52 protein-coding genes (1 of these 52 running past the window's edge) are annotated in these 57,671 nt (G+C 38.5%); 43 read left to right on the top strand and 9 right to left on the bottom strand.

The annotated features are described in order from the left end of the window. Window positions 1-753, bottom strand: the 5' portion of a protein-coding gene (gene ubiF, locus M997_RS06580; protein WP_082918397.1) for a 3-demethoxyubiquinol 3-hydroxylase. Its footprint begins 432 nt before the window's first position; 753 of the gene's 1,185 nt are visible here — the first part of the coding sequence; it begins with the start codon at window positions 751-753; the stop codon falls past the left edge of the window. A gap of 211 nt (window positions 754-964) precedes the next feature. Between ubiF and miaB the strand changes: the two genes are divergently transcribed. The 6 genes from miaB to M997_RS06550 all read left to right on the top strand — a co-directional run bounded on the left by miaB (window position 965) and on the right by M997_RS06550 (window position 7,181). After that, complete coding sequence (miaB, locus tag M997_RS06575; protein ID WP_064719317.1) at window positions 965-2,395, top strand: tRNA (N6-isopentenyl adenosine(37)-C2)-methylthiotransferase MiaB; 1,431 nt, start codon at window positions 965-967, stop codon at window positions 2,393-2,395. A 28-nt stretch (window positions 2,396-2,423) separates the two neighbouring features. Continuing rightward, window positions 2,424-3,485 (top strand): PhoH family protein, encoded by a 1,062-nt coding sequence (locus M997_RS06570; RefSeq protein ID WP_064719316.1) that lies wholly within the window; start codon window positions 2,424-2,426, stop codon window positions 3,483-3,485. Next, window positions 3,478-3,945, top strand: coding sequence for an rRNA maturation RNase YbeY (gene ybeY / locus M997_RS06565; RefSeq protein ID WP_064719315.1), 468 nt, complete (start codon window positions 3,478-3,480; stop codon window positions 3,943-3,945). Before M997_RS06570 ends, ybeY begins: the two co-directional genes overlap by 8 nt. A 69-nt stretch (window positions 3,946-4,014) precedes the next feature. After that, window positions 4,015-4,896 carry a CNNM family magnesium/cobalt transport protein CorC gene (gene corC / locus M997_RS06560; RefSeq protein WP_064719314.1) on the top strand — a complete coding sequence of 294 codons (882 nt, stop codon included), beginning with the start codon at window positions 4,015-4,017 and terminating at the stop codon, window positions 4,894-4,896. A gap of 7 nt (window positions 4,897-4,903) precedes the next feature. Then, window positions 4,904-6,427 carry an apolipoprotein N-acyltransferase gene (gene lnt, locus M997_RS06555; protein WP_064719313.1) on the top strand — a complete coding sequence of 508 codons (1,524 nt, stop codon included), beginning with the start codon at window positions 4,904-4,906 and terminating at the stop codon, window positions 6,425-6,427. 61 nt (window positions 6,428-6,488) lie between these two features. After that, window positions 6,489-7,181 carry a hypothetical protein gene (locus tag M997_RS06550; protein ID WP_064719312.1) on the top strand — a complete coding sequence of 231 codons (693 nt, stop codon included), beginning with the start codon at window positions 6,489-6,491 and terminating at the stop codon, window positions 7,179-7,181. A gap of 20 nt (window positions 7,182-7,201) precedes the next feature. Here the strand turns inward: M997_RS06550 and M997_RS06545 are convergent, their stop codons facing one another. The 4 genes from M997_RS06545 to M997_RS06530 form a co-directional block, all read right to left on the bottom strand. Continuing rightward, complete coding sequence (locus tag M997_RS06545; RefSeq protein WP_064719311.1) at window positions 7,202-7,705, bottom strand: protein disulfide oxidoreductase; 504 nt, start codon at window positions 7,703-7,705, stop codon at window positions 7,202-7,204. Then, window positions 7,705-8,436, bottom strand: coding sequence for a DsbA family protein (locus tag M997_RS06540; protein WP_064719310.1), 732 nt, complete (start codon window positions 8,434-8,436; stop codon window positions 7,705-7,707). The genes M997_RS06545 and M997_RS06540 overlap by 1 nt, the downstream gene beginning before the upstream one ends. Then, on the bottom strand, window positions 8,436-10,481 hold the full coding sequence (locus M997_RS06535; RefSeq protein WP_064719309.1) for a protein-disulfide reductase DsbD family protein: 2,046 nt from the start codon (window positions 10,479-10,481) through the stop codon (window positions 8,436-8,438). Before M997_RS06535 ends, M997_RS06540 begins: the two co-directional genes overlap by 1 nt. An 89-nt stretch (window positions 10,482-10,570) precedes the next feature. Further along, window positions 10,571-10,957: a hypothetical protein gene (locus M997_RS06530; protein ID WP_064719308.1), complete on the bottom strand. Its 387-nt coding sequence runs from the start codon at window positions 10,955-10,957 to the stop codon at window positions 10,571-10,573. Window positions 10,958-11,320: 363 nt separating this feature from the next. Between M997_RS06530 and M997_RS06525 the strand changes: the two genes are divergently transcribed. From M997_RS06525 to crcB, 18 genes are all read left to right on the top strand, one after another. After that, window positions 11,321-12,214, top strand: coding sequence for an amino acid ABC transporter substrate-binding protein (locus tag M997_RS06525; protein WP_064719307.1), 894 nt, complete (start codon window positions 11,321-11,323; stop codon window positions 12,212-12,214). 130 nt (window positions 12,215-12,344) lie between these two features. Then, entirely contained in the window at window positions 12,345-13,085 is a 741-nt protein-coding gene (locus tag M997_RS06520; protein WP_064719306.1) for an amino acid ABC transporter permease, read from the top strand. Further along, the gene (gene gltK / locus M997_RS17445) at window positions 13,085-13,759 is read left to right on the top strand and encodes a glutamate/aspartate ABC transporter permease GltK (RefSeq protein WP_064719305.1); all 675 of its coding nucleotides are present in this window, start codon (window positions 13,085-13,087) and stop codon (window positions 13,757-13,759) included. Before M997_RS06520 ends, gltK begins: the two co-directional genes overlap by 1 nt. Beyond that, window positions 13,760-14,485 carry an amino acid ABC transporter ATP-binding protein gene (locus tag M997_RS17440; RefSeq protein WP_064719304.1) on the top strand — a complete coding sequence of 242 codons (726 nt, stop codon included), beginning with the start codon at window positions 13,760-13,762 and terminating at the stop codon, window positions 14,483-14,485. A 339-nt stretch (window positions 14,486-14,824) separates the two neighbouring features. Further along, window positions 14,825-17,407 carry a leucine--tRNA ligase gene (gene leuS, locus M997_RS06505; RefSeq protein ID WP_064719303.1) on the top strand — a complete coding sequence of 861 codons (2,583 nt, stop codon included), beginning with the start codon at window positions 14,825-14,827 and terminating at the stop codon, window positions 17,405-17,407. A gap of 12 nt (window positions 17,408-17,419) precedes the next feature. Continuing rightward, window positions 17,420-17,968, top strand: coding sequence for an LPS assembly lipoprotein LptE (gene lptE, locus M997_RS06500; RefSeq protein WP_064719302.1), 549 nt, complete (start codon window positions 17,420-17,422; stop codon window positions 17,966-17,968). Next, complete coding sequence (gene holA / locus M997_RS06495; protein ID WP_064719301.1) at window positions 17,965-18,999, top strand: DNA polymerase III subunit delta; 1,035 nt, start codon at window positions 17,965-17,967, stop codon at window positions 18,997-18,999. Before lptE ends, holA begins: the two co-directional genes overlap by 4 nt. Next, complete coding sequence (gene nadD, locus M997_RS06490) at window positions 18,992-19,663, top strand: nicotinate-nucleotide adenylyltransferase (protein WP_064719300.1); 672 nt, start codon at window positions 18,992-18,994, stop codon at window positions 19,661-19,663. The genes holA and nadD overlap by 8 nt, the downstream gene beginning before the upstream one ends. 492 nt (window positions 19,664-20,155) lie before the next feature. After that, complete coding sequence (rsfS, locus tag M997_RS06485; RefSeq protein WP_074379339.1) at window positions 20,156-20,482, top strand: ribosome silencing factor; 327 nt, start codon at window positions 20,156-20,158, stop codon at window positions 20,480-20,482. 2 nt (window positions 20,483-20,484) lie between these two features. Beyond that, on the top strand, window positions 20,485-20,955 hold the full coding sequence (gene rlmH / locus M997_RS06480; RefSeq protein ID WP_064719298.1) for a 23S rRNA (pseudouridine(1915)-N(3))-methyltransferase RlmH: 471 nt from the start codon (window positions 20,485-20,487) through the stop codon (window positions 20,953-20,955). Between the two features lie 37 nt (window positions 20,956-20,992). Next, window positions 20,993-22,888 (top strand): peptidoglycan DD-transpeptidase MrdA, encoded by a 1,896-nt coding sequence (mrdA, locus tag M997_RS06475; RefSeq protein WP_064719442.1) that lies wholly within the window; start codon window positions 20,993-20,995, stop codon window positions 22,886-22,888. Window positions 22,889-22,893: 5 nt separating this feature from the next. Beyond that, window positions 22,894-24,006, top strand: a complete 1,113-nt coding sequence (gene mrdB / locus M997_RS06470) for a peptidoglycan glycosyltransferase MrdB (RefSeq protein ID WP_064719297.1) — start codon at window positions 22,894-22,896, stop codon at window positions 24,004-24,006. A gap of 10 nt (window positions 24,007-24,016) precedes the next feature. Further along, on the top strand, window positions 24,017-24,994 hold the full coding sequence (gene rlpA, locus M997_RS06465) for an endolytic peptidoglycan transglycosylase RlpA (RefSeq protein ID WP_064719296.1): 978 nt from the start codon (window positions 24,017-24,019) through the stop codon (window positions 24,992-24,994). 123 nt (window positions 24,995-25,117) lie between these two features. Continuing rightward, on the top strand, window positions 25,118-26,329 hold the full coding sequence (gene dacA, locus M997_RS06460) for a D-alanyl-D-alanine carboxypeptidase DacA (protein WP_064719295.1): 1,212 nt from the start codon (window positions 25,118-25,120) through the stop codon (window positions 26,327-26,329). Between the two features lie 195 nt (window positions 26,330-26,524). Next, complete coding sequence (ybeD, locus tag M997_RS06455; protein WP_036912266.1) at window positions 26,525-26,788, top strand: DUF493 family protein YbeD; 264 nt, start codon at window positions 26,525-26,527, stop codon at window positions 26,786-26,788. A gap of 161 nt (window positions 26,789-26,949) precedes the next feature. After that, entirely contained in the window at window positions 26,950-27,594 is a 645-nt protein-coding gene (lipB, locus tag M997_RS06450; protein WP_064719294.1) for a lipoyl(octanoyl) transferase LipB, read from the top strand. A gap of 101 nt (window positions 27,595-27,695) precedes the next feature. Beyond that, window positions 27,696-28,661, top strand: coding sequence for a lipoyl synthase (gene lipA, locus M997_RS06445; RefSeq protein WP_064719293.1), 966 nt, complete (start codon window positions 27,696-27,698; stop codon window positions 28,659-28,661). A gap of 16 nt (window positions 28,662-28,677) precedes the next feature. Continuing rightward, entirely contained in the window at window positions 28,678-29,052 is a 375-nt protein-coding gene (crcB, locus tag M997_RS06440) for a fluoride efflux transporter CrcB (protein WP_064719292.1), read from the top strand. Window positions 29,053-29,151: 99 nt separating this feature from the next. On the opposite strand, the gene cspE is transcribed toward crcB, so the two are convergent. Beyond that, window positions 29,152-29,361 (bottom strand): transcription antiterminator/RNA stability regulator CspE, encoded by a 210-nt coding sequence (cspE, locus tag M997_RS06435; protein WP_064719291.1) that lies wholly within the window; start codon window positions 29,359-29,361, stop codon window positions 29,152-29,154. 197 nt (window positions 29,362-29,558) lie between these two features. Then, entirely contained in the window at window positions 29,559-30,032 is a 474-nt protein-coding gene (locus M997_RS06430) for a methylated-DNA--[protein]-cysteine S-methyltransferase (protein WP_064719290.1), read from the bottom strand. A gap of 281 nt (window positions 30,033-30,313) precedes the next feature. Here M997_RS06430 and nrdH point away from each other — a divergent pair, with 281 nt between their 5' ends. The 7 genes from nrdH (at window position 30,314) to proX (ending at window position 38,222) form a co-directional block, all read left to right on the top strand. Next, window positions 30,314-30,538, top strand: coding sequence for a glutaredoxin-like protein NrdH (gene nrdH, locus M997_RS06425; RefSeq protein WP_064719289.1), 225 nt, complete (start codon window positions 30,314-30,316; stop codon window positions 30,536-30,538). A 12-nt stretch (window positions 30,539-30,550) separates the two neighbouring features. Then, window positions 30,551-30,958: a class Ib ribonucleoside-diphosphate reductase assembly flavoprotein NrdI gene (gene nrdI / locus M997_RS06420; protein ID WP_064719288.1), complete on the top strand. Its 408-nt coding sequence runs from the start codon at window positions 30,551-30,553 to the stop codon at window positions 30,956-30,958. Window positions 30,959-30,980: 22 nt separating this feature from the next. After that, on the top strand, window positions 30,981-33,107 hold the full coding sequence (nrdE, locus tag M997_RS06415) for a class 1b ribonucleoside-diphosphate reductase subunit alpha (protein WP_074379338.1): 2,127 nt from the start codon (window positions 30,981-30,983) through the stop codon (window positions 33,105-33,107). Between the two features lie 31 nt (window positions 33,108-33,138). Next, on the top strand, window positions 33,139-34,107 hold the full coding sequence (gene nrdF / locus M997_RS06410) for a class 1b ribonucleoside-diphosphate reductase subunit beta (RefSeq protein WP_064719287.1): 969 nt from the start codon (window positions 33,139-33,141) through the stop codon (window positions 34,105-34,107). Between the two features lie 624 nt (window positions 34,108-34,731). Beyond that, entirely contained in the window at window positions 34,732-35,931 is a 1,200-nt protein-coding gene (gene proV, locus M997_RS06405; RefSeq protein WP_064719286.1) for a glycine betaine/L-proline ABC transporter ATP-binding protein ProV, read from the top strand. Then, entirely contained in the window at window positions 35,924-37,099 is a 1,176-nt protein-coding gene (gene proW, locus M997_RS06400) for a glycine betaine/L-proline ABC transporter permease ProW (RefSeq protein ID WP_064719285.1), read from the top strand. The genes proV and proW overlap by 8 nt, the downstream gene beginning before the upstream one ends. A 127-nt stretch (window positions 37,100-37,226) precedes the next feature. After that, a complete protein-coding gene (gene proX, locus M997_RS06395; RefSeq protein WP_064719283.1) occupies window positions 37,227-38,222 on the top strand; it encodes a glycine betaine/L-proline ABC transporter substrate-binding protein ProX in 996 nt (331 codons plus the stop codon). A 79-nt stretch (window positions 38,223-38,301) separates the two neighbouring features. Here the strand turns inward: proX and M997_RS06390 are convergent, their stop codons facing one another. After that, complete coding sequence (locus M997_RS06390; protein WP_082918396.1) at window positions 38,302-40,632, bottom strand: TonB-dependent hemoglobin/transferrin/lactoferrin family receptor; 2,331 nt, start codon at window positions 40,630-40,632, stop codon at window positions 38,302-38,304. A 502-nt stretch (window positions 40,633-41,134) separates the two neighbouring features. On the opposite strand from M997_RS06390, the gene M997_RS06385 reads away from it, so the two are divergent. The 8 genes from M997_RS06385 (at window position 41,135) to emrB (ending at window position 50,718) form a co-directional block, all read left to right on the top strand. Continuing rightward, window positions 41,135-41,770: a CDP-alcohol phosphatidyltransferase family protein gene (locus M997_RS06385; RefSeq protein ID WP_064719282.1), complete on the top strand. Its 636-nt coding sequence runs from the start codon at window positions 41,135-41,137 to the stop codon at window positions 41,768-41,770. Then, complete coding sequence (locus tag M997_RS06380) at window positions 41,767-43,536, top strand: bifunctional alpha/beta hydrolase/class I SAM-dependent methyltransferase (protein WP_064719281.1); 1,770 nt, start codon at window positions 41,767-41,769, stop codon at window positions 43,534-43,536. The genes M997_RS06385 and M997_RS06380 overlap by 4 nt, the downstream gene beginning before the upstream one ends. A 106-nt stretch (window positions 43,537-43,642) precedes the next feature. After that, on the top strand, window positions 43,643-45,010 hold the full coding sequence (locus tag M997_RS06375) for a phosphatase PAP2/dual specificity phosphatase family protein (RefSeq protein WP_064719279.1): 1,368 nt from the start codon (window positions 43,643-43,645) through the stop codon (window positions 45,008-45,010). 1 nt (window position 45,011) lies between these two features. Next, complete coding sequence (locus tag M997_RS06370) at window positions 45,012-45,404, top strand: hypothetical protein (protein ID WP_064719278.1); 393 nt, start codon at window positions 45,012-45,014, stop codon at window positions 45,402-45,404. A gap of 179 nt (window positions 45,405-45,583) precedes the next feature. Then, window positions 45,584-46,792 carry an MFS transporter gene (locus M997_RS06365; protein ID WP_064719277.1) on the top strand — a complete coding sequence of 403 codons (1,209 nt, stop codon included), beginning with the start codon at window positions 45,584-45,586 and terminating at the stop codon, window positions 46,790-46,792. Window positions 46,793-47,284: 492 nt separating this feature from the next. Then, the gene (gene mprA, locus M997_RS06360; protein ID WP_064719276.1) at window positions 47,285-47,812 is read left to right on the top strand and encodes a transcriptional repressor MprA; all 528 of its coding nucleotides are present in this window, start codon (window positions 47,285-47,287) and stop codon (window positions 47,810-47,812) included. A 194-nt stretch (window positions 47,813-48,006) separates the two neighbouring features. Further along, window positions 48,007-49,182: a multidrug efflux MFS transporter periplasmic adaptor subunit EmrA gene (gene emrA, locus M997_RS06355; protein ID WP_064719275.1), complete on the top strand. Its 1,176-nt coding sequence runs from the start codon at window positions 48,007-48,009 to the stop codon at window positions 49,180-49,182. Between the two features lie 57 nt (window positions 49,183-49,239). Continuing rightward, window positions 49,240-50,718: a multidrug efflux MFS transporter permease subunit EmrB gene (emrB, locus tag M997_RS06350; protein WP_420874847.1), complete on the top strand. Its 1,479-nt coding sequence runs from the start codon at window positions 49,240-49,242 to the stop codon at window positions 50,716-50,718. Window positions 50,719-50,813: 95 nt separating this feature from the next. Here emrB and M997_RS06345 read toward each other — a convergent pair whose 3' ends face one another. Beyond that, complete coding sequence (locus M997_RS06345) at window positions 50,814-51,977, bottom strand: tRNA/rRNA methyltransferase (protein WP_064719273.1); 1,164 nt, start codon at window positions 51,975-51,977, stop codon at window positions 50,814-50,816. A gap of 351 nt (window positions 51,978-52,328) precedes the next feature. Here M997_RS06345 and M997_RS06340 point away from each other — a divergent pair, with 351 nt between their 5' ends. The 4 genes from M997_RS06340 to M997_RS06325 form a co-directional block, all read left to right on the top strand. Then, the gene (locus M997_RS06340; RefSeq protein WP_064719272.1) at window positions 52,329-53,030 is read left to right on the top strand and encodes a tRNA-uridine aminocarboxypropyltransferase; all 702 of its coding nucleotides are present in this window, start codon (window positions 52,329-52,331) and stop codon (window positions 53,028-53,030) included. A gap of 28 nt (window positions 53,031-53,058) precedes the next feature. After that, window positions 53,059-55,719 carry a bifunctional acetate--CoA ligase family protein/GNAT family N-acetyltransferase gene (locus tag M997_RS06335; protein ID WP_064719271.1) on the top strand — a complete coding sequence of 887 codons (2,661 nt, stop codon included), beginning with the start codon at window positions 53,059-53,061 and terminating at the stop codon, window positions 55,717-55,719. 188 nt (window positions 55,720-55,907) lie between these two features. After that, the gene (gene pssA / locus M997_RS06330; protein ID WP_064719270.1) at window positions 55,908-57,266 is read left to right on the top strand and encodes a CDP-diacylglycerol--serine O-phosphatidyltransferase; all 1,359 of its coding nucleotides are present in this window, start codon (window positions 55,908-55,910) and stop codon (window positions 57,264-57,266) included. Between the two features lie 131 nt (window positions 57,267-57,397). Next, the coding region (locus tag M997_RS06325) for a YfiM family protein (protein WP_064719269.1) at window positions 57,398-57,671 on the top strand (274 nt) is incomplete at its 3' end.

The raw sequence follows: 57,671 nt of genomic DNA, 5'->3' as shown, positions 1-57,671 counted from the left end.
CTCTTTTTCTAGCTGCTCCATTGACAGACTTTGCAGTTTTCTGATCTTTTCTGGCGAATCATACCAAACCAAACACGCCCAATGATCAAATAGCGGCAAATAAGCACGAGGGCCTGAAGGGTAAAACCGCTGCCATGTGCCTTTTTCAGGTGGTAACTCTGTTTTTACCGTAATAAGCATACAAGATTGACGATATTGCCAGCCATTGCTGCCAATGCCTGCAAATTGGCGAACTTGTGAATTGGCACCATCAGCACCTACCACTAATTTTGTGGTAACATCAGAGCCATCAGATAACGTTACTTTCCATTTATCATCTAAGTAATTCATTTTACTTAGACTATTGGGACATAACATGGTGATATTGCTATAACGTTGCGCCTCTTGCCATAATGCAAGTTGTAAAATGCGATTTTCAACCATATAGCCTAATTCAGGTAAGCCAAGGCTTTTGGCATCGAAAATAACATGGGTATTTTCTTCTTCCCATGTTTCAAGTGTTAAGTAAGGCGCAGAGCGCATCGCTAAAACATGTTGCCATGCGCCTAGCTGTTTTAATAAACTAACTGACGCACAACTAATCGCAGAAATACGGATATCAGGATGAGATGACGCATCAAAAGGTGCTGGAGATTGTCGCTCTATCATTGCAACTCGCAACCCTTCTTGCGCAAGCCCTATTGCAACGGCAGCGCCAATCATTCCGCCACCCGCGATGATTGCATCAAAATCGTTTTTTACATTACTCATCATTGTTATGCCATAACTCATTACTTGAAATAATAGGTAAGCGCTGTTTCTGCTTATATAAATTATATAAAACTAAACGCCATAAAGAATTAGCGCCGAACTTACTCTAGTCACTGACCACACAAATGACTACAATAACCGTCTTATTGGCTTATTACACGCAACGTTTTCCAGTGATGGTCAATTGTCTCACTGAAAATACCGGATTTACACAATGTCGACGATAAAAAAACTGTACATTAAAACTTGGGGCTGTCAGATGAATGAGTACGATTCATCCAAAATGGCAGACCTACTCGAAAGCACTCACGGTTATCAGTTAACCGATGTCGCCGAAGATGCGGACATTCTACTGCTAAATACCTGTTCTATCCGTGAGAAAGCACAAGAAAAAGTCTTTCATCAGCTAGGACGTTGGAAATATTTTAAAGATAATAAACCTGATATTATTATTGGTGTTGGTGGTTGTGTTGCTTCTCAAGAAGGCGAATACATCCGTCAACGCGCGCAGTGTGTCGATATTATCTTCGGACCACAAACACTACACCGTCTACCTGAAATGATTAATCAGGTTAAAGGGACAAAAAGTCCTGTCGTTGATATCAGCTTCCCTGAAATTGAAAAATTTGACCGTCTACCAGAGCCTCGTGCTGATGGCCCTTCTGCTTTTGTTTCAATAATGGAAGGCTGCAATAAATATTGCTCATTCTGTGTAGTACCTTATACACGAGGCGAAGAAGTTAGCCGCCCTTGTGATGATGTGCTGTTTGAAATTGCACAACTTGCCGCACAAGGTGTTCGTGAAGTTAACTTATTAGGTCAAAACGTCAATGCTTATCGCGGTGCCACCTTTGATGGCCAAATTTGCAGCTTTGCGGAATTAATTCGCTTAGTTGCTGCGATAGATGGTATTGATCGCGTTCGCTTTACTACCAGCCATCCTATTGAATTTACAGACGATATCGTTGCTGTTTATGAAGATACACCAGAGCTAGTTAGCTATTTACATTTACCTGTACAAAGTGGTTCAGATCGTATTTTAACATTGATGAAGCGTAATCATACCGCACTTGAATATAAGAGCATCATTCGCAAATTACGTAAAGCACGCCCTGGTATTCTGATAAGTTCTGATTTTATCATTGGTTTCCCGGGTGAAACACAAGAAGACTTTGAAAAAACAATGCAATTAATTGCAGACGTTAATTTCGATATGAGCTTTAGTTTCATCTACTCAGCTCGTCCTGGTACACCAGCAGCTGATTTGCCTGACGATGTCAGCGAAGATGAGAAAAAACAGCGCTTATATTTACTCCAGCAACGCATTAATCAACAAGCAATGAGCTTTAGCCGTGCCATGATTAATACAGTACAACGTATCCTCGTTGAAGGCCCTTCTCGTAAAAGTGTTATGGAGCTTTCAGGTCGTACCGAAACTAACCGAGTGGTTAACTTTGAAGGTACGCCAGATATGATTGGTAAATTTGTTGATGTTGAAATTGTTGACGTTTATGCCAACTCATTGCGCGGTAAAGTTATCAGAACAGAAGATCAAATGGATTTACGTTCCCATGAATCACCTGAATCTGTAATTGCTCGTACTCGTAAAGAAGATGAATTAGGTGTAGGTGTTTACCACCCTTAATTTATTAGACTTAACAAAAGGATAATCAGTGACAGTAATAGCGCATACACAAGTAGCGACCCAAGAAATTTTCTTAGAGCCAGCAGATAATGCCCGTTTAATGAGCCTATGTGGCCCATTTGACGATAATATTAAACAACTTGAACGCCGTTTAGGTATCGAGATTAATCATCGTGATAACCGTTTTAAATTAACCGGCAAATCATTATGTGTGACTGCGGCTGCAAGTATTTTACGTCACCTGTATGTGGAAACCTCGCCAATTAAAGGCGTGATCCCCGATATCAACCCTGAGCAAATTCATCTTGCTATCACCGAAAGCCGCGTGCTTGAGCAAAGTGATGAACACGTACCTGAATTTGGAAAATCAACCAATATTCGGACAAAACGGGGCGTGATAAAACCACGCACACCAAATCAAGCGCAATATATCGCAAATATTCAGACTCATGATATTACGTTTGGTATTGGGCCTGCGGGTACAGGGAAAACTTATCTGGCTGTTGCTGCCGCTGTTGATGCGCTTGAACGTCAAGAAGTACGCCGCATTTTACTAACGCGTCCGGCAGTTGAAGCTGGCGAAAAGCTCGGTTTTTTACCAGGAGACCTAAGTCAGAAAGTCGATCCTTATTTACGACCACTTTATGATGCGTTATTTGAGATGTTAGGTTTTGAAAAAGTTGAGAAACTAATAGAACGCAATGTTATTGAAGTCGCCCCTCTTGCTTATATGCGTGGGCGTACCCTTAACGATGCCTTTATTATTCTCGACGAGAGCCAAAACACCACTATCGAACAGATGAAAATGTTTTTGACTCGAATCGGCTTTAACTCTAAAGCAGTAGTCACAGGGGATATTACTCAGATTGACCTACCAAGAGGCAATAAATCAGGTTTACGCCACGCTATTGAGGTGTTGTCTGAGGTTAACGATCTGAGTTTTAACTTTTTCCACAGTGAAGATGTGGTTCGCCACCCTGTTGTTGCCAAAATAGTTATCGCCTATGAAGCTTGGGAAACGGAAGATCAAAAACGCCGCCAAGCTATCAAAGCTGAGAAAGAGAAGCTTCAGAGAGAACATCATGAGTGAAGTTATCCTTGATTTACAAATTGCGACTGAAAATGCGCAAGGGCTTCCTACTGAAGCCCAATTTATGAAATGGTTAGAAGCTGTATTGCCACAATTTCAACCTGTTAGTGAAGTCACTATCCGTATTGTTGATGAGGCAGAAAGCCACGAGCTTAACCTGACTTATCGCGGAAAAGACCGACCAACCAATGTGCTTTCTTTTCCTTTTGAAGCGCCACCTGAAATTGAACTACCGTTACTTGGTGACTTGATTATTTGTCGTCAAGTTGTCGAAAAAGAAGCCGTTGAACAGAATAAAACTGTTGAAGAACATTGGGCACACATGGTTATTCATGGATGTCTTCATCTTTTAGGCTATGATCATATTGAAGACGACGAAGCCGAAGAAATGGAAGGTTTAGAGACAGAAATCTTACAAAATTTAGGTTATGAAGATCCCTATTTAATAGAAAAAGAGTAACAGTTCTCTTATTTTTATGATAAATAATATCTAATAAACCATTCAATGAGGAAAAATAGTTAAAACGCCATGAGCGACGACCAATCTTCGAGTAACGATAACCCTGGTCCTAAAAGAGGGTTTCTCACACTGCTTAATCAGCTGTTCCACGGTGAACCTAAAAACCGTGATGACCTGATGGAGCTTATCCGCGATTCTGAACAGAAAGAATTAATTGATCCTGATACCCGCGACATGCTTGAAGGGGTAATGGATATCGCTGAACAGCGTGTTAGGGATATTATGATCCCCCGCTCTCAAATTGTGACGCTAAAACGCAATCAAACACTTGATGAATGCTTAGATGTCATTATTGATTCAGCGCATTCCCGCTTTCCAGTCATAAGCGAGGACAAAGACCATATTGAAGGTTTATTGATGGCAAAAGATTTATTGCCATTTATGCGCAGTAGTGCAGAGCCATTTAGTATGGATAAAGTTCTACGCTCTGCGGTTGTTGTACCTGAAAGTAAACGCGTAGACCGCCTATTAAAAGAGTTCCGCTCCCAACGCTATCATATGGCGATAGTGATTGATGAATTTGGTGGTGTTTCGGGTCTGGTAACGATTGAAGATATTCTTGAGCTTATCGTGGGCGAAATTGAAGATGAGTATGATGATGAAGACGATATCGATATTCGTCCATTAAGTCGTCACGCTTACTCAGTTCGTGCTTTAACCCAAATAGAAGATTTTAATGACGCTTTTGGGACCCACTTTAGCGATGATGAAGTTGACACCATTGGTGGCTTAGTAATGCAAGCCTTTGGTCATCTTCCTGCTCGTGGTGAAACTATTACCATTGATAATTACCAATTTAAAGTCGTTATGGCAGATAGTCGTAAAATCATTCAGGTTTATGTGCATATTCCAGATGATGCACCTATCCCTGAATTAGGTAACGATGCTTAGGATATAAATGAATAATATCTCTTTCTTAAACCGCCAGTGGGCTCGCGCCTTACTGGCGGTTTTTTTCGGTGCAATAGGTACACTGGCTTTTTCACCTTTTGATTTTTGGCCTGCGGCACTGATCTCTTTATCAGGCTTACTTCTTATCATTAATCAGCGTACTGCTCGCCAAGGTGCTTTTCTTGGTTTTGCATGGGGCTTTGGATTATTTGGTAGTGGAGTCAATTGGGTTTATGTCAGCATCGCTAATTTTGGTGGAATGCCTTTTGCGATAAATGTTTTCTTAGTTATTTTATTGGCACTGTATTTATCGCTTTATACTTCACTTTTTGCCGGATTGCTCAATAAATTATTTCCAAATCCAACACTTTGGCGCTTTGCTTTTGCCGCCCCGGCCTTATGGCAAATCACTGAATTTTTAAGAGGTTGGGTATTATCAGGCTTTCCGTGGCTACAATTTGGTTATAGTCAGATTGATGGCCCTTTAAAAGGTATTGCACCTATTTTAGGGGTGACCATGATAACGCTGTTGCTTACCGTTATTAGTGGGTTAATTGCATATGCCATTTATCGTAAATCACTCTACAGCCTATTAGCGGCTGCCATATTGCTATTATTACCAATAAGTTTTAAATCTTATCAATGGTATCAACCAATACCAGAAGAAGCGCAAGAAATTGCTTTAATACAAGGCAATATTGAGCAATCTTTAAAATGGCAACCTGACGCACTAGAAAAAACATTAACCACTTATCTCACCCTAAGTCGCCCTTATATTGGTACAGCAAACCTTATTATTTGGCCTGAATCGGCTATTCCTGATGTTGAAATTCAACAACAGACATTTCTAGCTGAACTTGATAAGCAATTAAGAGAAAAAGATACGCATTTAATGACGGGTATTATTGATGCTCGCCCAACACTAGAAGGCTATCGTTTTTATAATAGTGTGATCACTCTTGGTGAACATTTTGCCTATCAATATCCGGCAACAGACCGATATAACAAGCATCATCTGGTTCCTTTTGGTGAATATGTACCATTAGAATCGTTATTACGTCCATTAGCGCCGTTCTTTAATTTACCTATGTCATCACTTAGCCAAGGTGAATACGTTCAACCTCAGTTAACTGTTAATAACGCTAAAATTACAGCGGCTATTTGTTATGAAATTATATTAGGCGAACAGGTTCGTGCTAATTTCCAGCCCGACACTCGTTTTTTACTCACCATTTCAAATGATGCATGGTTTGGTAATTCTATTGGCCCTTGGCAGCATTTCCAAATGGCAAGAATGCGCGCTTTAGAATTAGGTCGGCCATTATTACGCTCAACAAATAATGGGATCACCGCATTTATTGCCGCAAATGGTGATGTTATTTCTCAGCTGCCTCAATTTGAAGAAAATTCATTAGCAGAGAAAATGACGCCAACAACTGGATTAACACCTTATTATCGTTTAGGAAATTACCCACTTTGGATAATAGTTGGACTCTTTTTAGCGTTAGCCTTTATTAAGCGCCGCAATTAATAACAGTTCAAAATAAAGCCCCAATATAATATTGGGGCTTTTGTTATAAGGTACTCATAATATGAATAATTATCCTGGCCCTATTCTTGATATTATTTGGCAACGTGCCGCTGTTATTTCGGCTGACAACGAAAATAAAGGATTTCGTAAAGACACCGCAGGAAGGTGGATAAAACGACAATATTTTAATCAACCACAACAAGAATATGGCTGGGTATTATCAAAACAGCCTGAATCAATAAATGAATTAGAAGAAGACAGCACCATTATTCCGCTGCACTGGCAAACTTCACTTGAGCAAAACGCACAGCAAAAAAGTGAACTTGAGAAAGTAAATATCGAACTATTATCACCTCAAGAGTTAACACAATCTATTTATAAACCAGTAAATAGTAAAAAATATTGGCAATATGCTAACCAAATTTCGGCTGACAACGAAAATAAAGGATTTCGTACTGATTATTATGGTAAGTGGATCCAACAAGATGCTTTTGGTGATAAAAACCATGAATATGGTTGGACATTAGCTTATTTAACGCCCACTCATAAAAAAGCTTCAATACAACCAAGAATTATTCCTGTTCATATAAATACTGAAGAATTTCGCGCTCATGCCGCTATATTGGCAGCAAAAGAAACAGATGAAGAAAAAATAAAATACAGACGAGAAAACGTAGCGTTCAATATAATCATTGTGTTCATCGAATGTATTATGGCTATTCCAAAAATTATTTTCTCAATATTTAAAGGTTAATATTGAAGCCTTAAAAAATATTAAATACCCGCCCACCACAATCGTAGTTTTAATCCCCATGAGGATGTCCAACCACTGGTAAAACTTACCATTTCGCCTTTATAAATAATAATAAAGGAAGGCGTTGCACTAACTCCCCATTGCTGAGAAATTGCCCCTTTATCATCATTAATTACAGGAAAAACAAGTTCTTTGGATTTAATACCACGCGCTATTTTTGCATCATCACCTGAGCGAATAACCACCGATGTAATCTTATAGCCGTCTTGTGCTAATGAGTTAACCGTTGGTGTGGTTATTTTACAAATACCACACCAGCTTGCCCAAAAATAGATTAATACTGGTTTTTCGGCACTCAGCTCAGCTAAAGAAATCGCTTTGTTATCGACAGTATAAAGCGCTGATAATTCTGTTAGCACTGGTGGCGTAGGTTGCCGCCACCAGTCCATAACAAAAGAGACTAAAACGAAAATAGCGACCAGAACAATCAGCTCTTTACCCCATTTTCGTAAACGACTAAGCATTATTTTTTCACTTTAGCCAATTGTTCTTTAACAATAACTTCTAACTGCGCGTAATCAACGGCACCCGGTAAAATAGTATCACCAACGACTGTTGCAGGTGTACCTTGAATACCCAGTTTACGAGAAAGATCTAAGTTATTTTGCAATGCTTGTAAGCTCTCTTCAGTTAGCTTAATTTTGCTGGTATTGGTGCTTTTCATTGCATCATCAATACTTGCGCTGTCTAGCATTGTTTTTTTCTGCATTAAACGCTGATGCAGTGCCAGGAAAGCTTTAGGATCTTCTTTCCAAACAGACAATACGGCTTGAGATGCTTTTGCTGAACTCTCACCTTTGAAAGGCAACGGTTTAATTACAACAGCAACATCAGGATATTGTTTAGTGATTTGCTCTAATAATGGGTCAAAACGCTTGCAATAAGGGCAGTTATAATCAGTAAATGAGACTAACACTAATTTTGCATCTTTAGCACCAATACGAGGGCTTGCAGCATCGTTATATAGTGCATCATGCTCGGCGACTAATGCATCACGAAATTGTGCTTGTTGCTCATCTGCTTTTTTAGTTTGTAATGCCATAATCGCTTCTTCCAAAATTTCTGGATTGCTGATTAATGTATCACGCACTAATGCACGAACTTCTTTCTCTTGAGCGGCATTTAAAGCGGCAGCTTGCACATTCGCACCGAAAAGTAACGAAGTGATAACGAGTGCCGAAAGTGTTTTTTTCATTATTGGGCTCCTTTAGCCTCTGAAAGAATAGTTAACATCGAATCTTTATTTAAAAGAGGCGGTAGGATCTCCCCCTCCTTGTTACAAGGTCCATAAATTTGATTAAAGGGTACAGCGACCTGACCACGTTGTTTTAAAAACTGCGTTATCTCATCAGAAGGTTTAGTCCAATCACCTCGTAATGCGACAACATCTGGCTCAGAAAGCGCCTTTTGAACGTCTTCGCGTAATAATACATTGTATTTATTCGCTTTACAGGTCACACACCAATCTGCGGTAACATCAACAAAAACACGCTTATTATCTGATAACGCTTGATGTAATGCATGTTCTGTTAATGGTTGCCAATTAATGACATCTTTACCCGCTAAAGTTTGCGTTTCGGGCTGCATACTAAATAAATAAGTACTCCCCCCTAAAACAAGCGTGATCACCGTTGAAACTAATAATGCTTTTTTACCATAGTGCTTTGCAATAGCGATGAGTAATAACAATGCAATAAGCACAAAGAGAGTTGCAACAATAGGGATGCCAAAATGAGGTATCAATAAAGTAATTAACCAAATACAGGAAAGCAGCATCATAAAACCAAGAATAATTCTTAATTTATTCATCCATTTGCCCGGTTTTGGTAATACTTTTGCTACTGAAGGAAAAACAGCCACCAATATCCAAGGTAAACTCATACCAACACCTAATGCGGTAAAAATTAACCATAATTCACTTAGTGGGGCAATTAAAGCATACGCAACCGCAGTACCTAAAAATGGCGCAGAACATGGTGTCGCTAATAAAGTGGCAAATGCGCCTTCCCAGAAATGTCGACTATTACCCTTTCCACCAGCGGTTGCTATTTTGGTATTGATATCACTCGATAAACGCAATTCAAATAACCCAAATAAATTGGCGGTGAAAATTGCTGTAATCAACACCATAAAACCAATAAACCAAGGGCTTTGGAACTGAATTCCCCACCCTATTGCTTCTTGGCTAAAGCGTAAACCGGTCATAAACAGCGCTAATGCCCAAAATGAAACTAAAATACCCGCAACAGAAAGAGAGAATTGTTTGCGAATTGTACCTGTATCGCGTTTTTCAATATGTAATACCGAACCCAATTTCATCGCCAATACAGGGAGCACACAAGGCATTAAATTAAGAATTAAGCCACCTAATAACGCAAAAGCCAAAATACTCCATAACCCCACGCTACCGACTGATGATGAAGATGGCGTAACACTAAACTCCCCCTGACCTATCGTGCTATTAACTTGACGAGAAAAGTGGTTATCAGTCACGACAAACGAGAGCTGTTTTCCTGATATGTCTCCGGCCTTATCACCCCAATCGTCGGTTACATCGACTGAAACAAATAATTGCTCATTGTTCTTTGTGACCTGAGGAATGCCATAAAGCATTCCTTCAGGGGGATCGAGATATATATTAGGTGTTACCCAATTACCGTTTTCACGTTGTAATGCAATATTCAGTTGGCTATTTTGGTAATCAGAGGAAACCGATGTAACAAGTCCCGTGGTAACGGGTACCTTCGCCATTGCTTGATTATATTGCCATTCAAAATCAGCTGGCGCTGGTTGATTAAAATCGAAGATTAATGGGTAATCCGTTAAAAGACAGACATTACTACAGGTTGATAAAGTTAAAACACCCTCAAGCGAATCACGATTAACCGCAGATAATGAAATAGGAAAAACAACTTGCTTATCATACCCTTGAGTATGAATGCCAGCGACATCAAAAGCAGAAGGTGATGGCCAATGCCACGCCATTTCCGCAATATCTTGTGACCAGTTTATTTCAGGTGCAACGCCACCCTCACCAGGAGAACGCCAATAGGTTTTCCATCCTGACTCTAATTGCACTTCAAGCAATATTTTGACATCTCCTGTAGGTGACTTTTGTGCCGTCGCCCTCACTTGCGCATGATCATTATCTGGCATAGTTAACCAGCCAGTATCAGCAGCTTGAGATGAAGATAGAGTAAATAGCGTTAATACTAACGCCATAACAAAAGACCGAAACATAGCAACTCCCTAAAAATTCTTTTAACGCTACACTTAAAGCTACAGCTACGCCCCAAAATAGACGCATAATATTTTAGTAAAAGAAGTCGCTAATCCCTCAGAATACAATAATGAAGGTGAAGTCTTATTCGAGGCGGGGGATGGTGATGTTTTTTCTGACTACGCTGACGAGAAATGTAAATTGCAGCCATGCTCAACAAAAGTAAAACAGCCCAAGAATGGAAGAAAGGTTCTATAGATAATGGAGGAACTGATAACAAAGATTTGGCACTTAAATCACAAGTAGAAAGTGAATAAGATGTTTTTTCACTATTATCATCAGTTATTGGCGTTGATGGCATATATTGTGTTTGAGCAATAGTACCCGCTAGGCGCTCACTTATTATGTGTGCACCAAGAGAACGCTGAACGATACAACATAATATCAGCAGTACTGTTATCAACACTAGCCAGCGACCTGACCGCCAATTACGCATAGAGAACCCTCATTATTTAACTTGCTATCTTAACGGTAATCCACAGACAAACAACTCCTTAAGATAAACTTTACAAAATCCTTATTTTTTTCTTTTTCTATTTATTTTTTACCCGCCTTATTAACCTTTCATTTTGTATGGCTTCTACTACAATTATTTTAAAATATGAAAACAACTTCCAATAAAATAATAAACTCTTTTTAATTTCATTCTTTTATTGGGAGATAGCTCTCGTATTTCAAAAAATGCACTTCCCAACCGTATGTTATTTGTTCTATCTATTAACATTATCAAAACAAATTAAAACAAAAAAGAAACACCAAGCAATACATCCACATCACATTTACCACGACAGGAGTTATTATGCGCATGCGTAAACTAGCATTATCATTAATGTTTTTAGGGGCTGCAGGAGCTGTGCAAGCAGAAGAACTCACTGGAACCTTAAAAAAAATAAGTGATAACGATATTATTATCGTTGGTCACAGGGAATCTTCCGTTCCATTCTCTTACTATGACAATCAACAAAAAGTCGTTGGTTATTCTCAAGATTATTCCAACCTCATTGTTGAAGCGGTAAAAGAGAAAATTGGTAAACCAAATCTTGAAGTTCGTTTAATTCCTATCACTTCTCAGAATCGCATTCCATTATTACAAAATGGTACATTTGACTTTGAGTGTGGTTCAACCACCAATAATGAAGCGCGCCAACAACAAGCGGCTTTCTCTAACACTATTTTTATCGTAGGTACTCGTTTACTAGCGAAAAAAGATGCAGGCGTTAAAGATTTCTCTGATTTAGCAGGAAAAAATGTGGTTGTTACATCAGGAACAACCTCTGAAATGTTACTCAATAAGCTCAATGATGAGAAGAAAATGAACATGCGCATTATTAGCGCAAAAGATCATGGCGACTCTTTCCGTACTCTTGAGTCTGGTCGTGCGGTTGCCTTTATGATGGACGATGCACTTCTTGCGGGTGAACGAGCGAAAGCCAAAAAGCCTGCACTTTGGGAGATAGTGGGTACACCGCAATCTGAAGAAGCTTATGGCTGTATGCTACGTAAAGATGATGCACAATTTAAAGCACTCATCGATAGCACTATTGCGAATGCACAGAAATCGGGTGAGGCTGAAAAATCCTTTAACCGCTGGTTTAACGCCCCAATTCCACCAAAAAATCTCAACCTAGAATTCACCATTTCAGATGAAATGAAAGCACTGTTTGCTGAGCCGAATGATAAAGCATTAAATTAATCCTTACTAATCAATGCTTATGTTTTAAAAGTACCAAATTGATAATTATAAAGTATCTGTTGGACAGACAGATCAGTGAAGTTTGGGGCAGCCGTTCCCTGCCCCAGTTTTTTTCACCGGAGGTGAAATCATGTCGATTGATTGGGATTGGGGGATATTCTTCCATGAAGCCCCATTCGGTAACACCACTTACTTAGGTTGGCTAATTTCTGGCTTTCAAGTCACTATTGCCTTGTCTTTATGCGCTTGGATTATCGCCTTTCTTGTTGGTTCCCTGTTTGGTATTTTGCGTACCGTACCTAACCGCTGGCTTTCAAGCTTAGGGACTATCTATGTTGAGCTTTTTCGTAACGTCCCCTTAATTGTTCAATTCTTTACTTGGTATTTGGTTATTCCTGAACTATTACCGCAATCTATTGGTGACTGGTTCAAAATGGAACTTGCACCTAATATTCAATTCTTTTTATCCTCAGCCTTGTGCTTAGGGTTATTTACCGCAGCTCGTATGTGCGAACAAGTTAGAGCTGCTATTGATTCGTTACCTCGTGGCCAGAAAGCCGCAGGACTAGCCTTAGGTTTAACCTTACCTCAAACATATCGTTATATTCTGTTACCTAATGCTTATCGCGTCATTATCCCGCCAATGACATCTGAGATGGTAAATCTAGTTAAAAACTCAGCTATCGCCTCAACCATAGGCCTTATCGATATGGCGGCTCAAGCAAATAAATTATTAGATTATTCAGCTAAAGCTTATGAATCATTTACTGCAATTACCTTAGCTTACGTTCTTATTAACGTCGTTATTATGGTTGTGATGAATTGGCTTGAAAAACGAGTTCGCTTACCCGGCACAACAGGAGGTCAATAATGTACGAATTTGACTGGAGTTCTGTTGTCCCTAGTTTGCCGTTTTTAATCGACGGAATGGCAATTACCCTAAAAATTACGGTCACCGCAATTGTTGTGGGTATTTTATGGGGAACCGTGCTTGCGGTGATGCGCTTATCTACATTTAAACCTGTGCGCTGGTTTGCTGCCGCTTATGTTAATACCTTTCGTTCTATTCCATTAGTGATGGTATTACTGTGGTTTTATCTTATTGTGCCTAACATATTACAAAATGTTCTAGGACTTTCCCCTAAAAACGATATCCGTTTGATTTCAGCGATGATAGCGTTCTCTTTATTTGAAGCAGCGTATTACTCTGAAATAATCAGAGCAGGTATTCAAAGTGTAAGTAAAGGACAACTTTCTGCATCATTAGCATTAGGTATGACTAAATCTCAAACCATGCGTTTAGTGATTTTACCTCAGGCTTTTCGTGCCATGATCCCACTATTATTAACTCAAGGTATTGTTTTATTTCAAGATACCTCACTGGTTTATGTATTAAGTCTTACCGACTTTTTCCGTACAGCAGCCAATATTGGTGAACGAGATGGTACACAAGTTGAAATGATCCTCTTTGCTGGATTTATCTACTTTATTATTAGTTTCTCTGCTTCAATGTTAGTGAACTTTCTTAAAAAAAGGACTACCTAGATGATTTCCCTAAAAGATGTTTCCAAATGGTATGGTCAGTTTCAAGTACTGACTGAATGCTCCACTGAAGTTAAAAAGGGGGAAGTTGTTGTTGTTTGTGGGCCTTCTGGTTCAGGTAAGTCAACATTAATTAAAACGGTTAATGGGCTAGAACCGGTACAACAAGGTGAGATATTGGTAGATGGCACAAAAGTCAATGATAAACGTACAGACCTTGCTAAGTTACGCGCAAAAGTAGGTATGGTGTTTCAGCACTTTGAGTTGTTTCCTCACCTTTCTATTATTGAAAACCTCACTCTAGCGCAAGTTAAAGTACTTAACAGAAATAAAGAGGCGGCAAAAGAAAAAGGCTTAAAACTGTTAGAACGCGTGGGTTTGTCTAATCATGCCAATAAATTCCCCGCTCAACTTTCTGGTGGCCAACAACAGCGCGTCGCTATTGCTCGTGCACTTTGTATGGATCCAATAGCAATGCTCTTTGATGAACCTACATCTGCTCTTGATCCTGAAATGATCAACGAAGTACTTGATGTTATGGTCGAACTGGCAAATGAAGGAATGACCATGATGGTCGTTACCCACGAAATGGGTTTTGCTAAAAAAGTTGCAGATCGGATTATTTTTATGGATGAAGGCCGCATTGTTGAAGATAGTCCTAAAAATGACTTCTTTGATAATCCTAAATCTGATCGCGCTAAAGATTTTTTAGCCAAAATTCTTCATTAATAATTATTACTTTATCTATTTGCTCAATTGCTGGCGTACTCTTTTGTATGCCAGCAGTAAAAGGATCATTTAGACTAATCTCGCAATACAATATCAATTTTTCTTTTTTTTCCGCAATATCAGAATAACTTCAGAAAAAAACACGCATTTATGGCGAATATGCTTTACCTCATCTCACCAAATACTGCGTTTCTGCTAAAAATGTTAGGCAAACAGTCGTAATCATTAAGAAAGACTGTTGTGGCTATTAGACAAAATCAGCTATGCTATGCGAGTCTTAATTTCATAATAGCGGTTACCCTCCGGTAGCCATTAATTCACCATAGGATTATCGGTGCCATGCAAGAACAATATCGTCCCGAAGATATAGAGCAAACTATCCAGGAATACTGGGAAAAAAACGACACATTTAAAGTGACAGAAGATAATAACAAAGAAAAATATTACTGCCTGTCAATGCTACCTTATCCTTCTGGCCGACTTCACATGGGACACGTTCGCAATTACACCATTGGTGACGTGATTTCCCGTTATCAACGTATGCTAGGTAAAAACGTCTTACAACCTATTGGCTGGGATGCGTTTGGCTTACCTGCAGAAGGTGCAGCAGTAAAAAACAACACGGCACCTGCTCCGTGGACTTATGAAAATATCGATTACATGAAAAACCAGTTAAAAAAACTGGGTTTTGGTTATGACTGGGATCGTGAGGTGACAACTTGTACTCCTGAGTATTATCGCTGGGAACAATGGTTTTTCACCAAGTTATATGAAAAAGGCTTAGTTTATAAAAAAACATCAGCTGTTAACTGGTGTCCTCATGATTTAACTGTATTAGCTAACGAACAAGTTATCGATGGTTGCTGCTGGCGTTGTGATACACCAGTAGAACGCAAAGAAATTCCACAGTGGTTTATTAAAATTACTGATTACGCAGAAGAACTGTTAAACGATTTAGATACGTTAGATGAATGGCCTGAGCAAGTTAAGACCATGCAACGTAACTGGATTGGTCGCTCTGAAGGTGTAGAAATCACTTTTAAAGTTGCTGATAGCGACGACAAAATGACTGTCTACACAACCCGCCCAGACACCTTTATGGGTGTGACTTATGTTGCTGTTGCAGCTGGTCACCCATTAGCGCAAAAAGCGGCTAAAAATAACCCAGCAATCCAAAACTTCATTGATGAATGCCGTAATATGAAAATGGCAGAAGCTGATATGGCAACAATGGAGAAAAAAGGTATAGCAACGGGTATGTATGCTATTCATCCTTTAACAAACGAAAAAGTTGCTATTTGGGTCGCTAACTTCGTATTAATGGAATACGGTACAGGTGCAGTAATGGCGGTTCCAGGTCATGACGAACGTGACTGGGAATTTGCCAATAAATACAATCTGCCAATTAAAGCGGTTATTGCAGATGCAGAAGGTAACCAACCTGATTTATCAGCAAGCGCATTTACTGAAAAGAATAGCCTGATTAATTCTGGTGAATTCACAGGGCTTGATAACCAAGCTGGCTTTAATGCTATTGCTGACAAATTAGCACAAATGGGTGTGGGCGAGCGTAAAGTTAATTATCGTTTACGTGACTGGGGTGTTTCTCGTCAACGTTACTGGGGTGCGCCAATTCCTATGGCAACCTTAGAAGATGGTACTGTTGTTCCTGTTCCAGAAGATCAACTGCCCGTTATTCTGCCAGAAGATGTGAAAATGGATGGGATCACCAGCCCAATTAAAGCTGATCCTGAATGGGCAAAAACCACCATTAATGGTCAACCTGCGCTGCGTGAAACAGATACCTTTGATACCTTTATGGAATCTTCTTGGTATTACGCTCGTTATACCTGCCCTGACTACGATAAAGGCATGTTAGATCCAAAAGCCGCTAATTATTGGTTACCTGTTGACTGGTATATCGGTGGTATCGAACATGCCATTATGCACCTGATGTATTTCCGCTTCTTCCATAAGTTAATGCGTGATGCAGGCTTAGTGGATTCTGATGAACCAGCAAAACGCTTACTGTGCCAAGGTATGGTATTAGCAGATGCGTTCTATCACACCGGTGAAGATGGCGCTCGTCATTGGGTATCTCCAGCAGAAGCTATTGTTGAACGTGATGAGAAAAATCGCATCATCAAAGCAACAGACAGCGAAGGTCATGAATTGACCTACGCTGGTATGAGCAAAATGTCTAAATCCAAAAATAACGGTATCGACCCACAAACTATGGTTGAACGTTATGGTGCCGACACTGTACGTCTATTTATGATGTTTGCTGCGCCACCTGAGTTAACTTTGGAATGGCAAGAGTCTAGCGTTGAAGGTGCCAACCGTTTCTTACGTCGTCTATGGCGCTTAGTGCATGAACATACGCAGAAAGGGACGACTCAAGCGCTGGATATTACAACATTAACGCCAGAGCAAAAAGATTTACGCCGTGATCTGCATAAAACGATAGCGAAGGTTTCTGATGATATAGGCCGTCGTTTAGCATTTAATACTGCGATAGCGGCAATCATGGAGTTAATGAACAAACTTACACGAGCGTCACAAGAAACTGAGCAAGATCGCGCATTAATGCAAGAAGCATTAGAAGCTATTGTTCGTATGCTTTCACCGATTATTCCTCATGCTTGTTTTGTTATGTGGAAATCATTAGGCGGTAAACAAGACGTCGATGTGGCACCGTGGCCAGTAGCAGATGAAGAAGCAATGATTGATGACACTAAACTCATCATTGTTCAAGTTAATGGTAAAGTGCGTGGTCGTGTCACGGTTCCTGCTAATGCAGAAAAAGAATATGTTCAGGAAATGGCGACAAAAGAGTACAGTGTTGCTAAATATTTGGAAGAAGTGACTATTCGTAAAGTTATTTATGTTCCAGGTAAATTACTGAACATCGTTGTTGGCTGATAAGGAGGCCTAGTGCGATATCTATTTTCGCTATTTTTCGGGTTGGCGGTGTTAATCACCGCTGGCTGTGGTTTTCATTTACAAGGAAAAACACAGGTTCCAGCGGAATTAAAAACACTTTATCTGAGCTCTGGTGACCCTTATGGGCCTTTATCTCGTGTAATGCGTCAGCAATTAAGATTAAGCGGCGTTCAGTTAGTTGAGAACCCAACAGCTGATATCCCAGTCTTAAAAATTGTCGGCTCTTCAGAAAGTAAAGAAACCGTTTCTGTTTACCAAGATGGTAAAACAGCAGAACGTCAGTTAACGTTTACACTGGATGCACAAGTTATTATCCCTGATGGCACGATTTACCCAATATCGTCTCAAGTATCTCGCCCATTTTTTGATAACCCATTGGAAGCATTAGCAAAAGATGCTGAAAATGACATTATCAAACAAGAAATGCGTGAACAAGCAGCTGCGATGTTAGTGCGTAAATTATTGGTTGTTCACAATGCTGAACGCCAAAAAGTATCAGAAGCCGCTCAGGCGAAACAGATAATCTCACCAGCCAAATGATCCGTCTATATCCAGAACAACTGAACGCGCAGCTCCAAGAGGGGCTGCGCCAAAGTTACCTACTCTGGGGTAACGAACCTCTATTACTCCAAGAATCCCAAGATGCCATAGTATCCATAGCTAAAACACAAGGATTCACTGAGCATTATCAATTTACCCTTGATAATAATACTGACTGGAATGAAATCTATTCTCTTTGCCAGTCATTGAGCTTATTTTCTCAACGACAATCTATTCTGCTTCATTTGCCTGAAAATGGTCCTAATGCAGCAATGTCAGAAAAACTGGCGCTTTTATCTCAAGAGTTACATCAAGATCTCTTACTCATTCTACGTGGACATAAACTCACTAAAGCACAAGAAAATAGTGATTGGTTTAAAACCTTAAGCCAACAAGGAACTTATGTTACCTGTATTACGCCAGAACTTGATAAATTACCGCAATGGGTTGCTCGTAGAGCAAAACAAAAAGGATTAGCACTTGATGAGCAAGGTAATCAATTACTTTGCTACTGCTATGAAGGAAATCTATTAGCGTTAGCACAAGCAATAGAACGACTTTCGCTACTTTATCCTGATGGTAAGCTTTCGTTACCGCGTATTGAAGCAGCTGTAAATGATGCTTCACATTTTTCACCTTATCATTGGGTTGATGCATTATTGGCAGGAAAAACGCAGCGTGCGTGGCATATTTTACAACAACTTAAAAGAGAAGATGTTGAACCTGTTATTTTGCTAAGAACATTACAGCGTGAATTAATGCAGTTAATTACACTGCATCGTGAGCAAAAAAATGCACCAATAAAGCAGGTTTTTGATCAACACCGTATTTGGCAAAATCGTCGCCCTATATTTAGTGCAGCATTACAACGACTTTCAGAACATCAATTACTCACAGCAATACACTTATTAACGAGCATCGAAATTACCGTTAAACAAGATTATGGTCAGACTATTTGGCCTGATTTAAGTGCCCTTGGATTACTGCTGTGTGGAAAAGCATTACCAGAAGGATTTGTCAGCAATGCCTAAAACTAACCATAAAATGCCGTTAATTAATCAAGCTATCGCTTTATATGGCGGTACTTTTGATCCTATTCACTACGGGCACTTACGCCCTGTAGAAGCACTTTCTGGATTAATTGGTCTAAAAGAAGTCATTTGGTTACCTAATAATATTCCACCTCACCGTCCACAACCAGAAGCGTCATCAGAACAACGCCTTGAGATGGTTCGCCTAGCATTACGTCCTTTTGCTTCATTTAAAGTGGATACGCGTGAACTTGAAAAACCGACCCCTTCTTATACCATCGAAACATTGCGTGATTTTCGCCAAGAAATTGGGGATAAACAGCCGTTGGCATTTATTATTGGGCAAGACTCATTATTATCAATTAATACATGGCATCAGTGGGAAAGTTTACTTGATGTATGCCATTTATTAGTTTGTGCTCGCCCTGGTTATCAAACTCATTTTGAAACACCACAAATGCAAACATGGCTTGAACAGCATCAAACGTATCAACAAGAAGATATTCACTGTTTACCTGCCGGCAAAATCTTACTTGCTGACACCCCTCTCTATAATATTTCAGCAACAGATATTCGAGCGCGCCATAAAGTGGGAATAGACTGCCATGATCTATTGCCTAATCGTGTCGAAGACTATATTCGTCAACAAAAGCTTTATCAGTAATCTAATTGTTTATTAAGTTCTCAGTTAAATAAATTAAAACAATTCAGGTTACTCAATCTCTTCTCTTTCTAACAAAAGATTGGGAAATACATCTTTTTTTCACATTATGATCGCCTATTAGTAAAAAAAACCAAATTAAGTCGTATAATGCACCAGTAATAGACGAACAACATAACAAATAGGTATTTCATGAGCATTGACAGCTGTTGTTTAGCTGTTATTCTCACCCTCAGCGGCCGTTTAGGGAACTGTAAAAGAAAACTGTCGTCTAACAGGAAGTTATTATTTGCCTGCCTTTTGATATTGATTACACGCATCAACTGGGCATATATTAATTTTCCTAAATTAATCGCCGAAAAACAGGAAAACTTGCTTGGTGTTCTTGTTATCGATAACTTGAATTAATCATCGAGTAAATAGATTTATTGGCATAAATACCTTTAAAATAGTGTTTTGCTATTTTCTCGATTGAGTTAACTGAATAGATAAAAGGTGACCCTTTTGCAAGGCTCAGAATTACAGCAATTTATTATTGATAAACTTGAGGATTCTAAAGCTCAAGATATTATTGCGTTAGATGTTCGCGGAAAATCAAGTGTAACTGATTACATGATTATTTGTACGGGTACATCCAATCGTCATTTGATGTCTGTCGCAGATAATCTCGTTGATGATTGTCGCAAAGCAGGATTACATCCTTTAGGGGTTGAAGGTCAAGGTATTTCAGATTGGATTGTTGTTGACCTTGGTGAAGCCATGGTTCACGTGATGCAAGAAGATAGCCGCCGTATGTACGAACTCGAAAAACTCTGGAGCTGAGTTTGAAATTACAGCTCATTGCCGTTGGTACAAAAATGCCGGACTGGATCCAGACCGGCTTTATGGATTACCTAAATCGTTTCCCTAAAGATATGCCATTGGAATTAATCGAAATTTCAGCGGGTAAGCGGGGGAAAAATGCGGATATCAAACGTATTCTCGAAAAAGAAGGCGAGCAGATGTTAGCAGCGGTAGGTAAAGGCAACCGTATTGTCACTCTCGATATTCCTGGCGCTCGTTGGGATACACCAAAACTCGCAGAACAACTTGAACACTGGAAGCTTGATGGTAGAAACGTCAGTTTATTAATTGGTGGCCCCGAAGGATTAGCACCTGCTTGCAAAGAAGCCGCACATCAAAGCTGGTCTTTATCTCCATTAACAATGCCACATCCTCTGGTTCGTGTCGTGGTTGCAGAAAGCCTTTATCGAGCATGGAGCATTACCACAAATCATCCTTATCATCGAGAATAATAAATTGGCGGGTAAGTAAGTGAAATCAACTAATGGGATGAAGAAAAGAAAACGCACCCCGTTTCGAGATTATACTGCGGAATCAAAACTGTTTATCCGTCGTGTTGTCGTCGCGTTTTCAGGCATTTTAATATTAAGTGGTATTTTGGTTTTTAACCTCTACCACATACAAATTGCTCGCCATGATGATTATCAAACACGTTCAAATGATAACCGAATCAAACTAGTTCCCATCCCGCCCAGCCGAGGCATTATCTATGACCGCAAGGGGGTTCCTCTTGCGCTGAATCGTACTATCTATCAATTAGAAATAGTGCCTGAAAAAGTTGCGGATCTAAAAGAAACATTAGAGAGCTTAAGAGATGTCATCGATTTAACTGATGAAGATATCGCCGCATTTGAAAAAGAGCGCAAACGCTCGCGACGGTTTAGCTCTATCGCGCTAAAAACAGCCCTTAGCCAAGTACAAGTGGCGCGTTTTGCTATCAACCAATACCGCTATCCCGGTTTAGAAATTAAAGGCTATCAACGTCGTTTTTATCCTTATGGTTCTGCATTAACCCATGTGATTGGCTATGTTGCCAAAATTAACGATAAAGATGTTGAACGCTTAGAAAAAGAAGGTTTATACCCAAATTATGCTGCAACGCATGATATTGGTAAGTTAGGCATTGAGCGTTACTATGAATCTGTTTTACATGGTAAAACAGGTTATGAAGAGGTCGAAGTCAATAGCCGAGGCCGTGTTATTCGCCAATTACACGAACAACCACCACAAGCAGGTAAAGATATTTACCTTACTATCGATCTTGAGCTACAGACTTATATCGAAACATTACTGACGACAAGCCGTGCAGCAGTTGTTGTTACCGACCCTCGTAATGGTGAGATTTTAGCGCTTGTTTCTAACCCAAGTTATGACGCTAACCTTTTTGTTGGCGGTATTTCCAATACAGAATATCAAGCTCTGCTTAATAACCCGGACAGACCACTTATCAACCGAACAACACAAGGACTTTATCCCCCTGCTTCAACGGTGAAACCTTTTATGTCTGTTGCAGCATTAAGTGAAGGGGTGATTACCGCTAATACCACGATCCACGATCCCGGCTGGTGGCAGTTACCCGGCTCTGAAAAACGCTACCGTGACTGGAAACGTTGGGGGCATGGCAAACTGAATGTGACTAAATCAATTATTGAGTCCGCAGATACTTTCTTCTATCAAGTTGCTTATGATATGGGAATAGATCGCATTTCAACATGGATGACTCGTTTTGGTTATGGTGAATACACTGGCATTGATTTATCTGAAGAACGTAATGGCATTATGCCAACCAGAGAGTGGAAACAACAGCGCTATAAAAAACCTTGGTATCAAGGCGATACTATTCCAGTCGGTATTGGTCAAGGTTATTGGACTGCAACCCCCATCCAAATGGCAAAAGCGCTTATGACATTAATTAATGATGGGCAAGTAAAAACCCCTCATTTACTTTATGGCACAAAATTAGGCAATGAGATGTTACCTTATGTTGATGCTGAAACTCGCCAAATTGGTGATATTCATTCCGGTTATTGGGAACTTGCCAAACATGGTATGTATGGTGTTGCTAATCTGCCAAATGGTACTGCTCGTCGTAGTTTTGCTGATGCACCTTATAAAATTGCAGCAAAATCAGGTACTGCTCAGGTATTTAGTTACGAAACCTATAATGCAAGCCAATTGGCAGAACATCTTCGTGACCATAAATTAATGATAGCTTTTGCACCTTATGACAAACCGACTGTCGCTGTTGCTATTATTTTAGAAAATGGAGGCGCGGGGCCTTCTGTGGGTGATCTCACGCGTCAGATACTTGACCACATTTTACTTGGCGATAACAACACTGTATTGCCAGTATCTCCGCCATCTCCACGTGGTTCAGAGGAATAATCATTATGACTGAGAATAACAAGAAAAAATCACTCTGGACTCGCTTACATATCGATCCCCTTTTTCTGCTGTGTATTATTGCCTTGCTTGCCTATAGCGCATTTATTATGTGGAGTGCGAGTGGACAAGATCCTGAAATGATGGAAAGAAAAATGGGGCAAATTGCAACGGGTTTTATGGTCATGATCGTTTTGGCTCAAATCCCCCCCCGCGTTTATGAAAGTTGGGCTCCTCATCTCTATTTCTTCTGTATCGTTTTACTTATTTTTGTTGATGTTTTTGGTCATATTAGCAAAGGGGCTCAACGTTGGTTAGACTTAGGGATCATTCGTTTTCAGCCTTCTGAAATAGCTAAAATTGCAGTGCCGTTGATGGTAGCTCGATTTATGAATCGAGATGTTTGTCCACCGACATTACGTAATACTGCAATCGCCCTTGTGATTATTTTTGTTCCTACCCTTTTAGTCGCGGCTCAGCCCGATTTAGGCACCTCTATTTTAATTGCTGCATCAGGTATTTTTGTTATCTTTTTAGCAGGAATGAGTTGGCGCTTAATTACCGTTGCAGTACTGCTTATTGCTGCATTTATTCCTATACTCTGGTTTTTCCTGATGCATGATTACCAACGCACACGGGTAATGATGCTGCTAGACCCTGAATCAGACCCCTTAGGGGCGGGATATCATATTATCCAATCTAAAATTGCCATTGGTTCTGGTGGATTACATGGAAAAGGTTGGTTACAAGGCACGCAATCTCAATTAGAATTCTTACCTGAGCGCCATACAGACTTTATTTTTGCTGTTTTGGCTGAAGAAGTAGGATTAATCGGTGTTCTGATACTGCTTACACTCTATATACTCTTAATTGCGCGAGGTCTTTACCTTGCATCAAAAGCACAGAATACATTTGGTAGGGTTATGATTGGCGGATTAATGCTAATTCTCTTTGTTTATGTATTCGTTAATATAGGAATGGTCAGTGGGATCCTTCCTGTTGTCGGTGTGCCGTTACCTTTAGTGAGTTATGGAGGCTCTGCGCTTATTGTATTAATGGCAGGGTTCGGCATTGTTATGTCAATTCATACACACCGAAAACTATTATCAAAAAGTTTATAATGAGGTTTCTATGCGTTTGCAATGGATTTTGATTGGTTTCAGTGCATTGCTACTTTCAGGCTGTGTTATCGATAAGCCCGCAAATAATAAGCAACCAGCACCATTACCGAATGTGCCTGCTCAACGAGTATTAGGTGCTGAGCCTCGTTATGAGCCTTATCATCCCACAGCCAATAGAGACTATCGGAAAAATGGGACGGTTTATCATATCGTTCAAGATCCTGCTAATTTTAGCGAACGAGGACAAGCCATTGTTTACGATAGTTTAGCTATGAGTCGTTTAACTGCTATTGGCGAACGTATTAATCCTTATGAATTTGCAGCAGCTCATCCAACGTTACCTATTCCTAGTTATGTGAAAGTCACGAATTTGATGAATGGCCGTACAATGGTTGTTCGCATCAATGATCGTGGTCCTTACGTTGATAATAAGCAGTTACAGGTCACTCAAGCGGTTGCTGACAGTCTACGCATAATGCCAACAACACCATTGCAAATTGAAGGTATTGTTGTTGATCAAAATGGCTATATGAGTGGTATTGGTACACATGGTGCTCAAATAGAGAAAAAAACTGCCGCACTACCTGAGCGTCCTAATTTAGGTACTTCAGCCACAGCGACAACGACTACACCGATATCCCCTTCACAGTCAATAACACCTGCGGTAACAACGCCAACAGTAACTATGGCTCCAGCTCCAGCTCCAGCTCCAGCTCCAGCTCCAGCTCCAGCTCCACAGGTAGTATCTTCATCAACATCAGTTGCACAAGGTTATTATGTTCAAGTAGGTGCATTAAGTAACGCCAATAATGCACAGTCTTGGCTAACTGATTTATCGTCCTCGTTAAATACTAAAGGTCTTATTATTACCGCTGATGGGTTACATAAAGTACAACTAGGCCCTTATTCATCGAAAGAACAAGCTGAGACGATAAAAACTAAGCTTAAGCAAATTAAAGATATTAATGCATTTATCATTACTCAATAATGATGATATTTATATTTAATTCTTTTTATATCAGCAAACTAAAGGGTAGACTCTGGCAAGTTTGCTGATATTTTATTTATCGGTCTCTATTTTTCCCCTGAATTCCCGGAATAAACAAACAGAATGAAACAGACACTCCCAGCTAAATTACTAAGAACCAGCATACTCAGCACCACTTTTGCATTACTGGCTTTTAGCCATAACAGCTTTGCTGATGATTCAATCAAAACAATGATACCTGCTGTTCCTAGTATCGAAGCCGAATCCTATATTCTTATCGATTATAATTCAGGAAAAGTGCTAGCGGAAATGAACGCAGACGTTCGCCGTGACCCAGCAAGCTTAACCAAAATGATGACCAGTTATGTTATTGGGCAATCTATTCGTGCTGGAAAAATTTCAAATAGCGATATCGTTCCTATTGGTGAAGAAGCTTGGGCAACAGGTAATCCTATTTTCCGTGGTTCGTCGCTGATGTTTTTAAAACCGGGCGATCAAGTTACTGTAGCGCAATTAACTCGTGGTATTAATTTACAATCAGGTAATGATGCTTGTGTGGCAATGGCTTCTTATGTTGCTGGTAGCCAAGATACTTTTGTTACCATGATGAATGACTACGTTAAACGCCTAGGTTTACAAAATACGCAATTTCAAACGGTTCATGGACTTGATGCGCCTGGCCAATACAGCACCGCTCGTGATATGGCATTAATCGGTGCAGCGCTTATTCGCGATGTTCCTGATGAATACGCAATCTATAAAGAAAAAGAATATACCTACAACAATATTCGCCAAACTAACCGTAATGGTCTGTTGTGGGATACAAGTTTAAATGTTGATGGTATTAAAACAGGTCATACTGCATCGGCAGGTTATAATCTTGTCGCTTCAGCAACTGAAGGCGATATGCGCTTAATTTCTGTAGTAATGGGCGGACACTCTTCTAAAGGCCGTGATGCAGAAAGTAAAAAACTACTGACTTGGGGCTTTCGCTTTTTTGAAACCGTAAAACCTCTGCAAGTGGGTAAAGAATTTGCAGCCGAACCTATTTGGTATGGCGAAATGGATAAAGTGCAATTAGGCGTAGAAAAAGACGTTTACTTAACTATCCCTCGTGGCCGTTTAAAAGATTTAAAAGCCAGTTATATTCTTGATAATGTTGAGCTTCATGCACCTGTTGCTAAAAACCAAGTTGTTGGTGTAATTAACTTTCAACTTGATGGCCAAATTATTGAGCAACGCCCGTTAGTTGTTATGAATGAAGTAAAAGAAGGTGGCTTTTTCAGTCGCATGATTGATTACATCAAATTATTATTTTCACACTGGTTTAGCTAAACCTTGAAATGGGTAAATCTGTCCATATATAACTAACATATAGATATTGGCTTAACGCCATTTACCATTTTGATATTTACCCTAATAACACTCTCGCATTCCTTATTTACTAAGGAATGCGCTTTTTATTTATCAATATTGGGTATATCAATATATCGATTGCAACAATAATGTCTGTTGCTTTAAGGACTTAATATGAAAACCAAATTAAACGAACTGTTAGAGTTCCCTTGTTCATTTACTTATAAAGTCATGGGACATGCAAAACCAGAGTTGGTTGATCAAGTAGTTGAAGTTATTCAACGTCATGCTCCGGGTGACTATACACCATCCGTGAAACCAAGTAGCAAAGGTAACTACCACTCTGTTTCTATTACTATTAATGCAACGCATATCGACCAAGTTGAAACGCTATATAAAGAGCTTGGTGAACTTGAATTAGTACGTATGGTTCTGTAATCATCTATTTCTATTCAATTATTTATTTTGAAAAGGTGCCAAGTTAGGCGCCTTTTTTGTATTTTTTCTGCTCATTTTTTTATTGCTTTCGGAAAAAAAACATCTCAATCTGGTAGTTCATTTGCCAGAGCGTTATACTGCCTTTCACAATTACGCTACAAATGAAGATTTTCACGGTGCAAGACAAAACAATCATTATTCGCCAATTAGGTGTGGAACCCTATTTACCGGTTTCTGATTCTATGCATCAGTTTACGGAAAAACGGGAAAGTCATACACCTGATGAAATATGGCTCGTTCAACATGAACAGGTTTTTACCCAAGGCCAAGCAGGTAAAGCTGAACACTTATTAAATACGGGAACTATCCCAGTGATTCAATCTGATCGTGGTGGCCAAGTGACTTATCATGGCCCTGGTCAACAAGTGATGTATGTTTTAATTGATTTAAAACGCAATCATGTAGGTGTACGTCAATTAGTCACCGCTCTTGAAAACACCGTTATTGATACGCTGGCAGAGTTTAATGTAGAAGCTTATGCTCGCGCTGATGCGCCCGGCGTTTACGTAAAGGGTGATAAAATTTGCTCTTTAGGATTACGCATTCGTAAAGGTTGCTCCTTTCATGGGCTTGCGCTCAATATCGATATGGATTTATCTCCTTTTGCACGAATAAATCCTTGTGGTTATTCTGATCTAAAAATGACGCAGTTAATTGATTTTGCACCGAATACGACAACGTCACAAGTAGCACCGTTATTAGTTAAGCATTTTTGTACGCAACTAGGATTCCAACCACAGCAATAAAAATGCTATAATTTTTTTAACATTTGTCATTTTTTTTTAAAACCCTGATTACCTCAGTCACATCGTGTTAATCACTCTAGATAACTGGAACTGGCACAATTATGAGTAAACCTATTCAGATGGAACGCGGAGTTAAATATCGCGACGCCGATAAAATGGCACTTATTCCTGTTAAAACGGTCGTTACAGAACGAGAAGAACTACTACGTAAACCTGAGTGGATGAAAATAAAACTGCCCGCTGATTCAAGTAAAATTCAGGGCATTAAAGCGGCAATGCGCAAAAATGGTCTTCACTCAGTATGTGAAGAAGCCTCTTGCCCTAACCTAGCGGAATGTTTTAACCACGGTACAGCAACCTTTATGATTTTAGGTGCTATCTGTACACGACGCTGCCCATTCTGTGATGTGGCACATGGTCGCCCAAATGCACCCGATCCACAAGAGCCACAGAAACTAGCTCAAACCATTAAAGATATGGGATTGCGCTATGTCGTTATCACCTCTGTAGACCGTGATGATTTGCGTGATGGGGGGGCTCAGCATTTTGCTGATTGTATCGCGGCAATCCGGGAGAAAAATCCAACCATTCGTATTGAAACATTAGTACCAGACTTTCGTGGCCGCATGGATAAAGCACTTGAGATCCTAACACAAACACCGCCAGACGTTTTCAACCACAATTTAGAAAATGTGCCACGCGTTTATCGTCAAGTACGTCCAGGTGCTAACTACCAATGGTCACTCACATTATTAGAGCGTTTTAAGCAAGCGCACCCTGATATTCCAACAAAATCAGGTTTAATGGTTGGGCTAGGTGAGACAAACGAAGAAATTATTGACGTTATGCGTGATCTGCGCAAACATGGAGTAACGATGCTGACACTGGGGCAATATCTGCAACCAAGCCGTCATCATCTTCCTGTTCAACGCTACGTCAGTCCTGACGAGTTTGAATACATGAAAGAACAAGCACTGGCGATGGGCTTTACTCACGCAGCTTGTGGTCCATTTGTCCGCTCATCTTATCATGCTGATCTTCAAGCTCAGGGGATTGAGGTTAAATAACGATTAATCTCTTAATATGCTCAATATTGCAATAGCTGTATTTATAGGTGGTGGTTTAGGTAGCGTGTTGCGCTGGCTAATTAGCTACCGCCTAAATTCACTCTTTCCTCACTTTGCAACAGGTACATTTGTAGCTAACTGCATTGGTGCTTTTATTATTGCTTTCGGTATTGCTTGGTTTAGTAAAGCGCCTCATATCGACCCCATTTGGAAAATAATGTTAACTACTGGGTTTTGTGGCGGCTTAACCACATTTTCAACCTTCTCGGTTGAAGTGGTGGCACTACTTACTGAAGGCAAAATAGGTTGGGCACTAGGAACGATGGGAGCAAACTTAGCTGGCTCATTTTTAATGACTGCATTTGCTTTTTGGCTATTAAGAGAAATGTAACGATTCTAAACATAAAAACCGGTTAAATAACGGGTTTAGCTCTAGAAACATAAAAACCCGTTAAATAACGGGTTTTTACTGTCTCAAAGAAGTCGTTAATTAGATAGCGACAACGTTTGCAGCAGATGGCCCTTTCGCGCCGTCAGTAACTTCAAACTCTACTTTTTGACCTTCAGCAAGGGTTTTAAAGCCTTCTGAACTAATAGCGGAAAAGTGTACAAATACATCTTTGCTGCCATCTTCTGGAGTGATAAAACCAAAACCTTTAGTTTCGTTAAACCACTTAACGTTACCTTTTAATTTAGACATCAAGTTTACCTTTAAAATAGAAAATAAACGCAAGCGTTTTGCGTTGGCTATAGTAAAACAAAAATGATGATTCGCTGTCCACAGTCTAGATCACGAAACTTGCATTTTTTTTCTGCCAACCGATTAATATTCAGACAAATCTCATAACTTAAGCCATAGTTCTCTTAAGAAATAATACTTAATACTAACAGTATGAACTATTCATCAATATCAACTTTTTCGTAACGAAGTAGCCAACGTTTAATATCTAACCCACCAGTATAGCCCACTAATTTTCCATTATGTCCAATAACTCGATGACAAGGGATGATTAAAGAGATTGGGTTACGCGAGTTTGCCATTCCAACCGCTCTGCAATAATTGACTGAACCTAATGTAAGCGCTAATTTTTTATAACTCCAAATTTCACCAAAAGGTATCGTTTGAAGAGTTTGCCAAACACGGTCTTGAAATTCAGTTCCCTCTGGTGCTAATGGCACTGAAAATGTCGTACGTTTACCTGTAAAATACTCTTTCAATTGCTTAATACATTGATTAATTATCGGACTTGAATGAACGGCGATTTCTTTTTCATCTACAAAATAGAGGCTCGTAATTCCCTCTTCATTTGCAGTAATCGATATATAGGGTTTTGGGAATTCTTTTGGTGTATCGAGATAATCTTGGTACATAATGTTTTCTCTGCTGATCCGTCTGTATTCACAAGATTAAATCATGCTTTATTTATAAAGCAATCATCTAATTACTCGCATACCTAATAAAAATTGATCAATAAAGCGATTGAAAAATAAAATTAGTACGCTAACTGTTTAATTTTAATAATAATCATTATCAAACAACAAAATCACCATATATTGTGTGGTTGAAAATAAATAACTCTATATATAGTATCTAACCACTTTTCATTGTGAACGTTATTGTTATGCGTTTACATTTTTATAAGGGTTAGTTTATGTCTGTGATCCTCTATACCAAACCGAATTGCGTTCAATGCAGTGCCACTGAACGTGCGTTAAAACAGAAAAATATTCCGTTTGTCTCTGTAGATCTCACGAAAGATACGCAAGCATTAGAACAGATTGTTTCGATGGGATATCGACAAGTGCCTGTCGTTGTTAATGGCGAACAACATTGGTCTGGATTTTGTCCTGATAAAATAAGACAAATTACGCTCTAAAAGGAGCTACTAATGCAAACTGCACCTTTAATTTATTTTTCAAGTCGCTCTGAAAATTGTCACCGCTTCGTGCAAAAGCTCAATATACAAGCAACAAGATTAATTGAAGATGAGCAACTACTTGCCACGCAACCTTTTGTGTTGCTTAGCCCTACTTATGGTGGCGGTGGAACTAAAGGTGCAGTTCCCAAAACGGTTATTCAGTTTTTAAATATTCCTGAAAACCGCCATTTAATACGTGGCGTAATCGCTTCTGGCAATACTAATTTTGGTGCCGCTTATGGATTAGCCGGCGAGATTATCGCTCAAAAATGCCAAGTGCCTTTTCTCTATCGATTTGAGCTTCTAGGCACGCCAGAAGATGTTAAGCGCGTAAAAACAGGATTAAGTGCGTTTTGGTCAACTGTTGAAATGACCTGAACAATGCAGTGAGATACTAAACATGACTCAATCAACTGAACAACTTGATTACCATGCGTTAAATGCCATGCTCAATCTCTATGACGAACAAGGCAATATTCAATTTGAGAAAGACAAATTAGCGACCCACCACTTTTTTCGTCAGCATGTTAATCAAAACACGGTATTTTTTCACGATCTTAAAGAGAAACTTGATTTTCTAGTACAGCAGCACTATTACGAGGCACAAGTTTTAGAACAATATAAATTTGCCTTTATAAAACAGCTTTTTAAGCATGCTTATAGCAAAAAATTTCGCTTTCAATCCTTTCTTGGCGCCTTTAAATACTATACCAGCTACACCTTAAAGACCTTTGATGGCGAACGCTATCTCGAGCGCTATGAAGACAGAGTATGCATGGTGGCATTAACACTTGCGCAAGGAAATACCGACCTTGCTATACACATTGTTGATGAAATTATTAGTGGCCGCTTTCAACCCGCAACACCTACATTCTTAAATTGTGGCAAACAACAACGAGGCGAATTAGTCTCCTGCTTTCTTTTGCGTATTGAAGACAATATGGAGTCTATTGGTAGATCAGTTAACTCTGCACTACAACTTTCTAAACGCGGCGGTGGTGTTGCTTTTTTACTAACAAACTTACGTGAAGCGGGTGCGCCAATTAAGCGTATAGAAAATCAATCTTCTGGCGTCGTACCTGTAATGAAAATGCTTGAAGATGCATTTTCATACGCCAATCAATTAGGTGCGAGACAAGGTGCTGGCGCCGTTTATCTTCATGCTCACCACCCTGATATTTATCATTTTCTTGATACTAAGCGAGAAAATGCAGATGAAAAAGTCAGAATTAAAACACTTTCTTTAGGTGTCGTTATTCCTGATATTACCTTTGAGCTCGCTAAGCGTAATGAAGATATGTACCTCTTTTCACCTTATGATATAGAGCGCGTTTATGGCATGCCTATGTCTGAAATAAGCATTAGCGAAAAATATGCTGAAATGGTAAATAACGCCAATATTCGCAAAAAGAAAATTAAAGCTAGGGAGTTTTTTCAAACATTAGCTGAAATTCAATTTGAATCTGGCTATCCCTATATTATGTTTGAAGATGCGGTGAATCGAAATAACCCTATTGCGGGTCGAATTAATATGAGTAATTTATGCTCTGAAATTCTTCAAGTTAATAGTGCCAGTGAATACCACCCCGATTTAAGTTATCGCTATATTGGTCATGATATCAGCTGTAATTTAGGTTCAATGAATATTGCGATGGCGATGGATTCGCCTGATTTTGCTCATACGATTAATATTGCTATTAGAGCACTAAGTAATGTCGCTGATATGACTAAAATAGAATCGGTACCTTCTATTCAAAAAGGCAACCAAGCTTCTCATGCCATTGGTTTAGGGCAAATGAATTTACATGGTTATTTAGCCCGAGAAGGTATTTATTATGGTTCTGAAGAAGCATTAGATTTTACTAATATCTATTTTTATACCGTTACTTATTACGCTTTATTAGCATCAAATCAATTAGCCATTGAAAAAAAACAGACTTTCAATAATTTTGAGAATTCAAAATACGCTTCCGGTGAATATTTTAATAAATATTTATCCCAACAGTGGCTGCCTAAAACACAAAAAATCCACCAGCTATTTAGCCAATCAAATGTACATATTCCAACTCAAGAAGATTGGCAAAAACTTAAACTATCGATCATGACTTACGGCATTTATAATCAGAACTTGCAAGCAATACCACCTACTGGTTCTATTTCTTATATCAACCACTCTACATCAAGCATCCACCCTATTGCAGCGCCTATAGAAATAAGAAAAGAAGGTAAAATTGGTCGGGTTTATTATCCAGCACCGTTTATGACCAATGAAAATCGCCACTATTATCAAGATGCTTACGAAATTGGTGCTGAAAAAATTATTGATACCTATGCTCAAGCCACACAGCATATTGATCAAGGCTTATCATTAACCTTGTTCTTTTCTGATGAGGCAACAACAAGAGATATCAATAAAGCCCAAATCTATGCTTGGCGCAAAGGTATTAAAACCTTGTATTACATTCGTATTCGACAAACAGCATTAGCCGGAACTGAAATAAAAGGCTGTGTTTCATGTGCGCTTTAATAAAAATAAATAACAATAAGGAGGATGCAATATGTCAGCACCTTATTTAAATCGTGTTAATGCGATTAATTGGAATCGTATAGAAGATGAGAAAGATCTTGAAGTATGGAATCGTCTTACTATGAATTTTTGGCTACCTGAAAAAATACCACTTTCTAATGATATTCCTTCTTGGAATACGCTTACAGCAAAAGAAAAGCAACTCACTATTCGTGTTTTTACTGGATTAACGTTACTCGATACTATTCAAAATACGGTAGGTGCACCTACTTTAATGCCAGATGCTCTTACACCACATGAAGAAGCTGTATTATCTAATATTTGCTTTATGGAAGCCGTACATGCTCGCTCTTACAGCTCTATTTTCTCTACACTTTGTTTAACGACCGATGTAGATGCCGCTTATCGATGGAGTGAAGAGGATCCTTTTTTACAAAAGAAAGCTGAAATAATTCTACGCTATTACCAAGATGTCGACCCACTTAAGAAAAAGATTGCCAGCGTCTTTTTAGAATCATTTCTATTCTATTCCGGTTTCTATTTACCTATGTATTGGTCAAGTAGAGGTAAATTAACCAATACTGCTGATCTAATTCGTCTTATTATTAGAGATGAAGCTGTTCATGGTTATTATATTGGCTATAAATTTCAAAATCAGTTATTAAATAAATCAGAATTAGAAAAACAAGAAATCAAAGATTTTGCTTTCTCTTTACTTTTAGATTTATATGATAATGAAGTGAAATATACTGAAAATCTTTATGACTCTGTAGGCTGGACTGAAGATGTAAAAAAATTTCTTCATTATAATGCCAATAAAGCATTAATGAACTTAGGCTATGAGGCTTTATTCCCAGATGAATTAACCGATGTAAGCCCTGCTATTCTTTCTTCATTATCACCAGATGCTAATGAGAATCATGATTTCTTTTCCGGCTCTGGTTCTTCTTATGTTATTGGTAAAACAATTAATACAGAAGATGATGATTGGGATTTTTAATTTAATCCAAAAGTGTCTAATCAAAAGTAACGCTAGCATACATTGATTTTAATTATGTATTAACAATAAAAATATAATGCACTGAAAAATATAACTTATTTTTTAGTGCGTTTTTTATTGCTTATTAATTAATCTAATTATATGATTTTTACCGTTCGATTATCTGAAATAACCAACTTTTTACGAATGATTTTTAATGATTTTCCTTATTATTCACCTATCAACCACAATAAAACATTAAAAATACTAATGTAAATGCATTTATATCCATTTTTATTTTCTTGAAAGTATTCCTATAAATAGCCTTTTTATTATCATTTCCATTGAGATCATAATCAAAATAATAATATCTATAAAAATAACGTTATTTCAGTGAGTTATCACAATAATTATTTTTTTATAAAAAAAGATTATTTCGCTTTATTTAATTATTAATCATTAACAATATGATAGAAAAAAAGAGAATTTATTTAGTTAATTCTAATTAACATAGGGTTGTCAGGCAGCTTCATTATGGTAGGGTATTTCCCTTACTAAAAAACGTTAATTAGGAATTTAAGCACCATAAATTCATTATATTTTTATTTATTCTTTCCATTATTTTAATAGGGAACGATATATTGCATGGCAATTAAATTAGAAGTTAAAAACCTCTATAAGGTATTTGGCGAGCACCCAAAACGTGCCTTTGATTTATTAGAATCGGGTATGAATAAAGACCAGATTTTTGATAAAACAGGGTTAACCGTCGGTGTTCAAAATGCAAATCTGGCCATTGAAGAAGGCGAAATATTTGTCATCATGGGATTATCAGGATCTGGTAAATCCACATTAGTGCGCCTTCTCAATCGTCTGATAGATCCAACCCGAGGCGAAGTACTTATTGATGGCGAGAATATTGCCACAATGACTGATAAGGAACTCCGCCAAGTACGTCGTAAAAAAATCAGTATGGTGTTTCAATCTTTTGCTTTAATGCCGCATATGAATGTACTTGATAATACGGCTTTCGGAATGGATCTTGCTGGGTTAAGCAAAGAAGAACGCTATGAAAAAGCGATGGCCGCTTTAGAACAGGTAAACCTTGGAAATCATGCTAACTCATGGCCTGATGAGCTATCAGGTGGTATGCGCCAACGTATTGGGCTTGCTCGAGCATTAGCAAATGATCCTGATATCTTATTGATGGATGAAGCCTTTTCCGCACTTGACCCATTAATACGTACTGAAATGCAAGATGAATTGCTAAGTTTGCAAGGCGATAAACAACGTACGATAGTATTTATTTCTCATGATCTTGATGAAGCAATGCGTATTGGCGATAGAATTGCCATTATGCAAGGTGGTGTGGTCGTTCAAATTGGTACACCCGATGAAATACTGAATAATCCAGCGAATGATTATGTACGCACCTTCTTTAGAGGTGTTGATATTAGCCACGTATTTAGTGCAAAAGATGTCGCAAAACGCCGCCCAGAAACATTACTGCATGTTGCCCCAGGATTTGGCCCTCGTTCTGCATTAAAAGTGCTTGAAGATGAAGATAGAAACTTTGGTTATCTTATTGAGCGAGGTAGAAAATTTATCGGTATTGTCTCGATTAATTCACTGGAAGAAGCATTAAAAAATAAACAACCTATTGAATCTGCAATTTTAACCGAGCCTTGCGCCATTAATGGTGAAACACCATTAAATGAACTGATTTCCACTGTTGCACAATCTCCCTGTGCCATTCCTGTTATTGATGATAAAAATCGCTACCTTGGTTTAATTTCAAAAGGAATGTTGTTACAAGCACTGGATAAGGAGACACCAAATGAGTAATACAACCAACCAAGCCAATCCTTGGGAAATGGACACTCAAGATAATACCGCAACAGATAATACTGCCACCCAAACAGCACCACAAGAAATGCAAAACAATGCTGTAGATGACGATCCTTGGAGTAGTGCTGATAGCACGACTACTGATGCTGATCCGTGGGGAACCGGTGGCACTGAAACGGTTGATACATCATCAGCAGGTGGTGATTGGTTAGATGCTGTCCCTACCGATACCACAACTGATCAATTTAATATCTTAGATCCCTTTCAGCATACGCTGATCCCATTAGATTCATGGGTAACAGAGGCGATAGACTGGGTTGTACTTCATTTTCGCCCACTATTCCAAGGAATACGAGTTCCCGTTGATCTTGTACTCGGTGGTTTTGAAAACTTTTTAACCTCAATGCCCGCTCCTGTTGCCATTATTCTATTTTCACTTATCGCATGGCAGCTTTCAGGCAAAGTAATGGGAGTGACCTCTTTTATTTCATTGATATTAATTGGTGCTATCGGTGCATGGTCTGAAGCGATGATAACACTGTCATTAGTGCTCACCTCGCTGCTGTTCTGCTTAATTATTGGCCTTCCGTTAGGAATATGGCTTGCTCATAGTGATAGGGCTTCAAAAATAGTCAGGCCTCTTTTAGATGCTATGCAGACAACACCTGCATTTGTCTATTTAGTACCTATCGTAATGCTTTTTGGTATTGGTAATGTGCCCGGTGTTGTTGTCACTATTATCTTTGCTTTACCGCCTATAGTGCGTCTGACTATTTTAGGTATTAAACAAGTACCTGAAGATTTAATTGAAGCGGCACAATCATTTGGAGCAAGTCCTCGCCAAATGCTATTTAAGGTGCAATTACCCTTAGCCATGCCAACAATTATGGCGGGTGTGAATCAAACCTTAATGTTAGCCCTTTCAATGGTCGTTATTGCCTCAATGATAGCTGTAGGTGGTTTAGGTCAGATGGTATTGCGTGGTATTGGTCGCCTTGATATGGGACTTGCCGCAGTAGGTGGTGCAGGTATCGTTATTCTGGCAATAATCCTTGATCGACTAACACAATCTTTGGGTCAAAATAATCGCTCGAAAGGAAATCGTCGCTGGTATCTAACCGGCCCTATTGGCTTAATTTGTCGAGTCGTAGGCAAAAAAGCATAAATCTAATACACAACGTTGTTATCACTAAAATTAAATCAAGAACATCAAGTTCAATCAATATTAGAGATAAAAGCGGTAGTTTAATTACCGCTATTTATCTCTTACTCTCACAACAGAAGGAAAAACTATGCGTAATCCAGTTCTCTGGGCAACGGTATTGTCCGCCACACTGATAAGCACCCAGTTATCCGCTGCTGATTTACCCGGTAAAGGGGTTTCGGTTCAACCAGTGCAAAGCACAATTTCTGAAGAAACTTTTCAGACATTAATCGTCAACAAAGCACTCGAACAATTAGGCTATACAGTTCAACCTACTAAAGAAGTCGACTATAACGTCGCTTACTCTTCTATCGCCAATGGCGATGCGACGTTTATGGCGGTCAGTTGGGTACCACTTCATAATTCACAATATGCTGCCGCAGGGGGTGACAATACCTTTTATCGCAAAGGTGATTATGTTGTAAACGCCGCGCAAGGCTATTTAATTGATAAAAAAACTGCTGAAAAATATAACATCACTAATATAGAGCAATTTAAAGATCCTAATATTGCTAAGTTATTCGATTCAAATGGTGATGGTAAAGCTGACTTAACCGGTTGTAATCCAGGCTGGGGTTGTGAAGAAGCAATCAATAATCATTTAAAAGCCTATGATTTAGAAAAATCGGTCACTCATAATCAAGGTAACTATGCAGCGATGATGGCTGATACCATTACACGTTTTAAAGAAGGGAAACCTATCTTTTATTACACATGGACACCTTATTGGATCAGTGATGTATTAAAACCGGGTAAAGATGTGGTGTGGCTACAGGTGCCTTTCTCTTCACTGCCGGGTGATGATAAAACCGATACCACCTTACCAAATGGGAAAAACTACGGTTTTCCACCAAGCACAATGCATATTGCTGCGAATAAAAAATGGGCACAAGCAAACCCTGCTGCTGCAAAACTTTTTGAGGTCATGAAAGTTTCTGTCGCTGATATCAATGCGCAAAACTTGCGTATGCATAATGGTCAGAAATCACAGGCTGACATTGAGCGTCATGCCAATGCATGGATAAAAGCCCACCAAAAAACGTTTGATGGCTGGGTTGAAGAAGCGCGTAATGCCGCTAAATAGAATGTATTAATAGTTAATATATTTCCTTTTATAAGCAAACAGGTCACTCTATCGTGACCTGTTTTTTTATTAATAAAAATTAGAATCTTTTTACTACTGTAAATCTGAAATCACGCCCAACACCAGATACTGACTCACCTAAATAAGGGTAATAATCTTGGTTAAATAAATTAGCGACAGTAAAACGCACTTCAGTATTATGGATAAAAGTGGGTTCCCAATTAGCAAATAAACCATGAATCGAATAGCCTTTACTTTTTGGTAGTGACCAATAAGCGGCATCAGGGTCATTATCCATCGGAGAACGACGCTGGGCACCAATAAAGTCCCCCGTCCACCCCATATTGACGTTAATTTGCGGTACTTTGATCCCAATAGTGGCATGTAAAGCATCAGGCTGAATTTCTGCAATCCATGTTTTTTGACCGAACCACGGATCACGCGGCGATTGGTCTCGCGTCCCTTTCATGGTGGAATACGCTAAACGACCAAATAAATTGGAACTATCATAAAAGGCTTCAATCTCCATTCCTTGAATATGATAACCCGGTAAATTACGGTAATTACCAATGGATGGCGGACAATTTCCATTATGCCCATCCACTTTTTGGCTCTCACAATAAACACCACGACGGCGGAATATTTCATCTTTACCATGACTATCAAACAATGTCGTTCTCAATTGCACTTGATCTTGTTGCTGGAATACATTTTCAAAATCAGCTATCGCACCAATCCGAAATGCACGGATCGTTTCTTTATCTAAATGGCGACTTGTTCCTGTTAAACTTGAAATGCTTGATTGAACTTCATATTGTTCATCAATCAGTGGAGCTCGCCATGTATAAGTTAAATCACTAAAGAAACGGATATTCTGATTCATTTTCCATAACAAACCTAAATGTGGCGTTGCTCCGCTATAAGTCACATCAGAATAATCATGACCAAAATAAGGATTTGGATCTTGATAAACAATTGCACGACTTCCCTTTCCTTGGTTCTTTACAATATCGTAGCGAACACCAGGTGTTATCGTTAAGGTTTTATAGCTAATAGAATCTTGTAAATAGAAACTTGTGGTGGTTTGCGTTCCTTCAGGCATATAAGGAGGCGCGTAATAACCATAGTTATAATTTGGATTTTTGGCTTTATCTCGAGTAAACATCAACACATCACGATCATTTCGATGCCAGCGTGTTCCTATCATCACCTGATGCTCAAATGCACCATGCATCAGTGTGCTTTCGTTTTTAATTTCGATTTGATGATTTCTATAATCAACCCAGCTTTGGTTTCCCATGCTGCCACTAAAATATGAGCTTGCTGTTTCAGGACGACTATCATTTTGTTTGGTTTTTGAATAACCATAAGTTAGCGTTAAATTAATTAAATCAGAATCAACAGGTTGTATATTCCATTTTGCACTGAAGGTATCATCTTTCTGGTCACGATAAACTAATTTACGTTTCATCGCCGCATCAAAACCATATTTATCTACATCACCTTGGCTAGGTTTTGCTAATTCATCTCGCTTAGCAGCCCAAGGTGTCCAACCATCACTTTCTGATCTTGATGCGGATAATGTTAATGTTTGCTCATCGGTTAAATAGAGATTGGTTTTTATTAAAAATGAATCTTGATCTGATTGAGAATAGCCAAATTTAGTCCCATCTGGGCGTCTTAAATCATCACTTTCACGGCGATTAAAATAGAATAAACCATCCGCTTTGCCATCGAATAACTTGCCATATACTGCCCCACTATAACGATTTTGTTTATCATTAGTGTGATGCCCATATTTTAAAAACATCCCAATATTCTGATTGGGTAATAATAAATCATCAGGATCTTTCGTTTCAATTCTTACTGAGCCACCAAATCCGCCATTACCCTGGGTAATATTATGAGGGCCTTTATCTACATCAAGACGACGTATTAATTCAGGATCAATAAATATCGAACCTTGACGATATTTCTCAAATGTTTTAGGCGTGCCATCAAGCGTAATTTTAATATCTTCTGGATTGCCCATTCCCCAAATATTTAACGTTTGTCCACCAGGTCTTGGTGAACCCGATGATGAAATACCCGGTAATTTATCGACTAATTCTGCAATATTGTTAGGTTGTATTCTATTGATATCTTTAAGTGTAAGCACCGTACTTCCTGCATCAACACTTGAGTTTAATTCCCCGCCAACATAAATTGGTTCAATAACAATTTTCTCACGTTGTTGTTCCGTTTGCATTTGCGTTGCTGAGGTTGCAGAAATCACTTTTTCTGGTTCTGTATTCTCACCAGCATAGCTATTTAATGAAGTCAGCGAAGTCAATAATAATGCAATGGCTGATGATGAAAATACCCCAATCCCCCGATGATAGGCAGGTTTCTTTGCTGATAAATGAATCATAATAAAAGTATCTTTTGTATGGTTATAAGATTAATAAATAGTTAGAAAATCATGTAACGCGCAAATATGATAATGATAATAATTATCATTATCTACTTTTATTAATAAGTTGAATTAATTCGGTAATCTACACTGAAATAACAAATTAGTTAGAGTTATATTTTATTTAAAGGAATATTTGCGATTAATTAAACTAATTTCATTGGAAACTGTAAGGAAATAAAATATTGGCTTGGTACTTATTATTTCTATTCCCTCAATAAAATCACATAGAGCTAGCACAGAACTGTCTGATAATACTAATGTTGCATTTACCTTTCATTGCTGACTTATTGTCGCTATCTAATTATTTACTCAAGCAATTTTCTATGCCTGCTTTTGCTTTAATTATGAACCAAATAAAAAACATAAAAATAAAGATATTCAATTAGATAAAAATCAGTTAAAAATAAAAAAACCAGTATTAGGTTAATAATTAAACTTTAGAACACAAGGAAGCGTCATGACTATTTATGACCTAAAACCTAAATTCCAATCACTATTACGCCCTTATGTTATAAAACTTTCTCAGCGAGGGGTCAGCGCTAATCAAATCACACTATTTGCGCTGTTTTTATCAGTTGCAATGGGAGGGCTATTATTGCTTTACCCTACACCTCGGCTTTTTTTATTGCTTCCTTTTATTCTTTTTTTTCGTATGGCACTCAACGCCATCGATGGAATGCTGGCTCGAGAACACAATCAAAAAAGTACATTGGGTGCCATATTAAATGAAACTAGCGATGTCATTTCTGATGTTGCCCTTTATCTTCCTTTTGCTTTTATTTTTCCGCACGCTTTTTGGTGGATCATTCTCGCGCTATTTTTAATGATAATGACAGAGTTTGTCGGCGTACTCGCACAAACTATTCATGCGACTCGCCGTTATGACGGACCCATGGGAAAAAGCGATAGAGCATTTGTTTTTGGTTCAATAGCTTTTTTTATCGGCCTTTTTCCCTCGTTGGCATTATCAGAAAACACTTTCTATCTTTTCATTATTATCAATTTATTACTCTTGTTGACCTGTTATCACCGCATTAATCGCGCATTAAAAGAAGTACAATTAACAGGTAAAGATAAGGATACATCGTTATGAATCAACAAATACAGTACCAAACACAAAGGAATATGGTTGAGTCTGAGTTTACCACCAGCGATAAAACACCACTTTTTTATCGCTATTGGCCTTCTCAAATTACCACTGAAAATAAAGCAATCATTTTATTTCATCGAGGCCATGAACACTCTGGTCGTGTTGCTCACCTTGTTGATGAACTTGATTTACCTGATTTTTCGATGTTTGCTTGGGATGCTCGTGGACATGGAAAAAATGAAGGGCCTAGGGGATATAGCCCATCAATGGGCACATCAATAAAAGATATCGATGAATTCGTTCATTACGTATCATCTAATTATGATATTCCGTTAGAAAATATCATTGTTGTGGGCCAAAGTGTTGGTGCCGTTCTTGTTGCCGGTTGGGTGCATGATTATGCCCCTAAGATCCGTGGCATGGTTTTGGCATCTCCAGCATTTAAAGTAAAACTTTATGTGCCTTTTGCTCGCACAGGATTGGCTTTGATGCAAAAGATCCGCGGTCTTTTTTATGTTAACTCCTATGTAAAAGCTAAATATCTTACTCATGACCAAAGTCGCATTGACTCATTTAATAAAGATCCTCTTATTACTCGCGCTATCGCCGTTAATATTTTATTAGAGCTGTATAAAACGGCTGACCGCGTTGTCGAAGATGCCAGTGCAATTACCTTACCTACTCAGTTATTTATTTCAGGTAACGATCACGTTGTACATGCCAAACCACAACATCTGTTCTACCAACGCTTAAATACACCCATTAAAGAAAAACATGTTTTACCGGGTTTTTACCATGACACGTTAGGCGAAAAAGATCGCATTATTGCAATAGATAAAATGCGCACTTTTATTGAGACGCTATTCGCTCAACCAGTTTATCAACATGACTATCGTCAAGAAGATAAATGGAGCCACAGTGCAGATGTTTATCGTTCATTACTCACCCCCTTACCTAAATTTTGCCCTAAAAAAATGTACTATAAGGTACTTAGTCGCTCAATGCGTACTTTAGGCAAAGCCTCTGAAGGTGTTGCATTGGGTTATGATAAAGGCTTTGATTCAGGGTCAACACTTGATTATGTCTATCGTAATCACCCTCAAGGAAAAGGTTTATTTGGCCGTGTTGTTGATAAACAATATTTAAATAGTATTGGTTGGCAAGGTATTCGTCAGCGCAAAATTAATATCGAAAATACCATCCGTTATGCAATTCGACAGTTAACACAAAATAATATGCCTGTTCATATTATGGATATTGCTGCTGGGCAAGGTCGTTACTTATTTGATGCCATTAATGATTATGGCAAAGTTGATTCTATTTTGATGCGTGACTATAGCAGCATCAACGTTGAACAAGGTCGCATCGCAATAAAAGAACGACACTTAGAAGATAAAGTTCGTTTTGAAGAAGGAAATGCTTTTGATGGCGAAAGTCTCAGTGCGGTATCACCTTCACCTACTTTAGCTATCGTTAGTGGACTTTATGAACTATTCCCTGAAAATCAGCTACTCAGAGAATCACTAAAAGGGTTATCCCAAGCTATCCCTTCTGGCGGTTTACTTATTTATACTTGCCAACCTTGGCACCCTCAACTTGAAATGATTGCTCGTGTATTACCAAGCCACCAAAATGGACAACCTTGGATTATGCGCTGTCGAAGCCAAGGAGAAATGGACGCATTGGTTGAAGAAGCTGGTTTTGAAAAACTCGATCAACATATTGATCATTGGGGTATTTTTAGCGTATCAATTGCAAAACGCCACTAAGCCCAAGATGTCTAAATAATAAAACGTAAATAAATCAACTAATAATATCGCTATATGGTTATCATATGGCGATATTAGTCGCTAAATTGAAGAAAGGAATTTTATGATGAGTGGATACACTCACACGCCTATATCATCAAATAAAAAAAGGATCTGGCTTACTGGTATTTTGTGGCTACTCTTCCTTGCGCCTTTTTTCTATTTAACTTATATGCAAGTAAATGCCTATACTTCAACCTTATCAAGTGTCTCTTCTTTTGTTTATTCTTGGGAAAAATATATCCCCTTTTTACCTTGGACAATTATCCCTTATTGGAGCGTTAATCTAGCTTATGGTATATCACTGTTTATTTGCACAACACTAAGAGAACAATTTATTCATGGTATTCGTCTGATAGCCGCCTCTTTTATTGCCTGTAGTGGTTTTTTATTATTTCCACTAAAATTTAGTTTTACTCGCCCTGTAACAGATGGGTTTTCTGGTTGGTTATTTACTCAACTTGAAGGTTTCGATTTGCCTTATAATCAAGCTCCTTCGCTACATATTATTTTATTGTGGATAATATGGTTACGCTTTAGAGCACATACACCACCATCATGGCATTGGGTGCTAAATTTATGGTCACTATTAATTGCGGTATCTGTACTCACCACTTGGCAACATCATTTTATTGATATTATTACGGGATTTGCTGTAGGGGTATTGGTCTGTTATTTATTCCCCATAAAAACTCGCTGGCAATGGCAATTTAGCGCAAGCAAACGCAGTTTACGTATTGCTAAAAACTACGCTTTATCTGCTCTGTTTTTCTATATTATCGCAGTAGGACTACAAGGTATTTTTTGGTTATTTATTTGGCCGGCAATCACACTGACTTTTATTACACTTGGTTATTTAGGTGCTGGCGCGACTATTTTTCAAAAAACGTCACAAGGCGAAGTATCACTTTCGGCACAAATAATCCTGTTACCTTATCGTTTTTTTGCTTGGTGTACTTATCGCTATTATTTAAAACACTGCCGCACACCGAGCCAAATAACAGAAAATATTCTATTGGGTGGACGCCCTCTTTATCACTTAAAAGCACAAGCTGTTTTTGATTTAACCTGTGAATGGCCAAGAAATCAATTTAGTAAAAAACAATTTTATTTAGCCCAGCCTCAAATCGATTTATTGCCTTTATCGCCAAATGATATTAGCAATGCAATGTTATCAATGGAAAAACTTATTCAACAAGGCACTGTTTATATTCATTGCAAATTAGGCTATTCCCGTAGCGCAACCGTAGTGGTTGCTTGGCTGGTATATAGTCGTCAAGCACAAGATTTAACTGAAGCACTCAAACAGGTTTACGATGCTCGCCCTCAAGTAATTTTGAACCAAGAAACACAACAAGCACTACAGATTTGGTATAACAACTATCTCAAAAATCAACAGAATCAACAGAATCAACAGAATCAACAGCGAGTCTAATATGCTAACAACAAAAACCAGCGGTGAAACCATCATTACATTAACCCAAAGCTGGCGTTATTTACTGTTTTTATCACTGCTTCCTTATATAGGCTTCTTTCTTTTTTTAACGTTGGCCATTATCAGTAAATTTAGTCTTTTGGTTGCTTCTTTATTATTTTTATTCACCCAATATCATCTCTTTCGTTTGTGGTTAGATAGCTGTTTTTTCCGTACTCTTTATCGCTATCGTGACGACGAAAGTTTTGATGAAGGCTTACAACTGTTTTTTCCTGCACGCCCTAAAAAAATCACCATGAAAGCACGTTGGCTAGGCACCAAACGTCTATTTACTCTTTCATTGATAGGTATTTTAATTCAATGGGGATGGTTTTTACTGACACTACTCTTTTAAAAGTAACGATTGAGTGATAATTAAATAGTCCTATTTGCTAGATAAAACAATGCATAACATCACCAAGATACCTTTTAACATTTCAAATTAATTGAACATATCTGTCATAGTATTTCTTTCCGCAAAAAAATAACTCATGCTACTATCATTCACATTATTAAATATTAGCTTTGAATATTATGGAAAAAACAGTACCTCAAACTTCCCTCAGTAAGGGACTTATTCTTTTAATGGCGGTTGCTACAGGTATGGTTGTTGCCAGTAACTACTATGCTCAACCTCTTCTCGATTCTATCGCGACTTATTTTGATATTTCAGCCACGATGGCAGGTTTTATTGTTACAACAGCGCAATTAAGCTACGCCATTGGGTTAATACTTTTAGTTCCTCTTGGCGATATTTTTGAACGTCGCTCGCTAATTATTACCATGACATTAATTTCCGCTAGTGGCCTATTAGTCACCGCAATGGCTTCTAATATTTGGATAATGCTACTTGGTACAGCATTATCAGGTATGTTTTCCGTTGTCGCTCAGATACTGGTTCCTTTTGCAGCAACGCTTGCCGCGCCTCATCAAAGAGGGAAAGCTGTTGGTACTATTATGAGTGGTTTATTGCTTGGTATTTTACTCGCAAGAACCGTTTCAGGATTAATGGCATCCATTACTAATTGGCAAGGAATTTTCTGGGTTGCCAGTGTATGTTTGGCTATTTTAGCGATCACTTTATGGCGCTGCTTACCAACCTATAAAAGCCAAACTGAACTCAATTATTTTCAACTGTTAGGCTCTATTTTTAAACTATTTGCCACAACACCAGTATTAAGAACACGCTCATTAATTGGCGCACTTATTTTTGCACACTTTGGTTTATTGTGGACATCAATGGCATTTTTATTGTCATCAAATCCATTTAATTATTCAGATGCCGTCATTGGGTTATTTGGCCTAATTGGTGCTGCTGGCGCATTAATGGCGAGCAAAGCGGGTGGATGGGTTGATAAAGGAAAAGGAAAAATAACAACAACCGTTGGGCTAATCATTTTGTTTATCTCATGGTGCTTTATTATTATTGCTCCTTATTTCCACTGGATTGGTGTCGTAAGCTTTATTATTGGCGTTATTCTGCTAGATTTAGCTGTTCAGGGTGTACACGTTACCAATCAAAGTACTATCTATCGTATTTTACCTGATGCCAGAAACCGGTTAACCGCGGCTTACATGACCAGCTACTTTATTGGTGGTGCTTTAGGCTCGTTATTATCAGGATATGCTTATCATCAATATGGATGGATTGGTGTTTCTATAGCAGGTTTAGTTATCGGTGTCTTAGGACTGATTGTCTGGTTATTAGGTTATAAAAATGATCCAATTATTCAGACTAAATAATTATTCTTACCAAGGATGGTTATTTTATTCCTCTACTTCCTCGCCAATCAGAATAAAACATGAATGTTTTAACAGCGTGATTACTATTGATGTATATCATCAATTCATTCTTTATTAAGAAAATTATATCAATCTTGCCCATAAACTATTAAAAATATAATTTCTTAATGCTAATGTAATCAATGTAACTATTACATAATGGAATAAGTTTATTACGTGTATTATCGTAAAAAACGATCCATTCTTTCACAAATAGACTATTATTCATTGTCGAATAAGTGATAAATTGATTTTGTTAACTTATTGCAAAGAGATAAGCACCGATCCATTTTTTTGTGTTATCATTCATAAAATTTATGAATCAGGTAGCATAATCAAAAAAATAGAGTGCCTATAAATAATAAAAATTGCTAAATTGTGTGTTTAATATACCATTTAACATGTTGATAACAGCAGTTATCCTAATTTTCGAAACTAACAAGGTGTCTAAAAATGGAAAGCTCATTTACGCCAACAGAAGAATTACTAAACACTCGCGCTACACAACAGAAATCGCTTAACAAGGATATTCCTTATCAAGAAATTTTGTTAACTCGCCTTTCTATGCACGTACAAAGCAAACTTCTTGAAAGTCGTAATAATATGTTGAAGTCTCAAGGTATCAACGAGACGCTATTTATGGCACTAATGATTTTAGATACAACAGAAAACCGCAGCATACAGCCTTCAGAGCTTAGTGCAGCATTAGGTTCTTCTAGAACAAATGCTACTCGTATCGCTGATGAGTTAGAAAAACAAGGTTGGATAGAACGTCGCGAAAGTCACAATGACCGTCGTTGTTTACATCTTCATCTTACCGACGCAGGTGAAGAGTTTTTAAACAGCTTGTTACCGCCGCAACATCAATGTCTGAAAAAAATCTGGTCAGTTCTAGACTCTCATGAACAAAAAGAACTAGAATCATTGATGCGTAAACTGCTGTTACAACTCGATACCTTAGCTGAAAAAGGCTGTGAATAAGCAACGGAATAAATAGTTTTATTGATCTAATCCTATTTACGCCATAAATCGGCAAACATACTTACTCATTAGCCATTATAATCTGCTCCTCACGCTAATAATTATTCTAAGATTAACCTTATACCTATGTTTCCAGTGTCAATACTGGAAACATATCTGATGATGTTTTTCTGGTTTCTATGGAGATCTTCTAAATGAGTGTTAATGAGGAAAATACCCCCCCTCAGGCCCCCATTCGCAATAAAAAACGAACTCGCCGAAATGTTTTATTGCTACTTACCTTCTTATTTGTTGTTGCCGGTGCTGCTTATACAGCTTATTGGTTTACCGTATTAAGACATCACGAAACAACCGACAATGCATATGTTACTGGTAATCAAATTATGGTTATGCCACAAATTTCAGGTTCAGTGGTAACCGTTTATGTTGATAACACCGATTATGTAAAAGCAGGTGAGCCACTCGTACAGTTAGATCCTCGTGATGAAGAACTCGCCTTGGAAAAAGCAAAAACGGCATTAGCAAATAGCGTTCGTCAAATGCATCAACAAATAATTAATGGTCGCCAATTAAAAGCTAATATTGTTTTACGTGAAACCGAACTCACAAAATTACAAAATGACCTACGACGCCGTGAAGTATTAGGCGAACGCAATGTAATTGGTAAGGAAGAACTTCAACATGCCAGAGAAGCCGTATCGACAGCAAGAGCGGCTTTAGATGTTGCTAAAGAACAATATAATGCGAATCAAGCAATTATCTTAAATACGCCAATAGCTCAGCAACCTCCTGTTTTACAAGCAGCAACAGATGTACGCAATGCATGGTTAGCATTAGAGAGAACTAAAATTCTTAGCCCAACAGAGGGTTATATCTCACGCCGTAGTGTACAAGTTGGCGCACAAGTTTCTCCTGGAAAACCTTTAATGGCCGTGGTTCCAGCAACAGGAATGTGGATTGATGCCAACTTTAAAGAAACACAACTTGCCAATATGCGTATTGGTCAGCCTGCTAAGATCACCACTGATTTTTATGGTAAAAAAGTGATTTATCATGGCACAGTGCAGGGGCTAGATATGGGAACAGGCAGCGCATTTTCCTTATTACCAGCACAAAATGCCAGCGGTAACTGGATAAAGGTTGTACAACGTTTACCTGTTCGTATCGCTCTTGATACAAAAGAAATCGCAGATAAACCTTTGCGTATTGGGCTTTCAACAGAAGTAACCGTTGATACCATTAACCTTGATGGCAAAGTTCTATCACAAAGCGAACGCCAAGCTCCTGCTTATCATACTGACGCCCTTACTATTGATATGTCAGCAATAAATAAATTGATCAATGAAATCATTGAACAAAATGCTGGATAATAAAGGCGAGGTGTAAAGGTGATTAAACAGCCATTACAAGGAGGAAAACTTGCCATAATGACCATCGCATTAGCGTTGGCAACCTTTATGCAAGTTCTTGATTCTACTATCGCTAACGTAGCGATACCAACTATCGCAGGAAACCTTGGTGCCTCAAACTCTCAAGGCACTTGGGTCATTACCTCATTTGGTGTTGCTAACGCAATTTCTATTCCAATTACTGGATGGCTTGCAAAACGTATAGGCGAAGTTCGACTATTTATGTGGTCAACGGCGCTTTTTGCATTAACATCCTGGCTTTGTGGTATTTCACAAAGTTTGGAAATGCTTATTTTCTTTCGTGTTCTTCAAGGATTGGTTGCAGGCCCACTTATCCCATTATCACAAAGTTTATTATTAAATAACTATCCACCAGCAAAACGTAATATGGCATTGGCTTTATGGTCAGTGACTATCGTTGTCGCCCCTATTTTAGGCCCAATTTTGGGTGGATATATTAGTGATAACTATCATTGGGGATGGATTTTCTTTATTAACGTTCCGTTTGGTGTGTTGATCATTATGTGTATTTCAAACACATTAAAAGGGCGAGAAACAAAAACAGAAATCAAACCCATTGATACTATTGGCTTAGTATTATTAGTTGTGGGTATTGGTGCGCTACAGATAATGCTTGATCAGGGCAAAGAGCTAGATTGGTTTAATTCAACTGAAATTATCATACTCACTATTGTTGCTGTCGTGGCATTAAGCTTCTTAATTGTTTGGGAACTCACTGATGACCACCCTGTTATCGACCTCTCTTTATTTAAAAGTCGTAACTTTACCATTGGGTGTGTCACGCTAAGTCTCGCGTATATGATTTACTTTGGGACTATCGTTCTACTTCCGCTACTCTTACAAGAAGTTTTTGGTTATACCGCAACTTGGGCAGGACTGGCTTCGGCATCAGTAGGTTTGTTACCTTTAATTATCACACCTCTGATTGGTAAATTTGGTGGCAAAGTTGACCTACGCTATATCATTAGCTTTAGCTTTGTGATGTTTGCAGTTTGTTTTTACTGGCGAGCTTACACTTTCGAGCCAGGAATGGATTTTGCAACTGTAGCCTGGCCTCAGTTTTGGCAAGGCTTAGCGGTTGCTTGTTTCTTTATGCCATTGACCACCATGACATTATCAGGATTGCCGCCAGAGAAAATGGCTTCGGCATCCAGTTTATCGAATTTTTTAAGAACACTAGCGGGTGCGATAGGTGCTTCATTAACGACCACTATTTGGACGCAAAGAGAATCACTACACCACGAAACTTTTGTGGAAAAAATCAATCCTTTTGATCCAGATTCACAAATGGTTTATCAGCAAATGAGTGAGTTAGGTCTTTCTAATGAACAAACCTCAGCATACCTTGCTAAAACCATCACAGAACAAGGACTTATTCTTTCAGCTAATGAGATTTTTTGGTTAGCCGCGGGTATCTTCCTTATCATGATGGTGGTTGTTTGGTTTGCCAGACCGCCCTTCTCACCAGGAAAATAATTTTTCTTAATACATCGTAAAAATATTCGATTACAGATAACAAAAACCCCGTTTTAAACGGGGTTTTTTATCATAACTTAAACAATAAGTTGCAATTAATTCTGGTGTTGACGCCACCATTCTGCAAGTAATACACCTGAAGCCACAGAAACATTCAGACTTTCAACATGTCCTGTGCCACCGATATAAATACTCATATCACCTTGATTTAAAGTACTTTCGCTTAAACCATCTTTCTCTTGGCCTAAAATCAATACCATTTTTGCAGGTAACTGAGCTTTAGCTAATGGCACACTGCCTTTATGGCTAGAAGTTGTTACTAACGTATAACCTGCTTTTCTGAATTGGTCTAAAGTTTGAGTAAAGTTATCCGCATCAATACCTTGAATATATTCCGCACCACCTTCAGCAGTACGTACAGCGGCACCAGACTCTAATACTGCTGAATCAGGAGAAATCACGCCTTTAATACCAAAGTGTGCACAACTACGCATAATTGCACCAACATTATGTGGGTTACCCACATCTTCAAGTGCTAATACACAATCTTTTTCAGGTGCATCATTCAAATATGTTTGGGCATCATGGCCTGCACGTTTTTTGATAAGGAAGCAGACACCACCGTGATGGTCTGTGCGAGCGGCTTTTACCATCTCTTCTTCTTCAACAACGTGGTAGGCTTTACGGTTGGCCGCCATCCATTTTAATGCGTCACGAAAACGTGGTGTTACATCTTGTAAGAACCATGCACGAACTATTGCATCAGGACGGTTTTTAAACATAGCCTGACAAGCATTTTCCCCATAAATACGGGTTTCTTCTAAACGCTGGCGACGCAACTGTTCAGGATCAATTTGGCTCTTACCGGTAATACCATCGTGCTCTTTAATTGCCTCTTCACCAGCAGGGCGAGAAACTGTTTTCCAAGGTGAAAAGCGACCACCTTCATCATCACGAGCGGGTTTGGTCTCATTACGTGATGTGCCACGCCCTGAAGGCTTACCTGCACCACGGTCATCACGACGAGAAAATTGGTTATCACCACGTCTGTTATCGCGATTTTTATCGTCGCGGTTATCACCACGTCTATTATCACGATTTTTATCGTCACGGTTATCACCGCGTTTGGTATCACGGCTATCACCACGACCATTTTCAGGACGGCGGGATGGTTTTTTAGGTTTATTATCGGCATCGTCTTCACTACGGACGTACATCACTTTTACTTTGCCGTTTTTACCTTGATAGGAATCGTTCATTTGTCTCTCCAACTGCAATAGGGGCGCAGATTACCTGATAGTTTAGCAACTGTCACCGAGAGAATCACGCACAGGAATAGATAAACTAATCATAATCAAACAATAATCAATTTCATCATTTTTATCGGTAAGCGATAAATGCTAATTTTCTTATAAAAAACAAGCTATAAAAATAGGGCATAGCAAATTAAACCTTGCTGAAAATAAAATTTTCTGACTTTCTTCTCATCAGGTTTATCTTCAATTTAATGCTTTTTCACTAATAATTTGTTTATAAAAAGACACTCCGTGGTCTGTTTCTTTCTATCGTGATAACATTCGCTTCTTTTTTACGATTTTGGTCTCTCTGTTATGCGTGACAATGCAGTGTCTCGACTTCGTCAATATCGATTATCTATTTCAACTCGCCCTTTTAAAGCGAGAGGCTTTCGTGTAATACGTTGCTCCTTTTGTTTATTACCAGAAAAACTGTGTTTATGTGAAACCATTGTCGCTCAAACAGCCAGAAGCCGTTTTTGTTTAATGATGTATGATACTGAGGTAATGAAACCCAGTAATACAGGTAAATTAATTGCCGATGTATTACCAGACACTCAGGCTTTTTTATGGTCACGCACTAATCCTGAAAAAGCGTTGTTAGATGCAATTAACGATCCATTACGCCAAGCTTACGTTGTTTTTCCCGAAAGTTATGCACCTAGTGATCGTATGGTTTATAACCAAGTACCAGAAAATAGCAAACCACCACTTTTTATCATGCTGGATGGCACATGGGCAGAAGCACGAAAAATGTTTCGCAAAAGCCCTTACCTTGATTCATTACCGTTATTTTCTATTAATGAAGCAACAAAAAGTGAGTATGTTCTTCGCCAAGCGGCAAGAGAAGATCAACACTGTACCGCTGAAGTTGCCGCCTCTATTTTAGAAAGTATGAATGACAACCAAGCTGCACAACAGCTGTTTTCTCATTTTGCCTACTTTCGTCAACAATATTTACGTGGAAAACCAGACAGACACCCAGCAAAAGAAGAACAAATCAGCTACATTGAATAAATGATTATTGCAACGTTCAGGAGTTGATATGAGCCAAAGAGGTCTTGAAGCACTATTACGCCCAAAATCAATCGCTGTTATTGGTGCCTCCGATAAAATAGGCCGCGCAGGTACAACCATGATGAAAAACCTGCTGAGTGGTGGATTTAATGGCCCTGTGTTTCCGGTTAATCCTTCTCGAGGCTCAGTTTCTGGTGTTTTCACTTATCCATCTATCGATAAATTACCCCAAATTCCTGATTTAGCGATTATTTGTACTCATCATCATCGAAACCTTGAATTACTTGAACAACTTGGTCAGTCTGGCTGTAAAGCAGTCATTGTTCTTTCAGCACAACCTGAACAATTTCAACCAATGAAGCTGATTTGTCAGCAATATCATATTCGTTTGCTTGGTCCTAATAGCTTAGGATTATTGGCACCGTGGCAAGGTTTAAATGCCAGTTTCTCCCCTCTTCCGGTGAAAAAAGGGAAGTTGGCTTTTATTTCACAATCAGCAGCCGTTGCCAACACGATTTTAGATTGGGCCTATTATCGTAATATTGGATTTTCTTATTTTATCGCATTAGGTGATAACCAAGATATTCAAGTGGATGATCTACTTGATTTTTTAGCTAGAGACAGTAAAACAAGCGCCATATTATTACATTTAGAACATATTCATGACGCGAGACGCTTTATGTCGGCATCCCGTAGTGCTTCTCGCAATAAACCTATTTTGGTGATAAAAAGCGGGCGAACCCAAAGAGCGCAGCTCTTATTAGGCGATACACCAAGTTATGATGTTGCTTATGACGCGGCTTTTCAACGTGCGGGATTACTGCGAGTACAAGATACCCATGAAATGTTTTCTGCTGTCGAAACGCTTAGTTATATGACGCCTTTAAAAGGCGAAAGATTAATGATTATGAGTAATGGCTCAGCACCTGCGGCAATGGCGGTTGATGAGCTATTTTTACAATCGGGTAAACTGGCACAACTATCTGAAGAAACGCAACAGCAACTACAAAAAGTGGTGCTAGAAAAAAATACTATTCGTAACCCACTTAATTTGGGTGATGATACAACAGTAGGCTGCTATATCGCCGCCCTTAACTGCTTGTTAGATAGTCATGATCATGATGCATTACTGCTAATTCATACTCCTAGTGCGATAGCACCGAGTATTGAAACGGCACAAAAGGTTATCGAAACAATTGCAAAACATCCTAGAAGAAAATGGTTAACTATTTTTACTAACTGGGGGGGAGAATATTCTTCTCAGCAATCACGTAAATTGTTTAGTGACGCTGGTATTCCGACTTATCGTACGCCAGAAGGTGCCGTAACTGCATTTATGCATATGGTGGAATATCGCCGAAATCAGAAACAACTCAAAGAAACGCCAGCTTTACCTTTAGATGTCAAAATGAATACACAGCAAGCACATCGCTGTATTGAAGAAGCTCTAGAAAAAAAACAATATCGGCTTGATACACACCAAGTGCAGCCTATTATGGAAGCCTATGGTTTCAATACATTACCAACATGGATTGCCCATAATGCACAAGAAGCTGTTAGTATTGCCGAAAAAATCGGTTATCCCGTTGCATTGAAGCTACGCTCATCTGACATTCCTCATAAATCAGAAGTCCAAGGGGTCATGCTTTATTTAAGGGATAAAATAGAAGTCGAATCCGCAGCTCATGCGATTATTGAGCGAGTAAGTGAACATTATCCTCAAGCTCAAATTCAAGGCTTATTAGTACAAAGCATGGCTAATCGTGCAGGCTCTCAAGAGTTACGAGTAGCTATCGAACAAGACCCTATCTTCGGCCCTCTTATTTTATTGGGCGAAGGTGGTGTTGAATGGCAAATTGAAACCAAGGCCGCTGTCGCATTACCACCACTGAATATGGCACTTGCGCGATATTTAGTGATTAATGCGATTAAGAGTGGAAAAATACAACCAAGAAGCGCTTTGCAGCCATTAAATATTTTGAGTTTAAGCCACTTTTTAGTTCAAGTTTCACATCTATTATTAGACTGCCCTCAAATAATTCGGCTAGATATTCATCCATTATTAGTTTCTGGTAATGATTTTACCTTATTAGATGTTGCAATGGAGTTAGCACCATTGAGCGGCGATCCTCATCAACGTTTATCTATTCGCCCTTATCCTAATGAACTCGAAGAAACTTTTTTATTAAGGGATAACAATCCTTGTTTTATTCGCCCAATCTTGCCTGAGGATGAGCCTTTATTAAAAATTTTCATCAACCAAGTCACAAAAGAAGATCTTTATTATCGTTACTTTAGTGAAATAAGTGAATTTACTCATGACGATCTAGCAAATATGACGCAAATTGATTACGACCGAGAAATGGCTTTTGTGGCAATACGACATTCTGATAGTCAACCAGAAATCATCGGCGTTGCTCGAGCAATGGCTGATCCTGATAATCAACAAGCTGAATTTGCCATATTGGTTCGTTCCGATTTAAAAGGAAATACACTTGGTCATCAGCTTATGCTGAAACTTATCAACTATACTAGAACACATGGTATTAAACGTTTAACAGCAATTACTATGCCTGAAAATCGAAATATGATCAGTTTAGCCAAAAAACTAGGCTTTTCTGTTGAGGTACAATTCGATGAAGGAATTGTTAATCTTGACTTGCTTCTTGAACCATTAAAAGCGACCTAATGTTATTATCATCGACTAAAGTTTCCGTGTGTGATAGTTCACGTATCCTTTGAGAAATTAGCAAGATATGATGATTTTATGCGTACATACCATATAACTAATGTTATGATCGACAGATCGGTTTAAGAAAATTTAATTACGGACGGTGGCTCCATCTGCCATCATAAACAAGAGAAATAAGCACTGTGATGTTGTCTAAATTAAAACTTGCAAAGCATCAACAACACCTTGCACAACTGCCTAAATTAGCTCAGTCAGTTGCTGATGTTGAAACGCTTTATCAGACGTCCGCGTTTCGCAGCACCTTATTGAAATATATTGCTCAAGCAGAGAAAGAAATCTTTATTACTGCTCTTTATTTAGAACATGATGAAGCAGGCGAAGAGATCCTTGCTGCGCTTTATGCTGCCAAACAACAACGACCTGAATTATCCATTACTGTTATTGTTGATTGGCATCGAGCACAACGTGGACGTATTGGTGTCGCTTCAGATGCCACCAACGCAGATTGGTACTACCAGGTCGCACAACAACACCCTGGCGTAGAAGTTCCTATTTATGGTATTCCGGTGAATACACGAGAAGCATTAGGTGTATTACACCTAAAAGGCTTTATTTTCGACGATACAGTTATTTATAGTGGTGCAAGTATCAATAATGTCTACTTGCATAAACTCGATAAATATCGTTATGACCGGTATCACATTATTCATAATGCTGAACTTGCAGCAACAATGAAGCAATTTGTTATTACGGATTTATTACAATCTGATGCTATCCAACGACTCGATATTAAAGATAGAGTCCGCTGTGCAGAGATCAAAAATCATATACGACAATTTCGATTTAATCTGCGCATACGTGATGGTTACGATATTAAAGGCAATGCTTCTAACAATGAATTAGCGGTCACACCTTTGATGGGGTTAGGTAAAAAGAATCTTCTTAATAAGACTATTTCCCACCTTATGGCGATCACAGAAGAAAAATTAGTTATTTGTACTCCTTATTTTAATTTACCCGCAATTCTTGTTCGTCAAATTAGTCATTTATTAAGAAATGGCAAACAAGTAGAAATTATTATTGGTGATAAAACAGCAAATGATTTTTATATTCCGCCAGAAGAACCATTTAAAATTATTGGTGCATTACCTTATCTTTATGAAATGAATCTACGTAAATTTACTTCTCGTTTTCAACGATTTGTAGATAACAACCAATTAACCGTTCGCCTTTGGAAGGATAGCGATAATACCTATCACTTAAAAGGTATGTGGGTTGATGATACATGGCAATTAATTACTGGCAATAATCTTAACCCTCGTGCATGGGGATTAGATTTAGAGAATGCCGTATTAATTCATGATCCAAACCATGAATTACATGAACAACGCCATAAGGAATTAGCCTGTATTCGTGAACACACGGTTATTGTGAAACATTATCAAGATCTAGAAAGTATTAAACTTTATCCAATTAAAATAAAAAAATTGATTAAGCGCTTACGTCGTATTCGTGTAGACAGATTAATTAGCCGCATTCTTTAATTTTATCATCTAACAGACTTTATCTTAGACCTTACTTTTAAGTAAGGTTTTTTTTATTTTTAATTATCCTCTTCTATACTTAATAAATTCATTAATTATTCTTTATTTATCTATAAAAAAATTTCATTTTTATGAAACTAAAACTTAAATCTGCCTATTTAATTATTTTATTTTCAAGCTCGCTTTTAACCGGCTGCCAATCATTTCATTTTGCTAATGATAATTGGCGAGGTAAAGATAAAGCTCAGCATTTCCTTTTTTCTATGGCTACTGCTGCAGGAGCCAATGCTTATGCAGATCATCAAAATTACGGACATAGAGAGGGATTATTAATAGGGTTGAGTTTTTCAATCACTTTAGGTGCAGCAAAAGAATTATATGATAGCCGCCCCGAAGGCACTGGTT

Origin of the sequence: Proteus hauseri ATCC 700826 (genome assembly GCF_001654965.1) — a bacterium.
Classification (GTDB): domain Bacteria; phylum Pseudomonadota; class Gammaproteobacteria; order Enterobacterales; family Enterobacteriaceae; genus Proteus; species Proteus hauseri.
Note: the sequence above shows the minus strand (reverse complement) of the source record. Positions and strands in the feature narration are given on the sequence as shown.

What these genes read in the sequence shown, in the direction of transcription:
- mprA (WP_064719276.1), top strand. Translation starts at nt 47,285, where the DNA reads ATGGAAAGCTCATTTACGCCAACAGAAGAATTACTAAACACTCGCGCT.
- rlpA (WP_064719296.1), top strand. Translation starts at nt 24,017, where the DNA reads ATGCGTTTGCAATGGATTTTGATTGGTTTCAGTGCATTGCTACTTTCA.
- M997_RS17440 (WP_064719304.1), top strand. Translation starts at nt 13,760, where the DNA reads ATGATTTCCCTAAAAGATGTTTCCAAATGGTATGGTCAGTTTCAAGTA.
- nrdH (WP_064719289.1), top strand. Translation starts at nt 30,314, where the DNA reads ATGTCTGTGATCCTCTATACCAAACCGAATTGCGTTCAATGCAGTGCC.
- nadD (WP_064719300.1), top strand. Translation starts at nt 18,992, where the DNA reads ATGCCTAAAACTAACCATAAAATGCCGTTAATTAATCAAGCTATCGCT.
- gltK (WP_064719305.1), top strand. Translation starts at nt 13,085, where the DNA reads ATGTACGAATTTGACTGGAGTTCTGTTGTCCCTAGTTTGCCGTTTTTA.
- proV (WP_064719286.1), top strand. Translation starts at nt 34,732, where the DNA reads ATGGCAATTAAATTAGAAGTTAAAAACCTCTATAAGGTATTTGGCGAG.
- M997_RS06540 (WP_064719310.1), bottom strand. Translation starts at nt 8,436, where the DNA reads ATGAAAAAAACACTTTCGGCACTCGTTATCACTTCGTTACTTTTCGGT.
- lipB (WP_064719294.1), top strand. Translation starts at nt 26,950, where the DNA reads ATGAAGATTTTCACGGTGCAAGACAAAACAATCATTATTCGCCAATTA.
- cspE (WP_064719291.1), bottom strand. Translation starts at nt 29,361, where the DNA reads ATGTCTAAATTAAAAGGTAACGTTAAGTGGTTTAACGAAACTAAAGGT.
- nrdE (WP_074379338.1), top strand. Translation starts at nt 30,981, where the DNA reads ATGACTCAATCAACTGAACAACTTGATTACCATGCGTTAAATGCCATG.
- M997_RS06545 (WP_064719311.1), bottom strand. Translation starts at nt 7,705, where the DNA reads ATGCTTAGTCGTTTACGAAAATGGGGTAAAGAGCTGATTGTTCTGGTC.
- M997_RS06370 (WP_064719278.1), top strand. Translation starts at nt 45,012, where the DNA reads ATGCTAACAACAAAAACCAGCGGTGAAACCATCATTACATTAACCCAA.
- M997_RS06335 (WP_064719271.1), top strand. Translation starts at nt 53,059, where the DNA reads ATGAGCCAAAGAGGTCTTGAAGCACTATTACGCCCAAAATCAATCGCT.
- M997_RS06340 (WP_064719272.1), top strand. Translation starts at nt 52,329, where the DNA reads ATGCGTGACAATGCAGTGTCTCGACTTCGTCAATATCGATTATCTATT.
- lnt (WP_064719313.1), top strand. Translation starts at nt 4,904, where the DNA reads ATGAATAATATCTCTTTCTTAAACCGCCAGTGGGCTCGCGCCTTACTG.
- miaB (WP_064719317.1), top strand. Translation starts at nt 965, where the DNA reads ATGTCGACGATAAAAAAACTGTACATTAAAACTTGGGGCTGTCAGATG.
- M997_RS06520 (WP_064719306.1), top strand. Translation starts at nt 12,345, where the DNA reads ATGTCGATTGATTGGGATTGGGGGATATTCTTCCATGAAGCCCCATTC.
- mrdA (WP_064719442.1), top strand. Translation starts at nt 20,993, where the DNA reads ATGAAGAAAAGAAAACGCACCCCGTTTCGAGATTATACTGCGGAATCA.
- M997_RS06345 (WP_064719273.1), bottom strand. Translation starts at nt 51,977, where the DNA reads ATGAACGATTCCTATCAAGGTAAAAACGGCAAAGTAAAAGTGATGTAC.
- nrdF (WP_064719287.1), top strand. Translation starts at nt 33,139, where the DNA reads ATGTCAGCACCTTATTTAAATCGTGTTAATGCGATTAATTGGAATCGT.
- ybeY (WP_064719315.1), top strand. Translation starts at nt 3,478, where the DNA reads ATGAGTGAAGTTATCCTTGATTTACAAATTGCGACTGAAAATGCGCAA.
- M997_RS06550 (WP_064719312.1), top strand. Translation starts at nt 6,489, where the DNA reads ATGAATAATTATCCTGGCCCTATTCTTGATATTATTTGGCAACGTGCC.
- M997_RS06385 (WP_064719282.1), top strand. Translation starts at nt 41,135, where the DNA reads ATGACTATTTATGACCTAAAACCTAAATTCCAATCACTATTACGCCCT.
- corC (WP_064719314.1), top strand. Translation starts at nt 4,015, where the DNA reads ATGAGCGACGACCAATCTTCGAGTAACGATAACCCTGGTCCTAAAAGA.
- M997_RS06530 (WP_064719308.1), bottom strand. Translation starts at nt 10,957, where the DNA reads ATGCGTAATTGGCGGTCAGGTCGCTGGCTAGTGTTGATAACAGTACTG.
- nrdI (WP_064719288.1), top strand. Translation starts at nt 30,551, where the DNA reads ATGCAAACTGCACCTTTAATTTATTTTTCAAGTCGCTCTGAAAATTGT.
- holA (WP_064719301.1), top strand. Translation starts at nt 17,965, where the DNA reads ATGATCCGTCTATATCCAGAACAACTGAACGCGCAGCTCCAAGAGGGG.
- emrB (WP_420874847.1), top strand. Translation starts at nt 49,240, where the DNA reads ATGACCATCGCATTAGCGTTGGCAACCTTTATGCAAGTTCTTGATTCT.
- proW (WP_064719285.1), top strand. Translation starts at nt 35,924, where the DNA reads ATGAGTAATACAACCAACCAAGCCAATCCTTGGGAAATGGACACTCAA.
- proX (WP_064719283.1), top strand. Translation starts at nt 37,227, where the DNA reads ATGCGTAATCCAGTTCTCTGGGCAACGGTATTGTCCGCCACACTGATA.
- pssA (WP_064719270.1), top strand. Translation starts at nt 55,908, where the DNA reads ATGTTGTCTAAATTAAAACTTGCAAAGCATCAACAACACCTTGCACAA.
- lipA (WP_064719293.1), top strand. Translation starts at nt 27,696, where the DNA reads ATGAGTAAACCTATTCAGATGGAACGCGGAGTTAAATATCGCGACGCC.
- M997_RS06375 (WP_064719279.1), top strand. Translation starts at nt 43,643, where the DNA reads ATGAGTGGATACACTCACACGCCTATATCATCAAATAAAAAAAGGATC.
- ybeD (WP_036912266.1), top strand. Translation starts at nt 26,525, where the DNA reads ATGAAAACCAAATTAAACGAACTGTTAGAGTTCCCTTGTTCATTTACT.
- crcB (WP_064719292.1), top strand. Translation starts at nt 28,678, where the DNA reads ATGCTCAATATTGCAATAGCTGTATTTATAGGTGGTGGTTTAGGTAGC.
- M997_RS06390 (WP_082918396.1), bottom strand. Translation starts at nt 40,632, where the DNA reads ATGATTCATTTATCAGCAAAGAAACCTGCCTATCATCGGGGGATTGGG.
- mrdB (WP_064719297.1), top strand. Translation starts at nt 22,894, where the DNA reads ATGACTGAGAATAACAAGAAAAAATCACTCTGGACTCGCTTACATATC.
- M997_RS06430 (WP_064719290.1), bottom strand. Translation starts at nt 30,032, where the DNA reads ATGTACCAAGATTATCTCGATACACCAAAAGAATTCCCAAAACCCTAT.
- M997_RS06365 (WP_064719277.1), top strand. Translation starts at nt 45,584, where the DNA reads ATGGAAAAAACAGTACCTCAAACTTCCCTCAGTAAGGGACTTATTCTT.
- leuS (WP_064719303.1), top strand. Translation starts at nt 14,825, where the DNA reads ATGCAAGAACAATATCGTCCCGAAGATATAGAGCAAACTATCCAGGAA.
- dacA (WP_064719295.1), top strand. Translation starts at nt 25,118, where the DNA reads ATGAAACAGACACTCCCAGCTAAATTACTAAGAACCAGCATACTCAGC.
- emrA (WP_064719275.1), top strand. Translation starts at nt 48,007, where the DNA reads ATGAGTGTTAATGAGGAAAATACCCCCCCTCAGGCCCCCATTCGCAAT.
- M997_RS06535 (WP_064719309.1), bottom strand. Translation starts at nt 10,481, where the DNA reads ATGTTTCGGTCTTTTGTTATGGCGTTAGTATTAACGCTATTTACTCTA.
- M997_RS06380 (WP_064719281.1), top strand. Translation starts at nt 41,767, where the DNA reads ATGAATCAACAAATACAGTACCAAACACAAAGGAATATGGTTGAGTCT.
- M997_RS06525 (WP_064719307.1), top strand. Translation starts at nt 11,321, where the DNA reads ATGCGCATGCGTAAACTAGCATTATCATTAATGTTTTTAGGGGCTGCA.